Below are 55,158 nucleotides of genomic sequence, written 5' to 3'. Positions count from 1 at the left end.
CTGAGGCGGCCGCAGGGACTGGCAGATCGGCCGCCGAGGTGGGATCGGAACTTGGTGTGAGCTACGTGGCCACAGGCGTGCTGCGCAAGACACCCGATCGCCTCGCCCTCGAGATCGACCTAATCGAGACCGAGACCGCGCATCTCGTCTGGACCGAGGTGTGCGAGGCGCCTTCAGTTGACCTCCTCGGAGCGTTGGACACGCTGGGAAGGCGCGTGGTCGCGGCCCTGACTGCGGAGATCGAGCAGGCGGAACGCAATCGCGCGATCCTGAGGCCGCCGACATCACTCGACGCGTGGAGCCTGCATCACCGCGGGATGTGGCACATGTATCGCTTCACCCGTGCCGACAATGCCCGGGCGACACAGTATTTCCGCCAGTCGGTTGCAAGGGACCCGACCTTTTCGCGCGCCTTCGCCGGGCTGTCGTTCACCCATTGGCAGAACGCTTTCCAACACTGGAGCGATCCCACCGGCGAGAGTGAGAGCGCCTATGCCTGCGCGATGCAGAGCCTGCAAGCCGACGAGCATGATCCAGCCGCGCACTGGGCCTTGGGCCGCGCGCTCTGGCTGCGCCGCCAACACGCCGCGGCGGCCAGCGCGTTGCGCCGGTCGGTCGAACTGAGCCCGAACTTCGCGCATGGGCACTACTCGCTGGCCTTCGTCGAAGCGCAGAGCGGCGACCCTCAGATGGCAATCCAGGCCGCCGATACCGCCCGTACGCTCAGCCCTCTCGATCCGCTGTTGTTCGGGATGCTGGGAACCCGCGCGATCGCGCACTTGCGCTTGGGCCAGTTCGACGAGGCCGCCGACTGGGCCCTCCGCGCGGTCGCCCGTCCAAATGCGCATGTCAACATCCTCGGGATCGCAGCACTGACCCTTTCGCTTGCGGGACGCGTGCCGGAAGGTCGGAGCATGGCGGCGGCCATCCATGCGACGCAACCGGGCTACGACGTCGATTCGTTTCTCTCGGCCTTCCACTTCTCGCCGGAACGGGCCCGCCAGTTGCGCAGCGCCGCGGCCAAGGTGGTGCTCGGCTGAGCCGTGCGATCACGGTTCCACTCCATTTCCAACATCCTGTTCCACGCCCGGTCCCACGGCGAGGGATCATTCTGTGACCCAGCGGCCGAGAACTGCCTCACACCCAGCCGCAGGCACCGGAGAGACAAATGACGCATTTTACAAGATTGATCGAACGACGTGGGGCAACCGTAGCCCTTGCCCTGATAATATCGCTTGGCGCGGGATCCAATTCTCTGATGGCCGGAGACAGCGCCCACTCGGTGAAGACCGCGGACGAAGTCGAATTCGGGGCCGGCCCGCCGCTTCTTCCGCCGGGTGCCGAACTGGCAGTCCTGGCCGGCAATCCCGGCGAACCCGGGGTCTTTGTGATCCGACTACGCTTTCCCGAAGGCTACGTGATCCCTCCACATACCCACTCAATGGACGAGTTGGTGACGGTGATCTCTGGCCAAATCGGCATCGCTATGGGCGAGACGCTCGACCAGAAGGGACCACTGCTTCCGGCCGGAAGCTTTGCCGCGCTGCCGGCGAACATGGCGCATTTCGCCTGGGCCAACGAGATCACGGTGGTGCAGATCGCCGGAATGGGCCCCTTCGACATCACCTATCTTGAGAAAGCCGACGATCCCCGAACCAACTGACATCCCGTGAACACGCCGAGTGGACAGCGCGACTTCGGCCACGCTGACCACTTTTCCTGTCGAGTGCCAACCACAACGGTTGATGTGGTCCCTTTATGCGGTTCGCGGGCACTTGAGTTTAAGGCTCGGTGCGGCCTTGCAGCGGCGCACAACAAACCTCGACCTTGGACCGCTCCGAACGTCGGCTTCCACCTTTTCTGGGTGATCGGATTGTCGCCGCAGCAAAGGTCCGGAATTCGCCCTTCCTCCCTCGTGACTTCGCGAGTGCAGCGTAAATCGAGCACATGCGGCGAACGGCTGAAAGGTCCGCACCATTGCCGCCCCATGCTCTCGGGGTGAAGGGCCGCTTCGTCGCATAGGCATCTCGGGGCGAAGGTCGCGTTTGGGCTCAAGTAGCCAAACGGCCCTGTCCAAAAAACCTGGGTGGGTCGACTCAGCGCAGGCAAGGGACGGCGAGATCGCGGCGTGACACTGGTCGCATGCAAAGCGCGTATTGCGTTTGGTGGCCCGCCCGATGACTTGGACATCATTGACACGCGCCCCAGCTTCGAAAGGACTCGCGCCTGATGCCAATCTGCCCCATGCTCCACCGATGTTGGAAAAGCACACCGTTGCGATCAGCGCCATTAGGGTTCCGCTCAAGCGAAAAAAGACGCTCTGCGAGGACAAAGTCAACAAGCTCGCCGAGAGCATTTTGGAGGACGGACAGACCACCCCAATTCAACTCCGGCCTGACGGAGACGGCTACGTGCTGATCGAAGGTCTCCACCGACTAGAGGCGCTTCGGGAGCTGGGAGAGGAGTCCGTGCTGGCCTATTTCGTGCGCGCTCGGCTGCACTGAGTCGCACGACACTACGGGCCGCGCCAGGAGTCCATGACAGTCACGTCTTGGGGATTACCCGGGTGGCGAGGCGGTCGACGCGGTCAGACGTTGCTCATGACCGGGACGGCAGGCAGGCGCAATGAGCTGCCAAGGACTTTGTGGTCACGTGTCTCGGCCCCTCTCCTTTTCTCCGAATGCAATGTTGTTCAGAAGGTCTCGCAGCCAGATGTGGCGTGCGTCGCTCCGGTTATGTGGGTGCCAAGCGACCTGCGTCGGGAAGGTGCCAAGGTTCAGTGGGACCGGCATGTCTCGGAGACCATAAGGTTCGGCGATCATCGCCGCTATGCGCGCAGGGACCGTGGCGATGCCTCCGACGCGGGCGACTGTCGGGGCTGCCGTCAGGAAGTGCGAGACGATCATCGCGGTGTTGCGGCGCAGGCCTGTGTCGGCGGTTAGTTTGTGCAATCCGGTGCGCCATTTTCCCGGCGGCGCCACCACCACATGCGGAAGCCGCTCATAAAGGTCGCGATTCAGGGTCGCGCCGTCTGCCAAAGCCTCGGGGGCTACGATGCAGCGGAATCCGTCATTGAACAGTTCCGAGACGACCAGGTCCTCCGGTGGAGGGGAGAACCGTCCGATGGCGAGATCGAAGCTTTGCCCGGCAAGGGAGCGCGGATCCAGGTCCGGGCCGATCGGGGCGATTTCGAGCTCTGCCTTGGGGGCGTGACGCGCGAAGGCGGCGGCCAGAGGCGGGGCGAGCACGACCTCCGCGTAAGGACCCAGCAACAGCCGGAAGCGCCGCGTGCTTTGAGCGGGGTCGAAAGGCTCGGCGGCACGGAACGCCCGTTCGAGCCGGTCCAGCCCGGCCGCGACGTCCGGCGCGATCTGCAACGCTTTCTCGGTCGGCTCGACGCCATATCTCGCGCGCAGGAAAAGCTCATCCCCCAAGGCGCCGCGCAGCCGCGCAAGCGCCGCGCTGACATTGCTTTGCGACTGGCCGAGGCGTCGCGCCGCAGCAGTGACATTGCGTTCTTCCATCACGGCGTGGAAGACGCGAAGAAGAGATATGTCTGGGGTCATGTGTCCAGCTTACCGATATCTGACATGCTGCGCATCAATTTCTCGATTTGCAAATTCGTCCCATATCACTGCGGAGACGTTCCTGCAGTGACCCTCGCGGGACGTTCCGAGACAACGCAAGGAGACCTGAAAAATGGCACGTATTCTGATCCTGTCCACTGCGGCCGATGTCCTTGGCGATACCGGCAACCCCACCGGCGTTTGGTACGAAGAGTTGGCGAGCCCGTATTACGCTTTCCTTGATGCGGGCCACGAGGTCACGCTGGTGACGCTTGGCGGCAAACCTGTTCCCATTGACCCGAATTCCGACGTGACTGGTGAGGAGGCCCCGGCCTCGGTCACCAGGTTCCGCGCAGATGCGGAGGCAACGGCGCTGCTGTCCAGCCCCGGCCGCCTCGAGGACGAGGACGTCACCGCTTACGACGCGCTCTACATCCCGGGCGGCCACGGCGCGATGTTCGACCTCGCCGAAAGCGCACTTGCAGCCAAGGCCATTGGCGACGCCTGGGACAGCGGCAAGATTGTCGCCTCGGTCTGTCATGGCCCGGCGGCCTTTGCCAATGTCGTGGATGCGAACGGCGATCCCATCGTGAAGGGCCGCAAGGTCACGGCCTTCACGGACAGCGAGGAAGAGGCCGTGGGGCTGGTGGAGGCGGTGCCGTTTCTGCTGGAAACCAAGCTGCGTGAACTCGGGGCTGACTTCGAAAGCGTCGGCGACTGGCAGCCTCATGCCGTGGCCGATGGCCGGCTGGTGACCGGGCAGAACCCGGCTTCGTCGGAGACGGCGGCGAAGAAGGTTCTCGAGCTTCTGTGATCCCCTGCGGCGCCGCCCAGCGACGGGCGGCGCCGCTCTGGCCTGCGGATCAGGCCCAGGGCGTGACGAGATATTTCTCGCCCGTGCGCATGGCGCGGTAGTCCAGCACGGCGTCTTTGGTGAGCATATCCTCCAGCGTGACCCGAGACTTGTAGCTGCTGGCAAAGGTGCTGGTGAGGTTGTCACGCACGCGCTGACGCATCCGGGCCACGGTTTCCTGCCCAACCGACTGCAGGAACGGGAACAGCAGCCAACCAGACAGGGTCCAGCCGAACCCGTAGCTGGGTGTCAGCATGGTGGGGCTGGTGTCGAGGCGGCCGTAGATGAATATGCGTTTCGGCTGGTTCGATCCGTAGCGTGAATACTCGGCCATCTGCTCCCTTGCGACCCGCTCCATCGCCCGGAATGCGGTATCGACCAGCATGCCGCCCCCCACGGGATCGAAGCCGTAGAAGGCGCCTGTCGCACGAATGGCGTCGGCCAGCTTGTCCATGAAATCCTCTTCGGAGGAGTTGACCACATGCTCGGCGCCAAGCCCCTTCAGCAGCTCCACCTGATCGGTCTTTCGCACGATGTTCACCAGCCCGATGCCGTCCTCTGCGCAGATGCGTGTCAGCATCTGGCCGAGGTTCGAGGCCCCGACGGTGTGCAGGATGGCATCCTGACCATCGGCCCTGGCAGTCTCCACGAAGCCGAGCGCGGTCATCGGATTGACGAAGGCGCTGGCGCCCTCTTCGGAGGAATGCTCGCCCAGCGGAAGGCACATGTCCGCATCGGCGAGGCAGTATTGGCTGTAGGCGTTGCCCGGGACGCAGGAGACGCGCTGCCCCATCAGCGCCTGCGCGGCGTCGCTGTCGCCGGCGGCGATGACCGTGCCGGCGCCTTCATTGCCAGCGGGCAGTTTCAGACCGTGCCGCGCCTTCGACGCGGCATTCACCGTCTCGGGCATCCGGGCCACGAACTTGCCGGGCGTATACTCCGCGTTCTCCATGTCGGCGCCGCCGACGAGAATGGCGAGATCCGACGGGTTGATCGGCGCAGCTTCCATCCGCACGAGCACCTGGTTGCGGGCGGGGTCGGCAAATGAAACGTCCTCAAGAGCGACGGTCAGGGTGCCGTCGGCCTCGAGGGTGGTGAACAGCTGTTGTCCGGTGGTGGCCATGCAGGAGCCTCCTTCGCGTTTCATCGGGTGATGTGGATCTAGGGCCAATTCCGATGCATCCAAAAATTCTGCATCCGGCACAAGATAAGTAGTCGGAGCGACTGGAAAGGGCTCCGAGTGGGCTTGCGGCGGTGCAGCGTGCCGTACACATGGCGGGCAGGAGCGCGCGTTCCTCTCGGCCCAGATGTATGTGCCGGCTGCTGTTCGCAATCAAGAATTTGGCACGACTTCGGAAATCGCTCATATGTATCCGGCCTGTTGATCGGCTCGCGGGCCGTGGCCTTGATGGGGTTACGCACGCGCCGTGGTCTCATTACCGGCAAGGTCCAAAATGACCATTTGGGCCGTCAGACTCTGGGGGCGTATCTTCTCCGTTCCATGCTGTCGTCTCTATAGCGAACTCCTTGGTGGCTGTGGAAGGCGTCAAATCGCTTCCATCGCCGCGTCTTGTGAGGCGTCGAACCGGGTGCCGTGCCGCAGAAGGCTCCAGGCGGTCCGTGCCAGCTTGTTGGCAAGCGCGATGGCCGCCTTGTTTCGCGGCATACGGGCGACTGCCTCGGTCAGCCACGGGCCGAAACTGAAGTCGGACCATCGGTGAGGGCGCATCATGATCACTTTCGCAGCTTGCACGAACAGCATCCTCAGATAGCGGCTGCCGCGTTTGGTGATCCGGCCGAGGATCGTTCGCCCGCCGGTGCTGAACTGTCGGGGCACCAAGCCAACCCAGGCGGCGAAATCGCGCCCCCGGTCGAATGCCTCGCCTTTGCCGACGGCCGCAACCATCGCCGTCGAGATCATTGGCCCGATGCCGGGTATTGTCATGATGTTGGCGCAGTTCTCTTCGGTTCGGCTGATCCCTTCGATCTCGTCGGAGACATCCTCGATCCGTTTGTCCAGCCAGAGCCAGTCGCCGTAAAGCCCGATCAGGATACCTCGCATCCGGGGCGAGATCTCGTCCCGCCGCTGTTCGAGGATCGTCTCAAAGGAATTCTTCAGCGCCCGCAGCCCCGACCTGACGGTGATGCCCCGCTCGATCAGGAAGGCCCGGATCTGGTTGATGGTCGCCGTGCGCCGCGACACCAGCCGCGCGCGCACCCGGTGCAGGGCCTGAAGGTCGAGCTGGTCCTGGCTCTTCTCCGTCACCGTCCGCAGGTTCGGCCGCAGAGCGGCTTCGGCGATCGCCTCGGCGTCGTTGTAATCGTTCTTCTGACCCTTGTTGAACGGCTTCACGTAAATCGCCGGGATGATCCGTGGCTCGAACCCCATCCGGCGCAGCGTTCGGCTGACAAAATGGGCGCTGAGGCAAGCCTCCATCCCGACCACACATTGCGGCAACTTCTCGAACGTTGCCTCCAGCGCAAGCCGCTTGATCTGCTTGCGCAAAACCAGCTGACCCGAGCAGTCGAAACCGACCAGATGGAATGTATCCTTGCCGATGTCGATGCCGACAACCGCCAAGTCTTCAATGCTTCCTGTCTTCTTCGCACACATGGCTGCTTCTCCTTTGGCGCGGATGATCCCAGTGCAGGATAACCCAACGGTGGGGGAAGCAGCCGGCACATCCCATTACCTGCCGTTCAGTCCCTGGCCGATCGCCGCAGTGCAGCTTCACCAGACCAGCCATTCGTCCATCTTGCAGGATTTTCGGAGGATGAAGGTCGGCAGGGCGGACATTACTGCCGTTCGCGGTACACCTACAGTAGGCGACGCGACAACGGATGATCGACTTAGTCCTTCCAAAGCGGAACTGGATCAGAAAGCCAACCGTATCGCCAAGGAGTGTGATCTGCTTGGCGATGTGGCGCAGTTTGGTGACAATGTCTTCCGGCTTCTCACGCTTTCCAGCCATTCCGTAGTCCTCCTGTTCGCCGAAATCCTATCGGATTTCATGCTTCGGGGTGGACCACTTCAAAGGGGCTGGCTCAGTTGGCGCGGGGTGACCCACTCTCGCTATGTGCGAGCACTTTCTGTGCTATCCTGCCGATATTGAAACCTTCGGATTCCGATGCGGAACGAGGACATTTGATCATGCTTCGACAGAATTTTCTCCCATTTTTGAGCCTTGGTGCCCTACATGCGACGACCGCCAGCGGCGGGTTTGCCCAGGCCAGCGAGGCGGATGCCCCGACCAATCCACTCAAAGAGGCCCATATCGGCGAGCAGCACCTGCACACCGGTGTGTCGATGGATGCCTTAATCGGCAGCGACCCGCGCCCGTCCTTCTTCCAAGGTCCCGGGTCGATCAAGTCGACGTGGAAGAAGAATTTCGAGGCCGCCGAGAAGAACTACGAGCCCGGCAAATTCGCGGCGATCCATGCCTATGAATGGTCTTCGATGCCCAGCGACGCGAACCCGCAGCGCTTACTCCCAGAAGGACGCCTTTCATGACCAGACTCTTCGGCACTTCCGCCATTGCCCTGGCGCTTTCCGCACCGATGACGTTGGCGCAGAGTGGCGAGCAGGACCTGTCTTCGGCTGCGAGCGATCCCACGGCTTCGCTGACCGCCTACCTGCTTCAGGATTTCTACACATACCGCTACCACGGACTGGGCGACGTCGAGGGTAACAAGTTGCAGTTCCGCATGGCCGTGCCCTACGAGCTCGGCGGGACCAGCAACATCTTCCGCCTGACGCTGCCTTATTTGACCGAGAGCCCTTCGGACAACACCGGCTTTTCCGATGTGACGGTGTTCAATCTGACCACCTTCAACCAGAGCTGGGGCCGCTTTGGCGTTGGCGCGGTGGCACTTATCCCGAGCGGCGAGGACAAGCTCAGCACCGACCGCTGGGCCCTCGGCCCGGCCGCCGGGTTCATCGCTCAGACGAAATGGGGCATCTGGGGCCTGTTCAACCAGAACCTCATCGACATCGGCGGCGATGCTTCCCGCGATCCGGTCGACCTGTCGGTGATCCAGCCCATTGTGAACGTCTCGATTGCCAACGGATGGTCGGTCGGCACCTCCGATATGTCGATCACCTACGACTGGGACGCAGAGAAATGGGTCAGCCTTCCCCTTGGCATCCAGCTCAACAAGTTGGCGCATTTCGGAACCACGCCTGTGCAGTTCGGGCTAAGCTATGAATACAACTTCTACGAGGACGGGGACGGACCGGAGGACACCATCGGCTTCACCATGAAGATCCTCGTGCCTTGATCCCCGAAGCTTCTTGAGAAGTTCCTACGACATCGCAACGGTAAAGGTCTCCTTTGGCCTCGGAGGGGCCGATCGCCGCGCTCCGCCTGAATGGCAGCTTTCTGGAAACGGGCCCAGTAGATCAGGGTCCGCTCCCTGCGCGTAGCTGACCCCCAAGGTTTATTGGACTACGGGCGGGTGAACGGTGTCAGGCTGGGCCGGTCAATCATCAATCAACCGCAAGTACGGTCCGAGGTGCTCAGCCGGGTGCCACACTTCATGCCCCTCGACCTCGATCCTAAAGAAGGGATCGTCGGAGATAAACATCGGGCCATCGACGATCGTTCCGAGGCTGGGCGCAAGACCGACGTGCGTCTGGATCACGACCTTTGTACCGATTGCCAATTTGGTTTGTCGCATAAACTCCGACCTCCCAACGCCACGGTATCAGAGAGCCGCACTTTCTGGTGGTATTGCAACCCTCATGTGACCCCGATGAGAGATTGGGGGGAGCATTGGCGACGGAATGCGCGCCGGATCGGGTCTTCTGGACCGGCGCTGTTCGGCCGCTCGCAGCCGTTGCACGACATTCGGCCCGGCGTCAGCGCCACCACTGGCATACCGGCTTGGTCAGTCAGGTTGGAGGCGGCCGAAGAGCTGGATAACCTCTTGGCTTCCTCGCGCAAATGCGTGTTTGGGATGAGAACCTTTGCTTTCAACCCGCGCGTCGTCGCGCCAATCCTCGCGTTGGAACGAATGCCACAGGTGTTCGAGGTCAGAGCGCTTTTCGACTGCCAAGGCTCGATGGGTTTGGTTCAGCGATTCAGAACTCTTTTGTGTGCGCCGTTCGGCCGGCGATCATGCCGTTTATGACGGCCGCGACCTCGCGGTGCATCTCGATGGAGGCTGGCTGGTGGGACGCCTTTGCGGCGTTTTCATGCGTTGCAGCCGCATCCTTCAGGACTCCGATGATCTCACCGTTGGGAAGGATGTCGTTTTCCCGCAGGGCCAGCAGGAGCGCTTCGCAAATGGAGACCGCGGCAACACCGAGATATTCGACATGGTCAGGCATCTTGACCCTTTCTCCTTCATGAACCGGGAATAGACGGCTGTCCGATTTGTAGGTCTGCACTTTCGCCGATACCCTGTTATGGTGCGCTAACCTGAAGCAGTCAGTTAGATTTTTTGGGCCGTGAAATTCTGGAGTCCATGAGGGTCCAATGACTGCCGCAACAGACAGCCCCCTCGCCCGCAAACTCTCGGCCTTCGCGGTGTTCAGCGACAGCGAGATGGCGGTGCTTGAGCGACTTCACGAGCGCCGCAGATCCTTCTCTGTCGGGCGAGACCTTGTCTATCAGGGGCAATCTCGGCAAGCGGCCTACGTGCTCGCCTCCGGGTGGGCCTGTTCCTACAAAGTCCAGGCAGACGGCACCAGGCAGATCGTCGATGTCCAGATCCCCGGCGATTTCCTTGGGCTGCGCAGCGTCCTTCTACGCACCTCCGACCACAGCTTTGAGCCGATCACCGATATCGAGGCGATCGAGGTGCTGTCCGACGATCTTCTGAACGTCCTGACTCAGATGCCGCGCCTCGCGACCGCGATCTTCTGGGCCGCCTCTCGAGACGAGGCCATGGTGGTCGAGCACCTCGTCGGCATCGGTCGACGAGATGCTGCGGCGCGAATGGCGCATTTTCTTTTGGAACTCGCGTCCCGTTTGGCGCTGGTCGGGCTGGGAGGCCGAGGTGGCTATGATTGCCCCTTGACGCAGTACCACCTGGCGGATGCCCTGGGTCTGAGCGCCATCCATGTAAACCGCGTGCTGCGGCAATTGCGAGAAAGAGGGTTGGTCACCTTCCGGGACGGCCACGTGTCGTTCCAGGATTACAACGGACTGGTGACACTCGCGGATTTTGATCCGACCTACCTGGACCAAGAGGGCCCGTTGCTGCCGGGGACATGATCCGGCGCGGGCGTAGGTGGCGTGTGGGCGGCCGCTAACATGTGTAAGCACGCGCCCCGTTCCAGTCCCGTATGACCAGCGTGGCATCCTCTCCAAGAATGGCGGGACGTGCATGTTCACTTCCTTGGAGGATAAAAAGATGAAAACCGTCTCTTGGCTCAAACCGGGCGTTTATGGCGCCGCCATCGGGGCTGTCGCCCTTGCCGTGCTCGGGTTCACTTGGGGCGGCTGGCAGACCGCGGGAGGCGCCGCAACCCGCGCACAAACCGCAAGCCATGACAGCGTCATCGCGGCCATGGTCCCGGTGTGTCTCGAAATGGCGCAGAGTGACCCCGAGCGCAGCGCGAAGATGGAAACGATCCGCGCGGCCAACGCCTACAAACAAAAAGATGCCGTGATGTCGGCGGGTTGGGCGACGGTCCCTGGCACCGAGAAACCGGATGCGGACATCGCCAAGGCTTGTCTGAGCGCGCTCGCGCTCTGACCCGCATCCGGTTCTCGCATCCTCGCGGCACGCTTCCGCATTGATCCGGAGCCGGCCTGTTTCGCCGCAAAGCATCGGCGCTAATGCGGCGCCAAGGAGATCCAAATGCGCGTTAGAATAGGGTGCAGCCTGCAATATACCTTCGTGCAGCCGACACCATTGATCGCGATGCTCAACGTCCACTACTCGCGCTTCGGCGATCTCGAGCAGGCAGACTATCTTGTCACGTCCCCCAGCGTCTCACTTGAAAGCTATCGCGACGGCTTCGGCAACTGGTGTACGCGGATGCTGGCCCCGGCTGGAGAGTTCACCTTGTCCAGCAGCGGCATCTTCCGCGATACCGGGCAGCCCGATCCGACGTCACCGGCGGCGCGACAACACAACGTCGAAGACCTGCCCTACGAGACGCTCGTGTTCCTGCTGGGGAGCCGCTACTGCGATACCGACATTCTGTCTGAGGAGGCATGGCAGCTCTTCGAAGGCACCACCCCGGGCTGGGCGCGTGTCCAAGCCATCTGTGACTACGTCCACGAGACGATCAGGTTCGATTACATGAAGGCCGATGCGACGCGCACTGCGTCACAGGCACTGTCCTCCCGCCATGGCGTTTGCCGCGACTTCGCCCATCTCGCGATCACCTTTTGCCGGTGCATGAACATTCCCGCACGATACTGCACGGGCTACCTGAGCGACATCGGTGAGCCGGAGCCGCACCCCCCGGGCGATTTCGCTGCCTGGATGGAAGTGTTCCTCGATGGGCGCTGGTGGGTCTTCGATCCGAGAAACAACACCCGTCGGACCGCGCGGATCCTCATTGCCCGGGGTCGAGACGCTGCGGACGTTCCGCTGACGCAGACCTTCGGGCCGAACACTCTGACCGGATTCCAGGTCTGGACAGAGGAGGCGGAACAGGCAGGGAGCCCGGAGACCGTGGAGGTCGTCAACTGAAACCGTTTCCGGATTGATCGAGGCGTCCGATGCTCTCCTTGGCTTGACATGCAAGCACCCACTGATGGCCGCGCCGGATCGGCGAAGATGCTTCTCGGTTCCGCCCACAGCCTTACGCCAACGACATATGCCGGGAGACCAGACATGACCATTCCGATCCCCACCATCGTTGTCTTTCTCAATCCCTTTGAACTCGGGAGCTTTGATGAAACCCTGCCAGCTGGCGAGTACCTCATCGAGAGCGAATTGATGCCCGTAGGCGCGGGGAGAGGGGGCGAAAGCTTTGCTTCGTCGGTTCTTGTCCATCTCCACCCCCAGATTGCTCACCCGGGCCTCGCACGCACGCTGACCGTCTCGCTTGGCGAGTTGGAGCAGGCCATGGCGAACGACAGGATGGGGGAAACGGAGCTGAGAGACAATTTCCTCGAGAAGATGCTGGCCGATCCACTCATTCGCATGGTCATGCTGGCGGATGGCGTCAGCGAGCGAGACCTGCGGCAGTACTACGCCACAAGATCACCCGGCAGCGGTATTCATCGGCATCGTGCCCGCGCGGACCGCCCTGCCGCGGCAAGCGGGGGGAGCAAGCCCGACGTCTTCCCCCGTTCAGGGTCTTCTCGGCCGGGCATCGGCGAATGAGGCGTCTCGGTCCGGGCCGTTTCTGGGGACGTGCGATGACGCCCGCGCTTCGGGGGGTCGGGCCATGACAAACCTCCCCATCGATCTTGACCGCCACAGGACGCCCAGTGGACGGCTCGATAGCCGCATTCGCCGTATGGCGGCGAACTCCGGACTTCTGGCCCATCTTGATCACCGCGGCGTCGAAATCGACGTGATGTTGCTGGCAGATTCATTGCGGCGGTGGATCGAGGCGATGGAGCAGGTGCGTGTCTTGCTGCAGCGGCACGAAAACGAGCCAGAGGTCAGAGAGGTCATGATCAAGACCATCATCGAAGAGGCGCTCAAGGACCTCGACCTGCTCAAGGAACGCGAAGGACCGACACGATGACCGAAGATGGAGAGAGGCTGCTGGCTCTGACCAAGGCCCGCGGTGACGTGGAAGCCGAGCGCAAATGTCTGCGTTGCGGCGTGCAGTTCTTGAGCACGGGCTTCGGTGAGAGAGTTTGTGGTCACTGCAAACGGTCGGCCACCTGGCGATCGTCTCTGCCGGCCGGCTCGGGGCCTGTCCGGCGTCGGGCCTCCCGCGTCGGGTCGCAGGGCCACTGATGGCAACGCTGAACATCTCGCACATCACAACGTATCGCTACGCAACGGCCGTGGCCATCGGTCCCCATCGACTGATGCTGCGGCCTCGAGAGACGAGAGACCTGCGCCTGATCGCATTCGATCTGCAGATCTCACCCTCCGCACGGATCGACTGGGCTCAGGACGTCGCTGGCAACGCGGTCGCATCGGCCACCTTCGATATTTCCTCCGAGCTTTTGTGCATCCAATCGCGGATGACGGTGGAGTTGAGTGCTCCGACTTGGCCGGTTTTTGCGATTGCCGCCTCTGCGGCGTCTTACCCCTTTCGTTACGAGGGGGATCATTGGACCGATCTCGGGCCGCTCGCCCAGCCTCAGTATGCTGACCACGCCGGCAGGCTGGCGCGCTGGGTAGATTGCTTTGTCATGGAATGGCCGACCGACACCATTTCGCTGCTCAAGGACGTGGCAAACGGGGTGAACGCTTGGATTTCCTATCAAAGCCGCTCGTCGGAAGGGACCCAGGGGCCGCTCGAGACCCTGGACAGAGGCTGGGGCTCATGCCGGGATATCGCGGTCCTCTTTGCCGAGGCCGTGCGCACGCTTGGCTTTGGCGCGCGGCTGGTCTCCGGCTATCTTCACGATCCTGCAGTAGAAAACCTTGGCTCATCCGGCGCAGGCTCGACCCACGCCTGGGTCGAGGTCTTCGTACCCGGGGCGGGTTGGATCGCCTTCGACCCGACCAATCGCTCCGTCGGTGCGGCGAACCTCATCCCGGTGGCGGCCGCGCGCAACATTGCCCAGGTGACGCCGGTGAGTGGCAGGTATTACGGGAGGGGTTGCGATCTTCTCTCTCTGGAGGTGGGGGTGAGCGTGAGCGTGGACGGTCCTTGAACGTTCAGGCTCCTAAGATCGGTGCGCCGACATTGGCATCTGCACGGTAGATAAAAAAGCTGCCCAAGAGTGGGACCATGTGCCGGGCGCACCGGCTTCGCTCGGACAGATTTTAATTTTCACCAATTTCCGATTGTCCTTGTAAACCTGCCCGGCAGTCTCCACATGTAATGGGCTTACGCTTTTCTCTTCGAAATGCTGCTTCCGCTAACCCGGTTTCGGTTGATCGTCTTGGATCGACATTTGCCGGGCTGCCGCATGTCGCGGGCAGCACATTCAGGAGACTACGGACATGGCCAATGGCACCGTAAAATGGTTCAACAGCACCAAAGGCTTCGGCTTCATCGCGCCGGAAAGCGGCGACAAGGATATCTTCCTGCACGTCACGGCGCTTGAACGTGCCGGTATTTCGCGCATCGACGACGGTCAGAAAGTGACCTTCGATGTCGAGACCGGCCGCGACGGCCGCGAGTCCGCAAGCAATCTGGCCCTGGCTTGAAGCGCTCGCTGGACGATCTGCTGAAGGGCATTCCGGCGCAATCCGGGAACGGCGGGCGACCGCCAAAGCCCAAGGGGACGTCCGGTGAGAAGCGGACCGGGCCGGAAACTCAGCTCGACAGGATCACTGCGGGTGCCAAACGCGTTCTGAAAGATGAAGCGGACGAGCGCGCCGAAAAACTGGCGCGCCTCAAAGCTGCTCGCGAGGCGCGCGACAAGACGTAACCGCCAAGACGCGGCCGGCGCTGAACGGTTGGATTGCCCGTGCGGCGCCGTCTCGCGATTGCAGACGACGATCTGATCGGCCCGCACGCTTCGGGCCAAGCAGATCGGATTTCCGGGTGAGCGCGTCGAGTGGACTGGTCCATCCTGTGGGCCTCTACCATTCCGCAGCAGTCTTACCTGGAGGAGCTGCTGCAGGGCTCGCCCTGCGGCAGCTTCCATTCACTTTGACCATTTAGAGGAGAGAGACATGGGCTATTCGCCTTCGAAAAAGCAGCTGGACCTCAAGGAGTTCCTGAGCCAGCCGGCAAAGAAACGCCCCGGAGCAAAGACTTTCGGCTACCAAAGAACTCGGACTGCGCCCACACCGGTTCTGAAGCCCGCAGCGCAGCCCACCGAGGAAAAGCCCGAGTAACTTCCTGCACGACGGCCCGAGCTTTCGGGCACAGGAAGATGGGCCGGTCCCAGTGAACACGGCCCTTTCAAGACATCGCCTGCCCGGATCGCACCGCAAGGAACGACGTTGAGCAACTTCGGGGCGGCAATTTCTTTGCCAGCCCATTGGTTGGGCGGGCCGCGCAGACACATCTGCGCCTCGAATTCCGGTCGGGCGACATTCATCTACCAAGAAGATGTGCTGGCCCCGCCCAATCCGGCGAGCTGGTGCGCATGAGCGTTCCTGCGTCCGGACATCTTCCAGCGCCGCAGCACCGCCGATGGAGCAACTCGCAAGAGGGGTCGCCAGCGTCGGCACCGTGGCTTCACGAATACGAAAGACAACAAACATGATGGAAATTTTCTGGGGCGACCCTCTTATCCTAATCAACCCGCAAGACGGAGACGTCACGCGCTTCTGCACGATCGAGAAGGTCCACTATTGGCTTCGCCGCAAATGGCCCGTGGCCGATGCGGCGCAACAGACCGCCTTGGCGAAGGTGGAGGCGGCCATGGAGTGCATGAATTCCGTTGATGATGCCCGCAATGCGTTCCTGAAGGCCGCCAGATTGGCAGGCTTCAAGCAAGCGGCCATGGCTTGATGGGTCGCGCGCCAAGCCACGAGGTGGACTGAAGGGCGTGAGAAGTGCTGTTGCGAACGTTCTTGTTCGCCCGCCCGAAGGCAATCGCCATGCAGTGGTCCGGACGATCTGGCAAGCGGCTATCGTTCTTCTGTGGTTGCGCGTTCGCCGGCCAAACACTTGCGGGCCGCTCCGGATTGCGCGGTCTCATGGAGCACAGAGGCTGTCAAATGCGGTCGATGTCGCAAAGCGCTCCGCTGATGACGCGCAATCGCCTCCCCGCGAACGGCTTCTCATGCAAGGCTCGAATTGGAACCAATTGACACCAAGAGAGACGCTTCATGATTTCTGTCCTCGGCAGCGTCTGGGCGCTGCTCCTCGGTATCCTGCTCATCATGCTCGGCAACGGCATGCAGTTCACCCTGATCGGTCTGCGCGGAGATCTTGAGGGCTTCTCAACAGCAGCTCTCGCTGTAATCACGTCAGGATACTACATCGGGTTTCTTTCCGGAGCCCGCGTCACGCCGGTCTTGATCCGTCGCGTGGGGCATGTTCGCGTCTTCGCCGCCCTGGGCAGCTTCATGTCGGCGGGCCTTATCGCTTTGCCGATTGCGACCGAAACCTGGGCCTGGATGCCCCTGCGTCTGATCATCGGCTTCTGTATGTCCGGGGTCTACGTGTCCGCGGAGAGCTGGCTGAATCACGCAGCCACCAACGACACCCGGGGCAAGATCCTTTCCGCGTACATGATCGCCCAGACCCTGGGGGTGATAGGAGCGCAATGGCTCCTCACCCTGGGAGATGCGGCGACTTCTACCCTTTTCATTGTTGCCTCGATCCTGGTTTCACTGTCGTTCGGCCCGATCCTGCTCTCCGTGTCGCCGACCCCCGCCGTCACCGTCACGCGTGCCATGTCCCTGACTGAGCTTTTCCGGCACGCGCCCTTGAGCACGGTCGGAACATTCCTGTTGGGAGGTATCTACGCAACACAGTCGGGAATGGGCGCTGTCTTCGGTACACAGATCGGATTGTCGACACCGCAGATTGCGCTGTTCGTCGCCATGCTCTTTGCCGGCGCGCTGTTCCTGCAGTACCCGATCGGCTGGTTGTCGGACATCATGGATCGTCGAAAGTTGATCTTCGGCGCCGCTGCCGTGGGTGCCGCGGCCTGCGCCTTCGGCCTCACGACGGGCGGGCAGCCAGATCAGTTGCTGATCGCGGCTTTCCTCGCCGGAGGCGTGACAACGCCTCTCTATTCTCTGTTTCTGGCGTACACCAATGATGACCTGTCAGCCGATGACATGCCCGCGGCGTCTGGCGGGCTGGTCTTCGTGTTTGGCATCGGGGCAATCGGCGGGCCGCTTCTCAGTGGGTGGGCAATGCAGTTGCTCGGGCCGCAAGGGTTCTGGTTCGTGCTGACCGTAACATTTGCCGGGATCGCCCTCTACGCCCTCTACCGGATGACACAGCGCCCCGCCATCCAAGTCGAGGACACCGACAGCTACTTGACCGTGCTACCGACCACGTCACTCGTTGCCATCGAGGCCGCCACAAGCTGGGCTGTGGAGCAAGCGGAAGACGACCGAGAAAGGGACACTCCGGCGTGAGTTTGAGACAGCGCGAGCGGCCCATATCGGTCGTCGCCGGGCCGCTCCACCGTTTCACCGAAGCGGCCATTCATGCAGGCCGCAGCATTCTGAACGGTCCGCGGTCAGCAGTGCGGACCAAGCGGACGTTTGGAATTGCAGCACGCGAATTAAGTCCATCGCTGTGATGCTGCTCTTCTGGGCGGAAGAGTTGCCGTTCACAGCAGCGCAACGGGAATCGCCACAGGTTCAGATAGCTGCCGTTCGCAGTAGTGCTTGGAGGCGAGAGATTCCTATGAGCGCGAGATCCTCCGGCAGATAATATGCCCGGCGGCCGGAGAGCGAGCAGCGGCTCAGGGCGATCTGACGGTCGCCGGCGGCGGCGCGCCAAGTGCGTTGGTGACGAGAGCGGCGGTGGGATTCGAGCAGAAGCGCGAAGGTTTCGCCCAGTGGCGCGTCGAAGATCACCGCAAAGGCGTCGGCGAGACCAGAAGCATCCCGCCCGCCTCGTCCGAGTCGGTCTGCAACAATCTGTCGCCTCGTGAGCGCAGGGGCTCGGCACGTCTGCGGCCATCGGCACGTTCCGGAAACGTCGCTCCGACCGTGCAGCGAGGCATTTCTCCATCTCCCGTTTGTTACCCGGCTGCCCGTCGGGGCGCCTCGAAAGCTGCAAGTCCCGGCCCCGGGCCCGCATCGGGGCCATTCCCCATCTTCTGCGCTCGGGTCGCAGGCGCTGCCGTTGTGACGCGCTCGTGTCACGCACGGGTGCATCCGAAGCGCGTGACACGCCAGCCCGGTAGCAGAGCGCGGGCGATCTCGCCCTGCGCATGGGTCAGGCAGCTCATTTCGTTGAGAGCCACGGCGGGAACCAGGACGTGGTCCTCGCAGAGCGTCGGCTGGGCCACGGCGCACGCGGTGTAGACTATCCGGATCAGCTCGCCCAAGGGAGGCCTCCCAGGTCCGAGGTCGCCGACCTACCCGCTGGCCGTTCCCGTTTCCCAGAGAGCCTCGTCGCCGAGCCCGGTGCGACGCACCCGGCGGCCGACACCCCCTCGGGTTCGGGGTATGGAAGGTGTATCGGGGCGTCGAGGTCGGGCAGCCCGGCGGGATCGAGCCCGGCCGGACCCAAGCGCCGGTAGCGGCGCTCAAAGGCAACTGCACAGCGCCACGCAGCAAGCAGATCGGCCAGCGTGGTGAGTGCGGGTGCGTAGAGAGGTTCGTTGTTCATGACGTCCTCCTGGCGTCGACATGGGTCCGGGTAGTCGTAGTCGCGGAGCAACCGTGTCGTCCGCTCGGAGGACACATGATCGGCTGTGATCGTCAGTGGTAGAAGTAGGGGTCGAGCACCCGGACCTCGGTGATCCGGTCGACCGGCAGCGCGTTGCGCTCCGCGGCTGAGCGGATCGCCTCGGGTGAGGGTCCGTCGTAGATGCAGAAGGTCTGCCGCCGGTCCGGGGTGACGAAGGATTGCACCCAGGTCACGCCGTCCTCGGAGTTGCGCGCCACCACGCCGCCGCAGACCCCGGCGCCGCTCTTGTCCATCGGAATGCTCAGCCCGTCCGGAAACGTGCGTTCGACCATGAAACGAGGCATCATCCATCTCCCGATCTGCTGCCCGGCCAGCCGCCGGGACCACCTCGAAGCCTACATGGGCCAGTCCCCTCCTGCATCGGGGACACTCCCCATATTCACGGCACAACCTCCCTATTTTGCGATGCTGACGGTCAGCCCACCGCCATGCCGGCCGGCGCCACAGGCCGGAGGCGATCGAAGCCGAGGTGGAAAAGGTAGGCGTAGCCGGCATAGAACGCCCCGAGCCCGAGATCGAGCGCAAGCGCCTCTCCGAGGCCGTGGTCGCCGAGTGTCATGATCACTGGAACCTCGACGACCACGACGGCCACCTCGTACGAGATCGCATGAACCAGACGCCAGCGATGTGGGCGGTCGCTGGCGACGCGTCCGGTGCGGCGCAGCTCTATCCGGTCGAAGATCGTGTTGTAGACCGGGCACCAGACCAGACTGATGACCGCGATCGCGGCCATGATCAGGAAGGACTCGTCGAGCGCGGCCCCGAAGATTGCCGCATACGCAGGCGAGACGAGGAGCATCCCGCCCGCCTCCTCGGAGACGGTCTGCAGCAGTCTGTCACCTCGCGAACGCAGGGGAGCGGCATACCGTCGCCGGTCGCCATTCTCCGGGTACGTCCCTCTGACCGTGCCGCGATCCATCTCCGCTCCCCCCGTGCCGCCCGCCAATCTGCCGGGCTACCCCGAAGCCTGCACGGGCCGGCCCGGGCCCGCATCGGACGCATTCCCCATCTTCGCGGCGCAATCTCCCCATTTTGTGCAGGCGTCGCATAGGCTACCGTTGGGGCGTGAGGCCACGGGCGGTGAGCCATGACCGGGCTACTGGAACGCGACGACCAACTGGCGCGGCTCGACCGCCTCCTCGCCGAGGCCGCAAGCGGACGCGGCCAGGTGGCCGCGCTGACCGGTGAGGCCGGCGTCGGCAAGACGACGCTTGCCGCGGCGGCGATCGCCCGGGCCGGCGACGCCCGTGTCATCCGCGGCGCCTGCGAGGACCTCTCGATCCCCACGCCGCTCGGACCGCTCCGCGATTTGGCGCGGGAGGCGGGCTGGGATCTGGCCGACGCCTTCGATCGCCACGGGCAGCAGTTCCCGCTCTTCTCCGAAGCGCTCGGCGTCCTCGACCTCCCCGACCGCGCCACGCTGGTGGTGGTCGAGGACTTACACTGGGCCGACGACGCCACGATCGATTTCGTCCGCTTCCTGGGCCGCCGGGTTGCCGACAGCCACATCCTGCTCGTGGTCACCGGCCGCGACGACGCCGCCGTCGGCCGCGCGAGGCTGCGCCGCGCGCTGGCCGACGTGCCGCCGCACCTGGTCGAGCGGATCGCCTTGCCACCGCTGACGCCCGCCGGCGTGGACCAGTTGGCCCGGGCGGCCGGCCGGGACGCAGAAGCCCTATGGCGCGCTACCTCAGGCCATCCATTCTTCGTCGCCGAGCTCCTGCGCGCCGGGCACGGCCAGACGCTGCCGCCGAGCGTGCAGGACGCCGTGCTCGCCCGCGCCGACCGCCTGACCGTGGCCGGGCGGCGGGTGCTGGACGGCGCCTCGATCTTCCCGCGTCGGGTCGAGACCGACGCGCTGGAGGTCGTCTGCGGTTCGGAGACCGCCGCGGGCCTCGAAGAATGCGTCGCGACGGGCCTCCTCGAAGCCTCCGGCCGCGTCGGGTTCGCCTTCCGCCACGAGCTCGCCCGCCGTGCCGTCGAGGCCGCGCTGTCGCCGGTCGCCCGACGTCGCCTCAACACTTGGGCGCTCGACACGCTGCGGAGTCGCGGCGACGCTCCGACCGCCCAGCTCCTGCACCACGCCCGAGAGGCCGCCGCCGCGGACACCGTCCGCGACCTCGCCCCGCTTGCCGGCCGTGAGGCCGCCCGGCTGGGCGCCCACAGTGAGGCAGCCGAGCACTTCGCAGCGGCACTCGCCTATGCCGACAGCTGGCCCGCCAACGAGCGGGCCGAGCTCTACGCCGACGCGGCGCTCGCCTTCCAGCTCAGCGCGCGCAACCCCGAGGCGGTCCAGGCGCAGGCCGCGGCGGTGGAGCTGGCCCGCTCGGCCGGCGACCGGCTACGCGAGGGCGATGGCCTGCGCCGGTTGTCGCGGTTTAGTTATTCGACCGGGGACCGCGGCGGCGCCGACGCCCATGGCCTACGGGCCGTCGAGCTACTGGGAGACCTGGGCGGGCCGGAACTGGCGTTGGCCTGGTCGAACCTATCGCAGCTGGCGATGCTCGCGTGGGACAGGGACGGAGCCCGGAGTTGGGGGGAAAGGGCGATCACGCTGGCCGAGGCGCTCGACCGGCCCGACATCGTCTGCCACGCCCTTAACAACATTGGCTACATGGGGCTCTGGCGCGAAGATCTGGATTGGGGCCGCGCCATGCTCGACCGCAGCTTGTCCATCGCCCTCGAGCACGGCTTCATCGAAGACGCCGCCCGAGCCTACTGCAATCTGGCGTGCTTCGAATGTGTGAGCCTCGACGGCGACCGCACTCGGGCGGCGCTGGACACCGGCATACCGTTCTGCCTCGAACACGGCATCGACTACATGCTCTGGTACATGCAGGGCTGGAAGGCGGAACTCCTGCTGCGCGAGGGCGCGTGGGACGAGGCCGCCGCCGAGGCGCAGAGGGTTGTCGACCGCTTCGACGGCGTTTGGAGGCAAGGGGCGAGTCGAACCGGCCATTTCGGATATCCGGCGATGCTGGTGCTGGCGCGGCTCCACACTCGGCGCGGCCTCCCCGCCGAGCCGCTGCTCGCCGGCCTGCGCGCCTACCTCCAGCGCGGCACGGAGCCGCAGCGCTTCGCGCCCTACGCAGCGATCATGGGCGAGCGCGCCTGGCTCGGCCTCGAGGACAAGGAGGCCGCTCTCGGTGATCTCGAGCGGTGCCTCACGATGGCGAAGGACGCCGCGATGATCCCGGACGTGCTCCACTGGCGGCGCGTTCTGGCACCCGAACGATCACTGCCGTCTTGGGAGATGGTGATGCCCGAGCCCTGGCGGTTGCAGCTCGTCGGTGACTGGCGGGCCGCCGCCGCGGCCTGGGCCGCGGTTGGGGCCCCCTACGACCAGGCGCTGGCGCTGCTCGATGGTGACACCACCGCCCGGCGCCGCGCGCTGGAGACCGTCAGATCACTCGGCGCGATCACCGTCGCCGAGCGCATCCTCGCCGACCTGAACGCCGACGGCGTTCGCGTCGCCGGCCCGCGCGCCTCCACCCGCGCTAACCCCGCGGGCCTCACGCGCCGGGAGATGGATGTGCTCCGCCTTCTCGACCAGGGACGCAGCAACGCCGAAATCGCCGAGCAATTGTTCGTCTCCCCGAAGACCGTCGACCACCATGTGTCGGCGATCCTCGGCAAGCTCGACGTCCGCTCTCGCGGCGAAGCCGCAGCGATCGCCCGCCGCTCCGGCCTTATCTGAGATCTATAGGTTAGAACTCGCGCAGCCATTCTTGGCTTCCGTGCGGGAGGGTCACTCATTTTGGAGTGTCCGCAAACAGGGTTGACGCGGCTGTGACGTGCTATGGCCCGAATGACCGGTGTGGGCCGCGCCTTCAGCTGCACCTGGAGGGTTCGGGTGAATGCCGCGGACGCGTCCGAACACCACTAAGGGCTCGGAGGGGCCTTGCGGCGGCGCAGAACAAACCTCGACCTTGGTCCGCTCCGAATGTCGGCTTCCACCTTTGCTGGGCGATTGGATCGTCGCCGCAGCCAAAGTCCGAATCCGCCCTCGAGCGCCGGACAGGCCATCATGTTGCGCTAGGCACACCGGGCAGCTTTGGACGCCGGCGGCCATCCCCGCAGTATGGTGACCGAGCATGCATCTGAGGTGGCGAGCAACCACGACAAATCGCCAAAGCGCCCTACCTTCTGATCGCACAGTCCAGAGCCAGCATCAGGAGGAAGAACCATGGCACAACCCAAGATCGCAGTGATCTTCTACTCGACCTACGGCACCAACCATCAAGTCGCTCTTGCGGCCGCTGATGCCGCCAAGCAAGCTGGAGCTGATGTTAGGCTTCTTCGTGTCGCTGAGACGGCGCCAGACTCTGTGGTAAACGGGCAGGAGGCGTGGAAGGAGCAAGCTGAGAAGATGGCGGACATCCCCGTCGTCACCTCTGACGACATGGTCTGGGCTGACGGCTACTTCTTTAGCGCCCCAACACGCTATGGCCAGTCTGCCTCTCAACTCCGCGCTTTCATTGACACGCTCGGTGGCGTCTGGTCTGAGGGCAAACTTGCAGGCAAAACGATCACCGCGACCACTAGCGCCCAGAACCCACATGGCGGTCAGGAGGCAACCACCTTGGGTCTCTACACTTCCGCGATGCACTGGGGCGCCATCATCGTACCACCTGGCTACACCAACGATGCCATCTATGCATCGGGAGGAAATCCTTACGGCTACTCTACCGAAGCGGGAAAATTCGATGACGCTGGCAAAGCATCAGTCGCCCATCAGGCTCGGCGTTTGGTCGAAATAACCTCAAAGCTGGTTGGGTAAAGTGACATCCCACACGCCGGCTACGGAAGAACTGGCGGGTGGGATGTCGGACTATTCAGTCATTGGCCCCAGCAGGAACCAAGTTGGCGAGAACGCCGTCTTTTTAAGCTTCTCAGACGGCACCTTTCGGATACTGCAGCTTTTTGCGGTCCGCGACATAGCAATAAAGGCAGGATTCGATCATGAGCTCTCGATCCACGGTTGCCACGAGGTCAAGGAGCTTGCAGCCAACTGTTCCGGATCAAACCGCGGCTTCTGAGTATCAGGCGGCTTTGGCACTGAACACCATTGTCGCCTGCAGGGAAGGATATGCAGGCTCATGGCGCGAAGGCTGGCCGATATCGGGATATTGGCGGAGCGCAAATCATGCACTGAAGCGCTCGCCCCTTGGCAGCCTTGAAGCTGGCTGGGAAGCGCTTGAAGCTATCGCTCCCGGACTGGTCAACCGATCTTATGGGCCTACGTGCACGGAGCAGTCGCGATGGAAAGTCGCGCCAGATCAAAGGGGGAGAGAGCGTTGACACGCAGGTTGGTCAACCTCGGGAGCGGTTTCTGGAATATTCGTTGCACCATGAAGGTGGCCGGGATCGTCAACGTAGGCACACAGATTTCGATCGTTCGGTTGCGGAGTGGCCGTTTCGTGTTCCTCGACAGCTATTCCTTGAATGGCGAAATCCGCGAGCTCGTGATGGAGCTCACGCGGGATGGTAGTCTGGTGGACGCGGTCCTCAACCTCCATCCGTTCCACACTCTGCACTGCGCCGCCATGGGGCGGGATTTCCCCAAGGCGAAATTCTATGGCTCGGAGCGGCACCATCGTGTCTGCAGCACGGTGCCCTGGGAAACCGAGCATGTGGAAAGCGCAGCGGTGGCTGATCGATATTCTCGAGACCTCGAGTTTTCGCTGCCAGCGGGCATCAGATATTTCTCGGAGAATGAGAAGGTGCACGCGGGCTCGCTTCTGGCATTTCATCCGGCCAGCGGCTCGCTCCACGTTGATGACACGCTGAATGTTCTTCCCGTGCCTGGGGTCTTGCGCGGGTACGTATCGCAGGTCGTGCTGCATCCCACGTTGGGCGCTGCATTGAATGCCGAAGAAGGTGCGGCTGAGGTGTTTTGTCGGTGGCTTGAGGATATCGGGGCGAGATGGCACGGCACGAAGTCAGCCTGTGCCGCCCACAATGGAATTGCGCGCTTTGCTGAGGGCGATTTCGAACGGGTCATGCGCGACCTAGCAGTGAGGGCACGTAAAAAGTTAGCCGCCTAGTCTGGGCTCAGGTCCGCGCTGCAGACCCCGCGAAATCCCCATGACCCGCAATTCTGTGGCAGACTCCGGGATGACGAAGGTGCCGTCCGCATTTGCCTCGACCTTCCGCCCGTTGCCGAGCACGTAGCGTTGGTGGGTTCCATCAGATTGTCTGAACACTGTAACAGCGCGGCCGGCCGAATCTTCGCATTCCATGATCTGAATGTTAATCCATTTGGCTGACATGTCTTCCTCCAGCGTAGTGTTGCTGTTGCTCGATGTCTTGCCTGCTGCAATGTTGTCCTTTCTCTAAGCGTCCAACAAACGGCTCAGCTTTGACAAGCAGAGATTTCAACCTTAGGCAGATTGCGCTAGTATTCGCCCGAGATTTCGCCTTTGCGTAGCTGCTAAAGGTAGGGGCGGCATGGCAGGTGTTCACTGTGAACTCACGCCGAAGCGCAAAATCTGATTTCCTATTTTACGTCAGTCGGTTCCGGATATCCACGAGCTTGGCCTCGAAGACTTCGGCAGGCGTTCTGTAGCCCAGGCATTGTAAGCATCCGGCATAGGCCGTGGTCATGCCGCGCGCCGGCGCTCTGATGGCTGCCAATTCCAGGGCAGAAGGTCCGGCACGCGTGATGCCGTTGTGCCGGGGAGCTGGGCGAGGACGTCAGCAAGCCATGCTTGCGGGTCGATGTCGTTCATCTTTGCCGTGACGATCAAGGAGTACATGAAGGCTGCTCTGTCGCCGCCGCGCTCGGAGCCCGCGAAGAGCCAGGACCTTCTTCCCAGTGCAATCCCGCGAAGTGCGCGCTCGGCTGCATTGTTGGTCAGGCAGATCCGCCCGTCGTTCAGGAAGAGCGTGAAGGCGTCCCAACGGTCCTTCTTGAACATGTAGGCGATCGCCTTGGCGACGGGGTTGTGCTTCGACATGGTGCCCTGCTCGGTCTGCATCCAGTCGTGCAGGCCCTCGACCAATGGGCGGACCAGCCGGTGCCTGGCCTCGAGCCGGCTGGCGACGTCCAGGCCGTTGATCTGGCGCTCGATGTCAAAGATGGCATCGATCTTCTTCACGGCTTCCAGCGCGACAGGCGATATGTCGTGCGCGGGCTTCTTCTGGCGGGCATTCTCCTTGATGTCCGCAAGCTCGAAGAACTTCCGTCGAGCATGGCTCCAGCAGAGAGCGCTCAGCACGGGACCCGGTTCACGCCCACCACGGTAGAGGTCGTTGTAGCCGCCATAGGCGTCGGCCTGGAGAACGCCCTGCCACCCTGCAAGATGCCGGTTCGGATGGGCCATTTCCCTGTCGCGCGAGAAGTAGAACAGCGCGGCTGGCGGCGCCCCGCCAGCAAAGGGTCGGTCATCTCTGACATAGGTCCAGAGCCGTGCTGTCTGCGTCCCTCCCTTCGCCAGGAGGGGGACCGTGGTGTCGTCGCCGTGCAGGCGCTCGGCCGTCAGAACATGGGTCCGGATCAGGGCATGGATCGGCTCAAGCGCGGCAGCACAGGCCCCGACCTGATCAGCCAGCGTCGAGAGGCTGAGATCGACGCCCTCCTTGGCGTAGCGCTCGGCTTGGCGGTTGAGCGGTTGGTGCTGCCCGAACTTCTCGAACAGAACCATCGCCAGCAGGTTCGGCCCAGCCCATCCCCGCGGCGTCGGATGGAATGGGGCGGGGGACTGACTGATCTTCTCGCAGATCCTGCAGGTGAACTTCTCGCGGACGGTCTGGATGACCTTCCACTGCCGGGGGATGACCTCGAGCGTCTCGGTGATGTCTTCGCCCATCTTCACGATGCGGTCAGACCCGCAGCAGGAGCAGGTGGTGGGCGCTTCGATGACCATGCGCTCGCGCGGTAGATGGTCCGGGAAAGGCTTGCGCGTCGGGCGGCGGCGTTCGAAGCCGGCGACGGCCGAGGTCTTCGCCACGTTCAGCGCTTCAATCTCGTCTTCGGTGGCGGCCGCCTCGAGCTCTTCGAGCTGCAGCTCCATCTGGTCGATCAGCCGGGCTCGGCGTTCCGAGCTGTGGCCATAGTGCTCGCGCCTGAGTTTGGCGATCTCCAGCTTCAGACGCTTGATCATCGCTTCCGAGGTCGAGACCACCGCCCGGGTCTTCGCCAGCTCGCTCTCGGCAGCCTCGGCGCGGGCCTCCGAAGCGGCAAGCGCGGCGCGCAGTCTGGCGATCTCGGAGGCGGTATCTGGCATGACCAAAGCTTACCACGCAGGCACGCACACACCCAACAAAATAAGGGCTTAGCGGCGGCCTATCCGGCTTTTGTCGGGCGTTGCGTCCAGCGCGGATTGCGCCAGTCTATTCCCTCCAGAAGATAGCCGAGCTGGGCCGCCGAGATCTGCACCGCTTCGCCGCTCCCGCTGGACGGCCAGATGAACTTCCCCGCCTCGAGCCGCTTCGTGTAGAGCGACATGCCGACACCATCGTGCCAGAGCAATTTGACCAGGTCGCCTTTGCGGCCGCGGAAGCAGAAGAGCTCGCCCGCATGCGGATCGCGCCCAAGCCCCTGCTGAACCGTCAGAGCCAAGGTGTTCATGCCGCGCCGCATGTCGGTCACCCCACCTGCGATCCAGACGCGCACCCCCGCCGGGAACGCGATCATCGTCCTTCCAGCACGGGCAAGAGGCGGGCCAGGGCATCGGGATCAACGGCCGAGGACACAAGCAAACGCCGCCCGTTCCTGAGCACGATCTCCATCTGGACATTCTTGGCGGCAGCACGTGGCGACGGATCGGAGGCCTCGGGGGCGAGAGTAAGCGGCAAAAATGCCGGAACCTCCTCTCGGATCAACTCACCGTTCCGATATTGACGCCGCCAAGTCGTCAGAAGGGACCGCGAGATCCCATGCCGCCGCGCCGTCGCTGTGACCTGGCGGTGTCCCAGATAGCTTTCCTTCACGACATGGAGCTTATCCGCATCGTTCCAGTGTCGCCGGCGCGGAACATCCCCGGCTGCCAGGATCTCGATCTCGGGAGTGAACTTTAGGTCGACCATAAGGTCGGACTTAGCATCACTTCCAAAGCCCCGTCAGACGGCCCTCGCCGGAGGCGTACCAGGCATTTGCGGGGCGTCGCGTTGAGGCGCTGGCAAATCGACCTCAAATATCGATTTGTCAGGGCCGTCGGCTCGGTCGAGCGGGGCAGGAACTTGCGAAGACGGTTGTTGGTGTTCTCGACGGTGCCTTTCTGCCAGGGCGCCTGCGGGTCGCAAAACCAACTGTCCGCGCCGATCCCATCCTTGAGCCGCTGCCATGCCGAGAACTCGGTTCCGCGGTCGAAAGTGATGGATTGCCGCGCATCCGCGGGCAGGGCGGAGAGCCCCTGGATGAGGGATTCCATGATAGGCTTCGATCGTCGGTCCTCGTTGCGCAGCACGACGGTATAGCGGCTGACACGCTCCACCAGGGAGGTCACGTTGATCTTGCCGTGCTCCTTGCGGAACATCACCAGGTCACATTCCCAGTGCCCAAACTCAACGCGCTCGGCGACGCAATCCGGCCTGTTTGAAAGGCTTTGCGCATCAGAGATGTGGCTGCGCTGGTACCGGCGGTATCCACGCGGTCTGCGGCGTCTGCGATGCTCGGGGAGATGTCGGTAGAACTGCTCGGCGCGACCGTCCTTCGAGTAGGCGTAGCGATAGATCGTCTCGTGGCTCACACGGACCCCATGCTGCTCGAGACGCATCCGGCCGGCGATCTGCTCCGGCGACCAGCCAGCCTTGAGCCCATGCTCGACGGCAGCTTTGAGCTGAGGGTGCTGAACCATCTTGCGGTGAAGGGCGCGGCGCTTCTCGCTCATGGTCTGGGCATTCAGCGCGTAGTATCCCGCGAGCTCGGGCAGGTCGCCGCCGTCGAAGTGATTGCGCTTCAGATCGCGGTAGATGGTCGAGGGGGCGCGGCTCAGGCGATCCGCGATCTCTGGGATCGGCATCTTGGCCTCACGCCACTTGGCAATCTTGATCCGTTCCTCGAAACTCAGCTGAAGGTAACAACGACCCATTCCACATCCTCCATGCAAACTTCTGTTTTGATACAGAATTTGCACTTCGTTTGTGAATCCACCCGTGTGAGCTCAAGGGTGGTTGCGACAGGGTCCGCTATCTCAGTTTCACCATTTCTTCTCTGAAGGCTTCCGTTGGCGTGCGCCATCCGAGGCACTTTCGCGGTGTCGCATTCAGCCTCTCGCTGATCTCCTTCATCTGGGGTCCCGAAAGCGATGCGAGAGGCGTATCGCGGGGCAGGACGCGGCGGGCCCGCCCGTTCAGGTTTTCCACCGAGCCTTTCTGCCAGGGTGCCTGCGGGTCGCAGAACCAGGCGGTTGTCCCGATGCCGGCCTCGAGCTTTCGCCAGTCGCGAAACTCGAACCCACGGTCAAAGGTGATCGACTTGCGTGCCGGCTGGGGCAGTGGCGTCATCACGTTCATCAAGCTGTTCATGAAGTGCGTGGAGCTGCGATCGTTGTTGCGGAACAGGACCGCGAAGCGGGTCTTTCTCTCGACCAGCGTTGCGACGTTCATCGAGCCTTGCGCCCGCTCGAAGATCATCAGATCGCCTTCCCATTCTCCGAATGTTTCCCGCGTCTTGACGTACTCTGGCCGCTGATGGATCGACCGTTCAGGCGGAAAGACCTGGCTGCGGGACCGCCGCGCATACCGGGGCCTGCGTTTCTTGCGCCGGTTGGGCAGGTGTCGCGCCAGCTCTTCGGCACGACCCTCGGGGCCATAGACATGGGCGTAGATGGTCTCGTGGCTGACGGTCACGGGCAGACCTTCGAAGCGCATCCGGCCCGCGATCTGCTCAGGTGACCAGCCAGCCTTGAGACGGTCGACAACGGCTTCGCGCAAATCCACAAGCCGGATCAGCTTGCGCCTCCGGGCCCGGCGGTCGGAGGCTTTGCGCTGCGCGACCATGCCGTAGTAGCCATCGAGGTAGGCGACCTCGTCAGTGTCTGCAGCAAAGGCATTACGCTTGATCTCGCGGTAGACCGTCGAACGATGCCGACCGATCTCTGCGGCAATCGTGCTGACCGGCAGCTTTGCGTTTAGCAGGTCTTCGATCCTGCGCCGCTCACGCAGGTCCAACTCTTTGTGCGCCATCGTCCGTTCTCCTTGCTTTCCAGCAAGATAGGGGATTTGTCGCAACCCATTTTAGAATGTGCCCGCTACATTGCTCTTTCGCGTGTAAGGGAAATTATGATTTATAGGGCATTTGGGCGGTTGCCCGCCGGAACAATTCGAAACACGAGCACGAAACGAAGTTCGTTTTGCCATGAGCATGGGAAGCATCCGGTGCTTTCTCCTTCTGGCACTTACCTGCTCCGCACAAGACAGTCGCTTTTCCGGTTCCAAAAAATGGACCAAACGTGGTGTCGCCCTCGTCGAAGCCAAGGCTCGAGCGGGCCGCAAGGGCAACAGCACCTGCACTGCCGGATATGTGCGCACACAGCGCTGCCCCGTTAGCTGTTCTGCCGGAAAGTCGAAGTGATCGACGTAGCCCAACCCTTTTGGAGTTTTCTGATTTCCAATTGGAACTGAACCGGGCACGGGATCAAAAATCGAAACTGTCGATGTCGCGGATGTAGGCCTCGAAGAAGTCGGTGAAGGTCCCGACCAGCGGTGGCAGTTTCTCGTAGGGCGGATAATAGAGCATGAGGTTGAGCGGAGGGATCTGCCACTCCGGCAGCACCACTTCGAGAGCGCCCGAGGCCAGCCCCTCCCGCACCAGAAAATCCGGCAGATTGACCATGCCGTTTCCCGACAGCGCCATTTCATAGAGGAACTCGCCGTTGTTCGACATCACATCCGTCCCGGCGCGCAGCGTCCGACGCTGGCCGCCGCGGGTGAAGACCCAGATTTCGGCGGCGCCCCCATGGCCGTAGGACAGGCAATGCTCGGGCAGCAGGTCGTCGGGGAACGAAGGGCGCGGGATGCGATCGAAGAGCGCGGGCGATGCGACCACCTGCCGTGGCACGTGACAGATCCGACGCCAGATCGTCGACTTGTCCGCCGGCGGGTCCGAGATGCGGATCGCGAGATCGCAGTTGGCGTCAAGGATGTCGACCAGCACATCGGTCAGCTGCACATCGAGCGCGATATGCGGATAGGCCAGCCGGAAGCTCGCCACCAGACCCGGCATCAGCCGCATGCCGAATGACATGGGCGCGTTGATCGCCAGCCGCCCCCGGTCGGGCGTCGTGATGCGCGTGACCTCCTCGGTCACCCTGTCGAACTCTTCGAGCACCGGGCGATAGCGCGCCGCGACCATCGCCCCTGCCCCGGTGAGCGAAACCTGCCGGGTCGTGCGAAGCAGCAATTGCTGGCCGAGGTCCTCCTCGAGTTGGGCGATGATCCTGGTGATCGACGCCGGGGTCATCCGCAGGCTGCGGGCGGCCCCGGCAAAACTGCCCTGCTCGACGACTTCAAGAAACACGCGGATCGGCTTGATGGTCTGCATCGCGCCAGATTGTTGCGGTCCATCGCAATAGTAAATGCCAGTTAGTTTCTATTCTTGAAAATTATCGTAGCCCCTATCTTGGATGCAACAGACACCCCGCTGATGGAGATCGAGATGATCACGGACATCAAAGGGCTGCACCACGTCACCTCGATGGCGGCGGACGCGGCCGAGAACAACCGCTTCTTCACCGACACGCTCGGCCTGCGCCGGGTCAAGAAGACCGTCAACTTCGACGCGCCCGAGGTCTACCACCTCTACTATGGCGACGAGATCGGCACCCCCGGCTCGGTGATGACCTATTTCCCCTTCGGCCAGATGCCCCGTGGCCGCCGCGGCACCGGCGAGGTCGGCGTGACCGAGTTCGCCGTGCCCGAGGGCGCGCTTGGCTACTGGAAGGACCGGCTCGCCGCCAAGGGCGCAACCGGGCTGACTGAAAGCAGCTTCCTCGGCGAGACACGGCTGGAGTTTGCCGGCCCCGATGGCGACGGCTTCGCGCTGGTGGAAAGCCCTGATCGCGGCCGCACCGCCTGGACCGGCGCCGGCGTGCCCGACGAGGCCGGCATCCTCGGCTTCCACGGCGCCCGGATGCGGCTGCGCGACAGTGCCGCGACCGCCGAGCTGCTGACCTTCATGGGCTACCAGAAGGACGAGACCGACGGTGCCGTTACGCGCTACCGCATCGAGGGCGGCAATGCCGCCGACACCATCGACCTCGAGGCCGTGCCCGGCGGTCAGACCGCCGCGCAGGGCGCGGGATCGGTGCATCACATCGCCTTTGCGGTCGAGGACCGCGCGGCACAGCTGCGGGTGCGCGAGGCGCTGCTCGACACCGGCTATCAGGTCACCCCGGTGATCGACCGCGACTACTTCTGGGCGATCTACTTCCGCACCCCCGGCGGCGTGCTGTTCGAGATCGCCACCAACGAGCCCGGATTTGACCGGGACGAGGACACCGCGAACCTCGGGCAGGCGCTGAAGCTGCCGACCCGATACGAGCCGTACCGCGGCCAGATCGAAGAGCTTCTGCCCACAATCGGAGCCTGATCGTCATGACCCAGACCCTGAGCTACCATGCCCGCACCCGTGCCCCCGATCAGGGGGCTCCGCTGATCTTCGCGTTTCATGGCACCGGCGGAGACGAGGACCAGTTCTTCGAGCTGGTGCGGCAGATCCACCCCGGCGCGGGCATCGTCTCGCCCCGGGGAGACGTCTCGGAAGGCGGCGCCGCGCGCTTCTTCCGGCGCACCGGCGAAGGCGTCTATGACATGGACGACCTCGCGCTGCGAACCGAACGGATGGCGGCCTTCATCGCCGCGCACAAAGCCGCCAACCCGGACGCGCCGGTCTATGGCTTCGGCTATTCCAACGGTGCCAACATCCTCGCTTCGGTGGTGATGTCGCAACCCGAGCTCTTCGAGCGGATCGGCCTGCTGCACCCGCTGATCCCGTGGCACCCCGCGCCGGTCGATCTTGGCGGGCGGCCCGTGCTGGTCACCGCCGGGCGCCGCGATCCGATCTGCCCCTGGCCGCTCACCGAAGCGCTGCTGACGTGGCTGGTCGACAGTGGCGCCGACGTCCGGACCGAGATCCACGACGGCGGCCACGAGGTCCGGCAGGGCGAGCTCTCGGCCCTCGCCGAGCTGCTCACCGCATGACCCGCCCCGGCGCCCCCTCCCCGGGCGCCGGAGACTTCTCCCACCGTATCGCGCAGACCCATTCAGGAGACATCAGAATGACCGATCCGATCATCAGTTACAGCGAAACCGACAGCAAGGCGCGCTATGTCGCCACGGTGGAGGGTGTCGCGGGCGAAGGCGAGTTGACCATCTCCAAGGTCTCGCCGACCCTCATCATCGCCGACCACACCGCGGTGCCCGACAGCATGCGTGGCATGGGGATCGCCAAGGCACTGGTGCTGCGCCTTCTCGAGGACGCACGCGGCAAGGGCCAGCGCATCGTGCCGCTCTGCCCCTTCGTGCGCGGCTACGCGATGCGCCACCGCGACGAGACCGCCGACGTCATCCAGTGGTGACCCTGCCGGTCGCCGCGTCCCCGAACACAGCGCCGCTGTGCGCAAGTCATGCGGGCGAGGCATCGCCCGTGCCAGGAGGATACACAGGACAGAGGCGGTAACGCCGACCGACCCAGAGGAGACCCGAAATGAGCTGGAACCCCACCCATAGCCCCGAATGCCCGAGCTTTGGCTGCGGCGCACTCGAGACGTTGATCATCCCCCGCGCCCGCGACATCGGCGGCTTCGACGTCCGCCGCGCCCTGCCCTCGCCGAAGCGGCAGATGGTCGGACCGTTCATCTTCTTTGACCAGATGGGCCCCGCCGAGTTCATCACCGAGGGTGGCATCGACGTACGCCCGCACCCGCATATCGGGCTCGGCACGGTCACCTACCTCTACCAGGGCGAGTTCGAACACCGCGACAGCATCGGCAGCCACCAGATGATCTACCCCGGCGAGGTCAACTGGATGACCGCGGGCCGCGGCGTGACCCATTCGGAACGCACCAGCGAAAAGACCCGCGGCACCCGCCACAGCCTTTTCGGCATCCAGACCTGGATCGCCCTGCCCGAACACCTCGAGGAAAGCGACCCCGGCTTCGAGCACCACGGCAAGGAGGCGCTCCCGGTGATCTCAGACGGTGGCAGCGAAGCCCGGCTCATCCTCGGCGCCGCCTATGGCGAAAAAAGCCCGGTGACCATGCCGTCCGAAACCTTCTACCTCGACGTCGTGCTGCAGCCGGGGGCCGGGTTCCCCTTGCCCGAGGATCAGGAGGACCGCGGAATATATGTCACCGAAGGTGCGATCGAGGTCTCGGGCGACATCTTCGAGGCCGGCCGGATGATGGTGTTCCGCCCCGGCGACCGGATCTCGGTCAAGGCCGGTCCTCAGGGCGCCCGCCTCATGGCGCTCGGCGGCGCGACGATGAATGGGCCGCGCTACATCTGGTGGAACTTCGTCTCGTCGTCAAAGGACCGCATCGAACAGGCCAAGGAGGACTGGAAAGCCGCCGACTGGGCGAACGGTCCCTTCCGCCTGCCGCCGGGAGACGAGCAGGAATTCATCCCGATCACCGAAGAGCTGGACCGCACCCGTCCGAGAAACTGGGACTAGTTTCCGCGAATGGATATGCATAGCGAGGCAGATCGATGGGGCACTTGAAAGCTCAGGGGCGGACAACGCTGAACTATGCAATGGCAGGGCATGCAAGCGGTTGCCTGCTGAGGCAAGTGTATGCGCGCCCGGGCGGCGCGCGCTAGTTGTCCCAATAAGGTGCGGCGGCCTGGAGCTCGGACCCTTTGAGGACTGCCAGGATACAGGCCTCGTCATTGTCGCCAGTGTCACCTGATACACCGATGGCGCCAGCCAGCTCGCCGCCGCGGTAGAGGATCACGCCGCCCGGCGAGGGAATGAGTCCGCCCTCCGTCGCCGCGTTTGCCGCCGCGACGAAGTCAGGAATCCGCCCGGCGAGGACCTGCACGTCGCGGGTATTGAAACCGATGCCGAGCGCACCACCAGCCTTGGCGCGGGCGATCACGATGCGCAGGTGCCCGGCCCCGTCGCCGCGCAGCGCGCAGATGTCGCGGCCTCCGGGATCGGTAACCACCACCGCGAGGGGCGCACAGCCGCGCCGCTGCCCTTCCTCGAGAACGGCGCGGGCAAGCGCGAGAGCGCTTTCGAGCGTGAGGGACATTTGGGCTCCTTTCAATACTGGCTTACGGGCAAGCGGACGGTGAGTCCGTCCAACTCCGGACAGAGGCGGATTTGACAGGACAGGCGCGAGCCCGGTCCGGGTTCGGCAGTGAAGTCGAGCATGTCGATCTCCTGCCCTACTGGCGCCGGGATCAGTTCGCGCCAAGCGTCCTCGACATGCACGTGGCAGGTCGCGCAGGTACAGGCGCCGCCGCATTCTGCGACGATACCCTCGATCCCGGCATCCCGCGCCGCCTCCATCAGCGAGCCGCCCGGCCGGACGCGCAGCGGGTGTGCCACCCCATCGGGCCCGAGGAAGGTCACGGCAATCGTGCCGGTCGTGGTCATCGTGGTCATGCAAGCGGCTCCTTCTGCGGTTCGAAAAGCGGATCGAGATCGGAATAGTCGGGCAGCGCGGCGTCCAGCACCTGCCCGGCGCGGATCACCCGCCGATCGGATTGCGGCCGTGCCAGCAGTTCTGAGAGACTGCGGGCGTTGCAGAGGATGAGGTTTGCCGCGCCGCCCGCGCGGATCTCTCCGGCCTCTGGCAGCCCCATGGCCCCCGCGGCCTCCGAAGTGACCATGCCCAGCCAGCCGCGCCAGTCGGTGTCGAGATGTCCGATGCGCAGGGTCTCGCGGAAGACCTCGAGCATGTCGTGATCGCCGAAGGCGAAGAACGGGTCGCGACAATTGTCGCTGGCGGAGACCACCCGCACCCCGGCAGCGCGCAGCTCGTGAAGCGGGGTGACGCCGCGCCAGCGCGGGGTGCGGCCCGGCGCGCGGTCCTGCAGGTAGAGGTTAACCATCGGCAGGCTCACCACGGTGATCCCGGCGCGGGCGACCAGCGCGATGGTACCCTCGGCTTCCTCGCCGGGCTGCACCGCGAGGCTGCAGCAATGGCCGCAGGCGACAGGGCCTTCGAAACCCGTCCGCAGCACCGCTTCGGCCACCGTCCGCAGCTGCGCCGAGCCGGGATCACCGGTCTCGTCCACATGCAGATCGACACCCAGCCCGTGCTTCTCGGCCAGGGTGAAGAGCCGGTCGAGATAGGGCTCCGCCTGCGTCCCCTGCACGAAGCCGGCTTCGATCTTCAGGATGCCCCCCAGCGCCCCGCCGTGGCGGGACGCGAGTTGCGCCAGCCGCTCTCCCTGCGCGCCCGCGTAGCGCTCAATGCGGGTCATCACCACGGGCTGCAGGGCGATGCGGCCCTGCCAGGCGTCGCGCAACTGGCCAAAGACCTCGAAGCTGATTTCCGCCTGCTCGTGCTCGTAGCTGTCGAGATGGCTGCGCATCGCGACCGTGCCATGGGCGAGCGCGCAGCGCAGGCCGAACTCGAAGCGCCGCGCGACGTCCCTGGCGCACCAGTTCTGCTGGCGGTCGCGCGCGACGGTCCGCGCCGCCGTCGCGTGGCTGCCGTCGGCATTGGCGGCGCGCGGCCAGATGTGACCCTTGTCGAGATGGGTGTGCATGTCGACGAAGCCCGGCAGCACGATGCGCCCGCCGAGGTCGAGCGCGCCGGGCACCGAGCCGCCGGGGCGGATCGCCTCGATCCGGCCGTCCGAGAGCACGAGGTCGACCAGCCCGGAGGGGCCGGCCAGGGTTGGTGCGAAGAGCCGCCCCAGCGCCGCGCGCCGGGGCAGAGAGGTCGGAAGTGCCATTCCGTTCACGCCTTCCGGTAGGTCCAGCCCGAGGTCGGCAGCGCCGCGCCCTCTCCCGCGCTGCCCGCCTCGGCGGCGAACTTGCCTGGGTTCATCAGGTTGTGCGGGTCCATCTGCTGTTTGAAGGCATATTCCGCCGCCCCAACCGGTTTCATGCCGTTTTCCTTAACGTGCATGGTGTGGGTGTTCGCAGCCTCGACGCCCTCGGCCTGCATTGCCTCGATCACCTCGCCCATATGCGCCGCGCTTTGGTAGGCGAAGAGCGGTGAGCCCTGCGCCGTAAGCCGCCCGTCCATGCGCTTGAAGTCGAAGCGCAGCGGGCCGAGGTCCATGAACTTGGCATGGCAGCGCTCGATCGAGCCGAAGAGGTCGTCGTGCGGGAAAATGCCAATGTTGGCGACCAGCGTTGGGTCCACCTTGTTGGCATTCAGCCGGGCATGGCCGAAGGAGAACTCGTAGAGCGGTCGCCCGAAGGGCCCCTGTGCCTCGGCACCCTCATAGACGATGGTGCCGCCATAGTCGGCCACCATCGCCTCGAAGGCCTCGAGCGAAACGTCGGCGATCATTACGTGAACCGTATGCCGCCGGTCCCGCAGGATGCCGCCAAGCCCGGTGTGGGTGAAAAGCTCGGCGTAGCGCCATTCGTTCACCGCCACCATCTTGGGAATGATGCCGTCGCTGGCGTTGAGCGAATAAGCAAACTCGACGGCGCGCATGAAATCGGCAAAATCGACAATGGCCTCGCGCCAGCCGAAGGCGGTGGCCAGCGGCATCTCGATGGCGGTGATCAGCCCGTTCGAGCCATAGGCGTGGTGCACGTGGTTCACGTCCGAGCCCTTCAGCTCGACCACGCGCGGGGTCTCCTCGACCGAAATCACCTCGACGCGGGAGATGTTGCCGATGTCGTGTAGGATGCCCCAGTTGCACGAGCCGATGCCCACGTGGCCACCGCCGATGAAGCCACCGATGGTGGCCGTGGCGCGGGTCGAAGGGTGAATGCGCAGCTCGTGTCCGCCGGGCTGCAGATGCCGGTCGATGTCGGACATGAGGGTGCCGGGGGCCACGCGCACGGTGCGCTCGGTCTCGGCCAGCACGCCGGTCAGCTTGGTCATGTCCACCACCGCGCCGCCCGCGAGCGGAATGCCCTGGCCCCAGTTGCAGGTGCCAGCGCCACGCGGCATCAGCGGCACCTTGTGGCGCGCGGCGGCCCCTGCGATGGCGATCACGTCAGCGCGGCACTGCGGGGTGACCACCAGGTCGGCGAAACGATCCTTGAGATCCTCGCGCAGGATCGGGCTGAAGGCCGAGGTCATGTCGCGGCTCTTGCGCTTGACGGTCAGCGGATCGTCCGTCTGCGGGATGGCGGAGAGTTCCTTGCGGAAGGCGTCGAGGTTCATGGCAGGGTCCTTTCGGGGTAGCCGGGGCCGATCCGGTGCCGCGGGGGACGACCGGTTGGTGCCTGGAGTGAGGGGGTGTCAGGGGGAGAGTATCAGCCCGCCGGAGCGGTCTCGCTCTCGTGCCAGTCGCCGAGGACGAGCCGCGAGAGGCCGACCATCAGCATGAAGAGCAGCACGCCAGTGAAGGTGATCATCATCAGCGCGGCGAACATCAGCGGGATGTCGAGCTCGAAGCCCGCCAGCAAGATCTGATAGGCCAGACCCGCGCTACGCCCGCCGGTGCCAGCGACGAACTCGCCCACTACCGCGCCGATCAGCGCCAGGCCGATCGAGATGCGGAGCCCGCCGAAGACGTGCGGCAGGGCAGCGGGGATCTTCAGCCGCACCAGCGTCTGCCAACGGCTCGCTCCATTGGCCCGGAAGAGATTTACCAGCCCACGGTCGACCGAGCGCAGCCCCAGCGTGGTGTTCGAGATGATCGGAAAGAGCGCCACCAGCGCGGCGCAGAGCACCAGCGCGGTCTGCGTTTCCTTCACCAAGATGATGATCAGCGGCGATATCGCCGCGATCGGCGTCACCTGCATGAGCACGGCGTAGGGAAAGAGCGAGATCTCAAGGACCCGGCTCGAGGTGAAGAGCACGGCCAGCGCGATGCCGACTATGGTCGCCGCGACAAATGCGATCAGCGTCACCCGCAGCGTAGAGGCCAGCGCGGCAAAGAGCGAGCCTGCGTGGGCAGTGAAGCTCTGCCAGATGTCCGAGGGCGCGGGGAAGATGTAGGGCGGGAGGTCCTTGGCAGCGCAAAATGCCTCCCAGCCGCAGACCAGCAGCACGCCGACCAAGAGGGGCCCGGCAATTCGCTGGAAGATCTCGTTGTTCAGAAGCGGGGTCATCGCGGGCACTCCGTCGAGGCCTCGCCCAGCAGGCGGCTAAGTTCGGCGCAATAGTCGGTGAATTGCTGCGAGACGCGGAAGGCCTCGTCGCGCGGATAGGACGTGTCGATGCTGAGCTCGGCGTGGATGCGCCCGGGATGGGCGGCCATGACAATGACGCGGGACGACAGGAAGACCGCCTCGTAGATCGAGTGGGTGACGAAGACGAGCGTCAGATCGCGCTCCTGCCGCAGCCGCAACAGATCGTCGTCGAGCTTGTTGCGGGTGAATTCATCGAGCGCCCCGAAGGGCTCGTCCATCAGCAGCAGGTCCGGTGCACTCACCAGCGCGCGGGCGATCGAGGCGCGCATCCGCATGCCCCCCGACATCTGCCGCGGGTAGAGCCGCTCGGTCCCCGCCAGCCCGACCTGCTCGAGCGCGGCGCTGGCGCGGGCATCACCCTCGGCCTTCGGCACGCCGGCCAGATCGAGCGGCAGGCGCACGTTCTTCTGAACCCGCGCCCATGGCATCAGCGTGGCATCCTGGAAAACCACGGACATGCGTTTGCCCTCGGCGCCGGTGCGCGCCTTCGGCCCGCGCCACCAGAGCACCCTTCCGTCTGACGGTTCGAGCAGCCCGGCCATCAGGTTCAGCAGCGTGGACTTGCCGCAGCCCGAGGGGCCGATGAGTGTCACGAGCTCGCCGCGCGCGATGGTCAGATCGACCGGGGCCAGCACCTGCCGGGCGCCCTGCCGGCCGGTGGCAAAGCTCTTTTCGGCCGAGAGCAGCTCGAGCACCGGCTCCGGCCGGGCCGGGACGGCCCGGGGCAGATCGTTAAGGGGTTTCGGGGCGGCCTGCATGGCGGGACTTTTCCTTTCCGGGAGACGGATCGCCTCGGTCTGTCTCACTGCGCAGCGTCGCCGGGCATGACGTGGATGGCGTCGATGAGCTGGGTGGTGAAGGCCGCCTGCCAGTCTGTCTCGACGGGGATCAGCCCGGCGTGCACCATGTAGTCGTACGTCGCCTGCCAGCGCTCGGCCGAAATCGTGCCGATGCCCTTCTCCGCCGCCTCGCCGCCGGTCACCGCCCCGGTCTCGACGAGGTGGTGATGGGCGAAGACGAGCTGCTCGTCGGACATCTTAGGATTCGCCTCCTTGATCAGCGCATTGCCCGGCGCGGGATCGGCAAGGTAGCTCTTCCACCCTTCCATGCTGGCCTTGAGGAAGCGTTCCAGCACGTCCGCCCGCTCTTCAAGCACATCGCGGCGTGTCGTTACGGTAGATCCGTAGGGCGGATAGCCCTCGTCTGAGAAGGTGTAGAAATTATAGGCAGCGCCGAGCTTGGTCAGGCCGAAGGGCTCGGAGGAGCCGAAGCCCTGCTGCACCGCCATCGGGTCGGCGACGAAGGGCTGGAGGTTGAAGGTATAGGGAGCGACCTTGTCTTCGCTCAGACCGTATTTCTCGCTCAGCCAGGGCCACCAGGAGCTGCGCGCCGAGGTTGCCATGAGGATCGTCCGGTCGCCGATGTCATCCAGCCCCGACACGTCGGGATGGGTCACCAGCCCGTTCATGTCGTGCTGGAAGACCGCGCCGAGCGCCACCAGCGGCAGCCCCTTGCCGACGCCCGTGAGGATCTGGAAATCAAAGCCTGAAAAGGCATCCGCCTCGCCCGCCAGCAGAAGCTGCATCGAGTTTACCTGCGGCCCGCCCATGCGGATCGTCACGTCGAGCCCGGCCTTCTCGTAAAGCCCCAGCGCCTGCGCCTGGTAGAAACCGCCGTGCTCAGCCTGGGCGAACCAGCTGGTCATGAAGGTGAAATCGTCGGCGGCCAGCGCCGCGCCGGACTGGCAAGCCAGGGCGACGGCAAGGGCAAGCCGGGAAAGCGGGGAGCGGGGAATGCGCCAGGTGGTCATGGGAGGGTCTCCTGTCGGGGGCGTTTCTTGGTGTCGTTGACCCGTTTATCGGCGCGCTTCGCGTGTCATAAAAGTGCTATGTTTCGATATGTCCGTCCACTTATTGTTGACACACGCGAGGGCCGCCGCTTTCATACGCGCATCACCCCCGGAGTCCCCATGCTGCATTCGCGTATGCTCACCTATCTCGACGAGGTCGCCCGCGCCGGCTCGGTGCGCAAGGCGGCCGAGCGGCTGAACGTCTCGCCCACGGCGGTGAACCGGCAGGTGCTGCTGCTCGAGGAGGCGATGGGCGAGCCGCTGTTCCAGCGCCTGCCCCGCGGCATGAAGCTGACCGCCGCCGGCGAGGTGGTGATCGAGCACGTGCGCCGCACCATGCGCGACTACCGGCGGATCTCAGAGCGGCTCGAGACCATGCGCGGGCTCGGCGGCAACGAAGTACGCATTGCCACGATGAACGGGCTGGTCTCGGGCGCAGTGCCGCGGGTGCTGCAGGAGTTCGCCGCCGACCATCCGCACGTGCGGGTGAGCTGCCGCACCGCCTTCATCCGCGACATCGTCCAGCAGGTGCTCGACGGGGAATCCGACATCGGGCTCGGCTACAACCTCCCCCAGGACCCGCAACTGACAGTCCACCGCAGCTACGAAGCACCGCTCGGCGTGGTGGTCTCGCCCGACCATCCGCTGGCGCGGCGTGGACAGCTGCGGCCCTCGGACTGCCTGCCCTACCCGCTGATCCTGCCCGACGAGACGCTGCGAATGCACCGGGTGATCCGCGACTGTTTCCTCGCTGCCGGGGCCGAGATCCGGCCGAGCTACCAGACCAATTCCATCGACATGATGAGGCAGATGGCGCTCACCTCTGACGGCCTGTGCTTCCTGCCCGCCTTCGATGTCGCACCGGAACTGGCCGAGCGGCGGCTGGTCCATATCCCGCTAGCCGACCGCGCCATGGCGGCGAACCGGCTGATGCTGATGACCCGGCGCGGTCAGGTGCTGGGGCCAGTGACGCTGACCTTCATGGACCGGCTGATGCAGTATCTCGACGCCTGCGACTAACCCTTGCGTGGTTCGGGCCGCCGCAAAGGGGTCGTCGGAATAGACGACGTACCGCTCGCTGGCACCGTCGGGCACCAAGAGGCATTCATCTGAACGATCAGAGACGCCAGTTACGGAAATCCACAAAAGGCGCCCGCGCGAGAAATCTCGGAGCCCGCCCGTCGCGAGCCTGAAATTCGTCCCGATGACGTTCTATGTTGTCATCCTCTTCAAAATGCGCCGCCGCCGCCTTGCTCAGACCGCCGAAGAAGTTCGGTCCAGGAACCGTCAGAAAACGTCGAATATGTAAGCAGGCTTGCCGCCAGGCACCTTGTGCTCCTGTTCAAGCCTGCCTGAACCGAGCGAGTGTCAATCCATGCTTCTCAATGTGCAAAGCCTCATCGGCGAGACCTTCTCTGGCAGCGGCAATCCAAGTGGCGCGCTCGTGCTCAGCCGACGGCGCTACTTTGCTGGCATCGCTTTTGTCGCTCTGTTGCGCGGTCATGCCACTCCTGTCTCCTGCGGCCCCGAGTTTATCATCCCAGCATTTGCCATGCCAAGCAGGACCGAGCGTGGCTGCGAGTAACCGCCTTGCCAAGGCGAGCGGGAGCGGTGAGTCCTCCGGCATCCTGGCAGTTGCTAATGATGCCCACGGCCGGCGCGTCGCCACCGTAGATTTTCACCGTGACCTTTGCGCCGAGTTCAGCGCTGGAGTTGGACATGGGGTGGCAGCGGGCTACTCGCCCCCAGCATTTGCCCTCGCGAGGCCCAAACTCGTTGATAATTTGAAAATATGTACCGAGGTCTGCCGTGCGCAGTCAGCCCACTCCGCGATCATCAGCTCTAGGAATGAGTTCGCGACCAAGCGGGGGTACCCCAAATGGGCTGGGGAAGGCTAACGGCATCGGGTCTGAAGACTGCGAGATCGTTCAGAAAATCCTCGTAAGGAACAGGCCACGCAAAGCTACTGCTTGCTCCAACGAGGTATGGGCCCATGCCGGGCACCTGGTACTTTTGTGTGCTTGGGCGATGACGCTCGTTCAGAGCTAGTCCAGGCTGACCTCAGCGGAAGTGCCTGAACAGTCCGCCGGCGATATCGGCGATGGCGAAGACCCGCGCATAGAGGTGTTCGCGCGCCGCGAAGGTCACCGAGTCCGACCCCGACATATCCCGCTCCACCGCGGTGACCAACCGACGCAGACGTGCCTGGTGAACACCGAGCCGTGTCTGGACGGGATCGGCCAAGATGCCGGCAAAGGCCGTGACGATGGCCGCCGTGACGATCAGCATCAGCGCAATCGTGACAATGGCCAAAGGCGAGGCGCCGACAGGGAACGCGCCATACCATAGCGCGCCCAATCCACGCCCGAGCGGGAAGTTCCCGGTCGCAGCGTCCAGAGCGTAGGTGGCGGCCAGCGCAGGCGCCAGGGACAGCATGCCCGGCGTAAGGCGATGGAACAGCCACGCCTCGAAACAGATCGTCAGCAGTGCCGTGGTCATCTCGGCCACGGCCGACCGGGTGCCGGTGTAGATCTTGATGGTCGTGGCGGCCCGCTCCGCCCGCCTGCGGGTCTCATCCTCGCTCAGCGAAGCGTCAGCTCGAAGCGGAGGGGCCTCGGCGAAGCGATCGGCAATCGAGCGTCCAGGTCCGCCGGCAGGGCAAAGACATGCTTGAGAAGCCCCTCCTCCACTGCGCGTGCCGTGCGCGTGGGCAGGATCAGGTGGACGCGCCCCAGAAGGCCTGAAGCGCGTCTCAGGCGCACTGCCCGCAGCAGGAGGGCGATGAGGCGCAGGAGGGCATGTAGGGGCGCCAAGACCACGTTGAGCGGAGCACACAGAGGACATCCAGGCCTAGAGCCCTGCGATGCAATCGGGCCGAGCCAGCGACGGAGAAGGTCGACCCGACATGACCATCGACGCGCGCCCGCGCCTCGGCAAAGTAGTCCTTGGGGTCCGAAGGCTGAGTCGCACGGCGCTTCATTGTCGTCCTCTCACCGGGACGAGCCCCCTGCCCTCCCCATTCGCAGATAAGACCCGCGCGGCCGGCTTCCAAGCGATGAACAATGCCTGGTGCACCAGTGGCGGCCCATCCCGGGCGCATTAATCTGCCGCCCAATCTCTGTCATCCCTTTCCTTGGCTCACGACCCGGAGGGAGTGTCAGTCGGCCATGCTGCGTTTGTCGAACAAAGTCTCTCCTAGGGCCATTGGTATCTACAACTGCATTATGCGAGGTCTTGCACCGATCGCGGTCCCTTGATCCGTGGGCGCGGCCCGCCGCCACAGCACTGCCCGGTCTCTGTTAATCTCCTGCAACGGTTCCGGCGCCCTCGGGACTTCAAGAGGTCCGGCGGCATGGCCCAGGTTGGTCGCTCAAATTTGTGGCATGAAGTCGCGAAATTTCTTAAATAATTAACCAAATTTCAGATACTTAGATAAATCTATTAGTCGCAGGAAATGAGCCCTGGGATCGCCGAGATGATCACAATCCCTACTCCGTGGGTCTTACGTCGGCCCGCATGTCCTCAGAGAGGGCCGGACATCGCGGAGAATGAAAGGAATGACGATTGCCAAATCTCTCGGCTTGAAAGTCGTGTTCGCGATCAGAGTTCGCTTGCTCCAAAACGTGCTAGTTTTGGTCAGATGGAATATAGCCCCGAAAAAAGTCTGTATGACATCCCGCATTCGCTCTCAGAGCTGCAGGCCCCCCGCCCGTCAGTCAGGGGGGCGAGAGTATCTTAGTGTTCTCCGTGCCGTCTATGTGGCAGAATTCGGCTACCTTGACCGGCCGGCCGACACGGTGTGGTACTGTACAAGCGGGGCAGTCTCGGAAGACATGTTGAGGGCCTACGCTGGGCGCATATCTTTCGCTGGGACCGCATGCGGGGCCCCTGCCCCGTCGCCGCAACTGATGGGCATATACATTGCGACCGTCGCTGCGGCCTGCGATCGGAACAGCGCGACCCTTTCGTTGGCCTCGTTCCAACGGCACATAGCCAACGGTCCTTGCAAGTATACACGTCGGGGACGTTGTCGTGAGTGAGCCGTACAGGCTGATCTTCGGATATTGAATTCGAAATGTCGGCACTGCGGGTCCAACTCCAGAATTCTCAGGGAGTACCGCGGTTCATATGATGGTCTACTTCGATTGCGCGTACAGCCCCGGGCGAAGGATCAAGCGCCGCATACTCGTCTATACCCTGATGGACGTGCTGAAGAAGGTGGATCGCATCGGCCCCTACCGGCGCCAATTCCAGCCTTCCTGCCATTCTCATTTATCTGTTTCGCTGATGCATTGGGCACGCGCTGTTGTCACTGGAGCTATTACCTCGATATCTGGGTCGTCTCCTGGGTCGGGAAGGGACAGCGTGCGACGGGAGGAAGCTAGGGCAGAGCATCGCGGCCCGGTTCTCTAATTTCTGGAAGATGAAGGCCAAGGTCTTTCACTTACGGACACGAACAGTGCCACAGCGCACTGAGATGTGCACTCACGCCTTTCCTCTGCGATGCGTCTCGAGACCGAGGTTTCAGGCTGGCGTCCAGAGATCAGAGTGGGATCGACACGCGACTGGTCCGTAAGCCGCGCTCTTTTGGACAGAGGCACCCCGGAATTTCTATGAGGCGGACAGGAAGTCCGATGGGCTGCATGGGAAAAAATCGCAGTTTTACGAGAAGGGCGTAATACTGTGACCGCGGTCACAGATGGCCTGTTGTGGCCGTAGCTCAAAAGGTTCCAGGCAGATGCCGGGAGCAAGGGTAAGGATTCCGGACCGGTTTGTGACCGCGGTCACAAACGCCTCTCTGGCAAGCAACCCGCTCGTGAATCTTAAATCCGTTGAACTGTGACCGCGGGCACAAATCCTCCAAGGATCCTCAAGGCATACTCGCACGGTCCCCGTGGCACTGCGATCAGTACCACAGAGCGAGAGAGCAGGGGTCCTTCACGTGGAGCGTCGATTTGAGAGACCGCACTCATATCGACGCTCTAGCCATGTGTAGTCTGCCGCCAGCGATTGTCTCCCCACGCGCATTGGCGCGAAGAAGGCTTTCCAGATACCCCTCCGGATTTGGGACCCGTCCGATCTGCCCAGCGATGTAATCGAGAAGAATGGCAGTGCCATCGGGTCCGAGGCGAGCGACGGTGTTTGACAGGACTCGTTCTCTGAGACCAAGGAAGCCTCCGAACTCATAGAGCTTGCTGAGGAGATCGCGGACATTTGTTGGGGGGCGTGGATAGAAAGCCTGGAGTTCCTTCAGCTCATTCCATTCGTTGCAATGGTGCAGCGTCGGCGTCTGCGTATTGCTTCGGGCTGAATGCACTGAGTTTCTTTTTTTAGAATCTTTTTGGTCAGACTCTATGTGTCCGACATTTTGCTCGTCATTGACCGCCTTTTTGTCGGACTGCGCATCTGAACCGCGGTACAGAGTCTCTGTTCTGGCCAGCGCTGTAGCTTCTTGTTTTTCGGGTTTGATCTTGGCTTCGAACGCGTCGATTTCTGCAGCCATAGATTTGAGATCCAACAAAGCGAGAGTCCGCCGGCGAAGGACCGTGCGCCATGCTTTAATGTGCTCAAGAAGCGCGTGCGTGTCGTTCACCGCTGCGAGAGTGAGGTCCTCGAGGTCTCGTAGCTTGGCTCTCAAGGAAGAGCGCATTTCAGCCTTATGTGCTTCTGCCGCGCGGAATCTTTCGCGGAGTTGCATCAGTTCATCCGCACGCTCGACAAGAGGGGTAAGGTCGATGCCATAGCCGGAACGTACCTTGCCCTCACCATCTCGCACGGCGAAGCGACGCCGGTTGGCGCTCATGCGTCGGGTGACGAGACCGGCCTTCTCTAGGCGCTGCTCCGCCCTCAGACGTGTGTGTTCTTCAATCCCCATGGCGCGGCGACAAACTTCTGCCCCGCTCATGAAGCTGACGTTGGGATTGGCTGCCAGAAGGGGCCCCTTCGGCAGAACAGACAGATGGGCCTGAAGAATCCTGAGGTCGCGATCGGAGACACCAAGAGGCTTCCGGAGTTCTGCTACGCACTCCAGAAGGTCCCAGCGGTCGATTCCGGAGCTGAGCGCCCCGGTCGCTTGGCCACAAGAAGTCCAGTGCCCGCGCTGCTCATTCGCGGACATTCTTGTCATCATGCTCGATTCTCAGAAGACAAACGGAGACCGTTCACCGAAATCGGTGTTGAAAATGATTCGAAAATGTCCTAGGTAGAGTTTGCTACAAGACTACCGCAGGACCCTTCGGAGTTCGGAAAACCGGATTTCGGGGGGTCTTTCTTTTTGTCTGGTCTGTCCTTTCCTCGTTTGTTTCTCTCATTTTTGCTCTGTGACCGCGGTCACAGAACGCACTAAATCCTGACTGTTTTACTCAGCAATCAGGAGTTCTTGTCTCCCTGAGCATCCTTTACGACCTGTCTTACAAGGTCCGGGAGCGCGTCCTCGATACGCTGCAGGAGATTGGGATCCAGGCCTCTATCGATCTTCAGGACCAATTCCTTGGGCTTGCGTTGCACTGTGCCGAAGCCGGGCAGGGGGCGTTTCTGGGCCCGTGCTGTCGCCTTGGTGGGTCTCGCGCCTTTGGCTACATCGGTGCCATTGTCGGCATCCTCGGACGCTTGGGTCTTCAGATCCTCGAGCATGCGCTCGAGCGCGTAGAACCGCAGCGTCGACTGCGGAATGCTCTCATTGCCGGACGAGCTTGTGGAGACACGCTTTGCCCAGAGTTCGGCGATTTCGTCAGCGAAACGATCGATGCCCTGAGTAATCAAGTTCGACACCTCGTCGGGAGACATGGGGCTCCCCTCGAGAACGGAGCGTAGGTCCATCCAGCGGCGTCGGCCGATGTCGGGCGCATCACCGATACGGTTGATGATCTCGGGCCCGATCACTTCGTAGATGCGGATCATCCTATTGATCAGCGTTCGATCCGAACTGTAGATCTTGGCGATCTCATCGTCCGAGTGGCCTGATTTCGAGGCGAGATAGGCCAGCTGCGATCGCCCGATGAAGGTCGTGTCTTTGCGGGCGCTGTTCTCACTGATCAGAGAGCGGAGAAGTTCCTCGTCTGTGATCTTGAGGACAAGCCCCTTGATGCTCTCCCATCCGAGCGCACGCGCCGCTGCGACACGGCGGCGGCCGACAATGATCTCGTACACTGGCTTGCCAGATCCGGGGGCTGCATACCGAACCTTTACCGCCGTTTCCTGGCCGTTCTCCTCGAGGCTTTTCATGAGCGGCTCGAGATCCTCGGTTAGATCGATCCGGTCGTGGAGGCGGGAGTCCCCGATCTGGTCGAGCGGGATTTCCTGTATCGATGCCTCGCTAAGATCTTTCAGCGAACGCTTCATAGCCATGACGGCGGGGGTGGGGGGGACACCCTTGTCGCCTAGAGCTTGGTCCAGTCCAGCGGACATCAGCGAGGCGATGCCGACCTTACCTGCAGACTGCGACTTCTCGACCGGCGGTGCAGCCGGCTCTGCAGCCTCATTCGGTGACGGTTGCTCCCGAGGGAGGGCGCGATCAAAGACGCTCGGGCGACGGGCCATTACAGATCTCCCCTGATCGGGCCGCGCTTCCAGGCGGCCTGCACCATGTTCTCGAGTTCGTCCTGAACCGCGTTAAAGGCGGACCAAGCACGTTTGAACGTGCCGCGGTTCTGATCCCGGGGCTCGATCTCGTAGATTGTGCGTTGTTCACTGGCAGCCCGGGTGACGAGCGTGGAGTCGAGCACCTCAGTCTTGAGAACCTCGCGCCCAAACTGGTGCCGAAGGAAGCGGGTGATATCCTGCTGGTTGTTGTCGGTATTGTCGTAGCGCGTGATCAGATAGCGCATGAAGTCCAGCGGCGGCTCCACGCCCTGCTCGGAGATCGCGTTTACCAAGTTGCCCATGAGCGCCAAAAACTGGGCCATGGAGGCCACATCGTACATGCTGGGCTGGATCGTCGTGATGATCCCGGTCGTCGTGTTCAGCGCGGTCAGCGTCAAGAAGCCGATCTGCGGCGGGCAGTCGATCACGACGATGTCGTACTGGTCCTCGATTTCCCGCAGCGCGTTGCCCATGCGCATGTAGAACGGCATGTAGCCAGTTTCGCGCAGGTAGAGCGCGCTCTCAGTCTCGTACTCGGTGAGCATGATGCCGGACGGCACGTAGTCGAGATTGTGGAAGTAGGTCTCGGTCTTGATGACCTGGGAAATGGGGACCGGCTTCTCGTAGCGCAGCGCGTCGTAGATGGTTCCGCCTTGAGCGTAGTCTATCTCCGGGCGCACCCCGAAATGCATGGTGAGGGTGGCCTGTGGGTCGAGGTCGATCGCCAGAACGCGATATCCGCGAAGGGCGAAACCCTGCGCGGCATGAATGGCGCTGGTGGTCTTTCCAGATCCGCCCTTAAAGTTCATGAAGGTGAGGACCTGGAGATGGTCATCCCTGGTCCTTCGACCGGGCAGAAACTTGTCTGGAGACCGCGCTTCAGCCTGGAAGTACATGCGCACTGCATCAATCTGCTCGGCGGTGTACCAGCGGTGCCCCCGCGCATCCTGGAACACGTCAACGGGCTGGCCGTCAAAGCCTTTGATCTCGGCCTCCGAGAGCACCTTGCGCAGGTTGGGAACGGAGGTGCCAATAAAGTCGGCGGCTTCGGAGGCGCTGTAGAGACGCAGGCTCTTGGCGGCATCCGGCCGGAAAGATTCCGTCATCAGCATCGCGAGTGATTGCGAGAGTTCATCACCACGGGCTACGATGTACTCGTGAAACGTCTCATGCTTGCCCCATGGGGATTGCGAGACGACCTTAGTGGTCTGGTTCATCTGCTCGACTCCTGCGTTGCGCTTAAATCGTTTTGTTTTTCTTTTAGCGCAATCTAGGAGGTCGCACGGAAACCCTGTTTAGGCAACTTTTTTCTGCAAAATCAGTGCCAAATTTATCCACAGCGCAACACCAGGCGTGCCCAATTCGGCGCAATGCGTTGAAATGTAATAATATTTTTCACGTGTGGGATATGTATTTCTGACGCCGATCAGAACCTCGGTATAAGGCATTGGAATTATGATATTTTTGTAGCTTCAGGTGACCTCACGAGGGGTTTTCGTTGCCCTCAGCCCTGAGGCGCTACGCGGCAAGGCGGCACAAGGGATCGTGTCTACTCGACCGCTCAATGGAACATCTTGGCAAGATTCGAATCCATCAGAATGCAGTCTAACAGAGGGGGTTCGGTCGCCTTGAGGCCAGCCCTACGCGCATCTCACATGAGAAGCAGCGTGCTCTCAATCCATTTTTGCGCGCAGCTCTTCGGCTGCAGCCTCGCGCTAGTAGAGAGGTAGAAATCTTCGACCACCGTGGGGGGAGGTCCTGGTCGCCACTGCCTCCTTGAACTCAAGGGTTCCGGAGCGATGTGGTTGAGGAGGTGGTCCGCGAAGCAGGCGTTCCTGAAGCCTTTCGTGACGGCGTCATAAATTACGTCCGCGAACATCTGACGGGGCTCCATGAAGGGAATGGCATCCGCTACTGGCGAAAAACCCGCGATCTGAAAGGCATGAGGCTCGGCCAGTGAGCCATTTCGTCCTGTCCTTCTGGCGCGTCCTCCGTGCTGCAGATGCATATTGGTAGTGGGCAATCGAGCTTGGAATGTTGGGGGCCCATCCTGCCCGCGCACGCTCCCGAGCAAAGCTGGAGATCGCGCCCGTTCAGGACCGCGTCCTAGTCTCCGGCGGACTGTGCCCGCCTACGACCCGAGCCTTACCCCCTCGCTCTCCCTGCGGCCCAAGTGCGGCGCATGCCGTCTCTTTTGAGCCAGCCCGCGCCGCGGCCCCATGGTCGATCAAGAGAACCGGCCCATCGATAGCGCGGGTTGGAGAGCCGCCGTCCTGCTCGGATCAAGAAAGTGCTTCTTCAGGCCAGAAAATGCTTCCGCCGCGTCCTGGCGCGACCAATTTTCTGAGGGAAGACCACCTCAGGAACCGGGTTTGTCAAACCCGGTTTGACAAACGGAAGGACAAATCTCGAATGACACGCACAACGGCACGCAAGAGGCAGGGCGGCCGCCCGCCGAGCTACACCTCGAGACAGGTCTACGGAATCGTCGCGCGGCTGATCGGGTGCGGGACGCCCAGCGGTGAGATCGATGCGGCGATGGTGAAAGAGGAGCTCTGCAGCGCCTTCGGCATCAGCTCGACGATTCGACTCGAAAGCCTGCAGAAGCATGTCGACCTCGCGCTCTCCGACTACGACAGCGACGAGGCCGAGGCCCTGCTGAGGGCGCTTCCGGAAACGGTCGCGGCGTCAATCGACCATTTCATTGAGGGCGCGCGCGAGGCCTTCGCGCTGCTGGTCGCGCGGCAGAATGCCAGGTGCCAGGCAGAGGCCCAGACGGTTTGTGAGGAACTGTGTGCAGAGAAGCGGACGGCGCATTGGCGGATCAGTGAGCTTGAGGCCGAAGTTGACCGTCTCAAGACAGACAGACAGGTGCTCACCGCCGAAAGAGACCGGACCCTCGCGGAAGCTGACAAGCTTCGTGAGCAAATCCGTTTGGGAGAAGACGAACTCAATCGGCTTCGGGGCGCCAACGGCGTCGTGCAGCTGCTGGTGTCTCAGCTCCAGAAATCTGGTCTTGAAAACCTGCTGCAGGCTAGTGTCGAGACAGGATCGCCCGGAAAGCCCAGTGCACAGAGCGCATGATAGCAGTCCAACGTGTGGCTCCGCCTGAACTTTCCTTCGCAAGAGCGCTGCCGAGCCGGAGGCTCGGCCCCGCTTTTCGTTTTGCCGCCCCTGCACGAGGGGCAGGCCTGCGTTCCATCGGCCGGGGCTCCTCCACGCCTATGTGCCGGGGAAGACATGCTGACTGACGGGCTTGCCGGCGAGTCCTCCGGGCTGCGGTGCATGTTCGCCGCCGGCGATTGAGCTTCAAAAGGTCAGGGACCGGCCCCAAACGCCGCCAGGATCCCATCGAGTTCGTGGGATGCCGCTGCCATGGCGGCCGCCTTGGCCCGATCCCCGGTGTATTTTTTTCGGGCCTGATGGGAGGTGTGGTCGTTGAGCAGGGTGCCGCCCAGCGTTGCGTCCTCGCTTATGGCAAAGAGCACGTCGTAGACGATGGATCGGCAGATGTGAGCGCCGGTCCCGAGTTCCGTCGACCAGACCTGCGACACGTAATTTGCCGCGACCTCTGTGCCATTCGGGTGCAGGAAGAGGCGCCAGTGCTGCTCTTCCGCGCGCGCCCGGAGCGCCGGGAGATACTTCGGGTCGTCATCCTGCAACAGGCGCGCATCGACAAAATGTTGGACGCTGGGATGGATCGACCCGGGGTAGGCTTCGCGGCCGAGCAGATGGCGGGTCTTGCGCAGCTTGTAGTCCCGCATGCGGTACCTGCCGTCCGACCAGACGACATCGCGCCCGAAGGCAAGCTCGTGCCACTCGCGCCGCAAGGGGGTCATCGGCGGAATGGCCAGGGCCAGGGCACGGTTGCGCTGAATGTGGCGCCGCGCCGGGTTTGACTGCCTGCCGAGCTGCGCAAGGATCTCTTCGGCGCGGGGCAGGATCGTCGTGATGTCGATCCCGGCGAGGGCGGAAAATTTCTGCGCCGTCTGCACCTCGGCCCGGTCCCGCAGCTTCTTCAGGAGCTTGTCGAGCTCGTCGATGAGCGGTTCCGAAAACGCCCTCGAGAACCGCAGGAAGTCCCGCAGGTCGGTGAAGGTCGCGGAGAGGGTTGCGGGGCGCAGCGGCGCGCCGCGCGCGGAGATCCGGGTTGTCTCGTAGGCATAGAAGGCGCGCAGCCCGGGGAGATCAAACGCCATGGGCAGGCCGCGTTCGCGCAGGTACCAGGCGTATTGGCAGAGCTTGCGGGTCATTCTCTCGTAGAGATCCGGGGCCAGCTTGATCTGTCCGTCGTCGCGTCGGTCCCGGATATGTGCGAGATGCTCTTGCCAGGCTGGCGGCAGCTCGTCGGGGGCCAGCGAAATGGACCGGGTGTAGGTGCGGAGCGGCACCTTCGAAATGCCGGCAAAGCTGGCGCAGGCCGAGAGAGAGGCTTGCGCGGCTCGGAGCGGGACCAGGGGGGGTGCCTCGGGCCCATCGGTCTTGATCATGGCGGCGATGGCGGCCTCCACGGTCCCGAGGCCGCCGCTCATCCGAGCCCAGACGCGACAGTCACTTTCGGAGAGGGTGCTGCAGCCCTGCTCATGGATGAAGTCCACGAGACTGTCGAGGGCCCGCAATTCACCGAGCGGCAGGGCCAGCAGGATGGGAGAGGCCGCGTGTGGCTGCCACTGCGGCTTCGAAAGTATGGCGTGACGCGTCATTTTCCGGCATATGCCTCCGCGAGCAGATCCTGCACTTCCTCGATCTTCTGGCGCTTGCGGATAAATGCGTAGTAGGTTTCCAGAACGCGGACCGAACAGCCGAGATAGGCCGCGGCGCGCCCGCGGTTGCTCCAGGACCGCGCGAGCAGCAGGGTGGCAAACCCGTGCCGGAAGTTGTGCGGGAACATCGGCAGGCCAATTTCCGCACTGCTGCGGGTGAACCACTTGTAGAGCATGGCGCCGCCAAGCGGCTTGGCGGATTGTTCGGAGACGAAGAGATGCGTGGCCCTTGCGCATTTGTTCCTCTCGCAGAACTCGGGGTTGGCGTAGTCGAAGAGCGGCCGCGCTGTCGTGAGAAACCAGTCGAGCACCTCGTAGCCGCAATGCTTGTCGTCGCGCACAGGGACGGGCGGCAGTTCGACATATGCGCCTTTCATGTCCTTTTGTGCCACCCGCAGCTCGAAGAGCTTCTGGGCGCCCGAGGTCTTGCGGAACAGGTTCTGCGTGGGGCCCTCGCATTCGGCCGCAAGGGCGCTGCCCTTGCGCAGCCCGGCGCCGCGGATCTCCAGCGCGGCAAAGGCCGCGCAGGTGCCAAACCGCCGGACAGTGCGCAGCTGGGTCAAGGTGAGCGGCTTGTCCGTCGCGAGGATGTCCTGCGCGCGCTCCTGGTAGAGCACGTGCTGCCGCAGGAAGGTCCGCACGTCAGCGGGGTTGTGAATGAGCCTTTCGCAGAACTTCTGGTTTTTCGGGGACATCGTTTCGCCTGCCAACTTGCCCTCCTGGAGATCGGAATTATTTATCCGGGCGTTGTTCCACGGCTCGGTGTTGATCCCATTGGCCTTGCCGATCTGCGCGATGATCCGCACATAGTCCCTCGCCGTGCGGAGGCTGAACCGTTTGTGCTTGTCCTTGCCAAGAGCGATCCAATGCCGGATTGCCGGGATGCGAACCGGGCAGTCAAAAAGCGGGTCCAGACACTTGAGCGATGCCAGCTCGAGGGTGTCGGTCTCCTGGGCGGCGCGGGCCAGCGCGACCAGAGCCTCTTCATAGGCTCTCGCCGTCTTGTCGTTGAAATTTTCTTTGCAGCGTTCCGACACGTCGTCATACGTGCTCTCGTTGTAGCGGGCGTGGGCGACCATCTCGGCAATCATCCTGCGGACGGCGTCGGGCACGGGGGTGCGGGCCGCGGGCACGAGATAGTCCGTGTCGTAGCCGGGCGGCAGGTGGGCCGCGATCTCGGGGACGACCGTCAGGCGCTGCAGCGCCTTGAGGGCTTGTGCCGAGGCGTCCTGTTCATGCGCGGGCATGGTCTCGAGAAACTCCGGCACGACCGCGGGGAGGAGATCGAGAGGGTCGATGCCGGCTTTGCGGGCCCGGTCGGAGAGGGCGAGGATGGCACCAAACGTCGCGGGGTGTACCGGGCCCTTGTCTTTCGACAGAGGGGTGAGCAGGCCGAGCAGCGGCGTCCAGCCGTCAATGCGGGTGCGGAGCGCCTTCCTGGCCGCAACCAGGCCGAGCGTCACCCGGATGCGGCGGCGCACGACTTCGCGCCATTTCGCATAGGCGTCGTCGGTTCTCCAGAAATCCCTCTCCGCGCCGGGCAGGGGGGCGGCGCCGATGGTCTTGAGGGGCGGGAAATGTGTGTCGAACCAGGCAAGCAGCCCGTCCCCATTGCCATTGAGGGTGGAAAGTGGCTCGGCGAAAAACTCCTCAAGGCGCGCAATGCGGTTGCGCTCCGTCTCGTTCGGCGTCTGGTCGAGGACGGTCTGCATGTCGAGGCTCACCGGCGTGGCGGCGACACGCATGGATTGGGTTACAGCGGAGAAAAGATTCATGTCGATCTCCTGGCCGGGAAGCGAGCGGGGGCCGGTGGCCTGGATGGCCAGCGGCCCTCGGGCGGTGTCAGACGGGGGCTGGGGAAGGACGATGCCGGCGAGGCCGGCTTGGCCCGCGAGGTCAAATATGGCTGCAAACATTGCGGCATGCCCCGGAGACCCTCTTT

57 protein-coding genes (2 of these 57 only partly in view) are annotated in these 55,158 nt (G+C 63.5%); 26 read left to right on the top strand and 31 right to left on the bottom strand.

Annotated features, from left to right (window positions below):
• The 3 genes from PVT71_RS28945 to PVT71_RS28935 form a co-directional block, all read left to right on the top strand.
• Positions 1–1,040, top strand: the 3' portion of a protein-coding gene (locus PVT71_RS28945; RefSeq protein WP_353476729.1) for a BTAD domain-containing putative transcriptional regulator. Its footprint begins 913 nt before the window's first position; the window shows 1,040 of its 1,953 coding nt (coding positions 914–1,953); its start codon lies off the left edge, out of view; its stop codon occupies positions 1,038–1,040.
• 128 nt (positions 1,041–1,168) lie between these two features.
• Positions 1,169–1,663, top strand: a complete 495-nt coding sequence (locus PVT71_RS28940) for a cupin domain-containing protein (protein ID WP_353476728.1) — start codon at positions 1,169–1,171, stop codon at positions 1,661–1,663.
• A 592-nt stretch (positions 1,664–2,255) separates the two neighbouring features.
• Positions 2,256–2,504: a ParB N-terminal domain-containing protein gene (locus PVT71_RS28935; RefSeq protein WP_353476727.1), complete on the top strand. Its 249-nt coding sequence runs from the start codon at positions 2,256–2,258 to the stop codon at positions 2,502–2,504.
• A 144-nt stretch (positions 2,505–2,648) separates the two neighbouring features.
• Here PVT71_RS28935 and PVT71_RS28930 read toward each other — a convergent pair whose 3' ends face one another.
• A complete protein-coding gene (locus tag PVT71_RS28930; RefSeq protein WP_353476726.1) occupies positions 2,649–3,566 on the bottom strand; it encodes a LysR family transcriptional regulator in 918 nt (305 codons plus the stop codon).
• A gap of 133 nt (positions 3,567–3,699) precedes the next feature.
• Here PVT71_RS28930 and PVT71_RS28925 point away from each other — a divergent pair, with 133 nt between their 5' ends.
• Complete coding sequence (locus PVT71_RS28925) at positions 3,700–4,380, top strand: type 1 glutamine amidotransferase domain-containing protein (protein ID WP_353476725.1); 681 nt, start codon at positions 3,700–3,702, stop codon at positions 4,378–4,380.
• Positions 4,381–4,429: 49 nt separating this feature from the next.
• Here PVT71_RS28925 and PVT71_RS28920 read toward each other — a convergent pair whose 3' ends face one another.
• From PVT71_RS28920 to PVT71_RS28910, 3 genes are all read right to left on the bottom strand, one after another.
• Positions 4,430–5,542: a zinc-binding dehydrogenase gene (locus PVT71_RS28920; protein ID WP_353476724.1), complete on the bottom strand. Its 1,113-nt coding sequence runs from the start codon at positions 5,540–5,542 to the stop codon at positions 4,430–4,432.
• Between the two features lie 423 nt (positions 5,543–5,965).
• Complete coding sequence (locus tag PVT71_RS28915) at positions 5,966–7,033, bottom strand: IS110 family transposase (RefSeq protein ID WP_108969715.1); 1,068 nt, start codon at positions 7,031–7,033, stop codon at positions 5,966–5,968.
• Positions 7,005–7,391, bottom strand: coding sequence for a hypothetical protein (locus PVT71_RS28910; protein WP_353476723.1), 387 nt, complete (start codon positions 7,389–7,391; stop codon positions 7,005–7,007). The genes PVT71_RS28915 and PVT71_RS28910 overlap by 29 nt, the downstream gene beginning before the upstream one ends.
• A gap of 179 nt (positions 7,392–7,570) precedes the next feature.
• Between PVT71_RS28910 and PVT71_RS28905 the strand changes: the two genes are divergently transcribed.
• Positions 7,571–7,930 (top strand): DUF3604 domain-containing protein, encoded by a 360-nt coding sequence (locus tag PVT71_RS28905; RefSeq protein WP_224848454.1) that lies wholly within the window; start codon positions 7,571–7,573, stop codon positions 7,928–7,930.
• The gene (locus PVT71_RS28900) at positions 7,927–8,697 is read left to right on the top strand and encodes a hypothetical protein (RefSeq protein WP_224848456.1); all 771 of its coding nucleotides are present in this window, start codon (positions 7,927–7,929) and stop codon (positions 8,695–8,697) included. The genes PVT71_RS28905 and PVT71_RS28900 overlap by 4 nt, the downstream gene beginning before the upstream one ends.
• Before the next feature lie 201 nt (positions 8,698–8,898).
• On the opposite strand, the gene PVT71_RS28895 is transcribed toward PVT71_RS28900, so the two are convergent.
• Together PVT71_RS28895 and PVT71_RS28890 are read right to left on the bottom strand one after the other, a co-directional pair.
• Positions 8,899–9,096 (bottom strand): hypothetical protein, encoded by a 198-nt coding sequence (locus PVT71_RS28895; RefSeq protein ID WP_353476722.1) that lies wholly within the window; start codon positions 9,094–9,096, stop codon positions 8,899–8,901.
• Between the two features lie 403 nt (positions 9,097–9,499).
• Entirely contained in the window at positions 9,500–9,748 is a 249-nt protein-coding gene (locus PVT71_RS28890) for a hypothetical protein (protein ID WP_224848460.1), read from the bottom strand.
• A gap of 148 nt (positions 9,749–9,896) precedes the next feature.
• Between PVT71_RS28890 and PVT71_RS28885 the strand changes: the two genes are divergently transcribed.
• The 11 genes from PVT71_RS28885 (at position 9,897) to PVT71_RS28835 (ending at position 17,511) form a co-directional block, all read left to right on the top strand.
• Complete coding sequence (locus PVT71_RS28885; protein ID WP_353476721.1) at positions 9,897–10,637, top strand: Crp/Fnr family transcriptional regulator; 741 nt, start codon at positions 9,897–9,899, stop codon at positions 10,635–10,637.
• Positions 10,638–10,776: 139 nt separating this feature from the next.
• A complete protein-coding gene (locus PVT71_RS28880; protein ID WP_353476720.1) occupies positions 10,777–11,121 on the top strand; it encodes a hypothetical protein in 345 nt (114 codons plus the stop codon).
• 105 nt (positions 11,122–11,226) lie between these two features.
• Positions 11,227–12,069, top strand: a complete 843-nt coding sequence (locus tag PVT71_RS28875; protein WP_353476719.1) for a transglutaminase family protein — start codon at positions 11,227–11,229, stop codon at positions 12,067–12,069.
• A 144-nt stretch (positions 12,070–12,213) separates the two neighbouring features.
• A complete protein-coding gene (locus tag PVT71_RS28870) occupies positions 12,214–12,708 on the top strand; it encodes a hypothetical protein (protein ID WP_353476718.1) in 495 nt (164 codons plus the stop codon).
• A gap of 64 nt (positions 12,709–12,772) precedes the next feature.
• On the top strand, positions 12,773–13,078 hold the full coding sequence (locus PVT71_RS28865; protein WP_224848469.1) for a hypothetical protein: 306 nt from the start codon (positions 12,773–12,775) through the stop codon (positions 13,076–13,078).
• A 217-nt stretch (positions 13,079–13,295) separates the two neighbouring features.
• Positions 13,296–14,168: a transglutaminase family protein gene (locus PVT71_RS28860; protein ID WP_353476717.1), complete on the top strand. Its 873-nt coding sequence runs from the start codon at positions 13,296–13,298 to the stop codon at positions 14,166–14,168.
• Positions 14,169–14,460: 292 nt separating this feature from the next.
• Entirely contained in the window at positions 14,461–14,667 is a 207-nt protein-coding gene (locus PVT71_RS28855; RefSeq protein WP_224848472.1) for a cold-shock protein, read from the top strand.
• Complete coding sequence (locus tag PVT71_RS28850) at positions 14,664–14,891, top strand: hypothetical protein (RefSeq protein ID WP_353476716.1); 228 nt, start codon at positions 14,664–14,666, stop codon at positions 14,889–14,891. Before PVT71_RS28855 ends, PVT71_RS28850 begins: the two co-directional genes overlap by 4 nt.
• Positions 14,892–15,138: 247 nt before the next feature.
• On the top strand, positions 15,139–15,303 hold the full coding sequence (locus PVT71_RS28845) for a hypothetical protein (protein ID WP_353476715.1): 165 nt from the start codon (positions 15,139–15,141) through the stop codon (positions 15,301–15,303).
• Positions 15,304–15,673: 370 nt separating this feature from the next.
• Complete coding sequence (locus PVT71_RS28840) at positions 15,674–15,925, top strand: DUF982 domain-containing protein (protein WP_224848478.1); 252 nt, start codon at positions 15,674–15,676, stop codon at positions 15,923–15,925.
• A 320-nt stretch (positions 15,926–16,245) separates the two neighbouring features.
• On the top strand, positions 16,246–17,511 hold the full coding sequence (locus tag PVT71_RS28835) for an MFS transporter (protein ID WP_224848480.1): 1,266 nt from the start codon (positions 16,246–16,248) through the stop codon (positions 17,509–17,511).
• A gap of 734 nt (positions 17,512–18,245) precedes the next feature.
• Here the strand turns inward: PVT71_RS28835 and PVT71_RS28830 are convergent.
• The 3 genes from PVT71_RS28830 to PVT71_RS28820 form a co-directional block, all read right to left on the bottom strand.
• A complete protein-coding gene (locus PVT71_RS28830; protein WP_353476714.1) occupies positions 18,246–18,434 on the bottom strand; it encodes a hypothetical protein in 189 nt (62 codons plus the stop codon).
• A gap of 376 nt (positions 18,435–18,810) precedes the next feature.
• Positions 18,811–19,083, bottom strand: a complete 273-nt coding sequence (locus PVT71_RS28825) for a DUF4242 domain-containing protein (protein ID WP_353476713.1) — start codon at positions 19,081–19,083, stop codon at positions 18,811–18,813.
• 131 nt (positions 19,084–19,214) lie between these two features.
• Positions 19,215–19,598: a chlorhexidine efflux transporter gene (locus PVT71_RS28820; protein ID WP_353476712.1), complete on the bottom strand. Its 384-nt coding sequence runs from the start codon at positions 19,596–19,598 to the stop codon at positions 19,215–19,217.
• A 288-nt stretch (positions 19,599–19,886) separates the two neighbouring features.
• Between PVT71_RS28820 and PVT71_RS28815 the strand changes: the two genes are divergently transcribed.
• From PVT71_RS28815 to PVT71_RS28805, 3 genes are all read left to right on the top strand, one after another.
• Positions 19,887–22,496: an AAA family ATPase gene (locus PVT71_RS28815; RefSeq protein ID WP_353476711.1), complete on the top strand. Its 2,610-nt coding sequence runs from the start codon at positions 19,887–19,889 to the stop codon at positions 22,494–22,496.
• Positions 22,497–22,985: 489 nt separating this feature from the next.
• Positions 22,986–23,579, top strand: a complete 594-nt coding sequence (wrbA, locus tag PVT71_RS28810; protein WP_353476853.1) for an NAD(P)H:quinone oxidoreductase type IV — start codon at positions 22,986–22,988, stop codon at positions 23,577–23,579.
• Between the two features lie 517 nt (positions 23,580–24,096).
• Positions 24,097–24,846 (top strand): hypothetical protein, encoded by a 750-nt coding sequence (locus PVT71_RS28805; RefSeq protein WP_092431170.1) that lies wholly within the window; start codon positions 24,097–24,099, stop codon positions 24,844–24,846.
• Between the two features lie 555 nt (positions 24,847–25,401).
• Here PVT71_RS28805 and PVT71_RS28800 read toward each other — a convergent pair.
• The 6 genes from PVT71_RS28800 to PVT71_RS28775 form a co-directional block, all read right to left on the bottom strand.
• On the bottom strand, positions 25,402–27,027 hold the full coding sequence (locus PVT71_RS28800; RefSeq protein ID WP_353476852.1) for an IS66 family transposase: 1,626 nt from the start codon (positions 27,025–27,027) through the stop codon (positions 25,402–25,404).
• Positions 27,028–27,086: 59 nt separating this feature from the next.
• Positions 27,087–27,437: an IS66 family insertion sequence element accessory protein TnpB gene (gene tnpB, locus PVT71_RS28795; RefSeq protein WP_353476851.1), complete on the bottom strand. Its 351-nt coding sequence runs from the start codon at positions 27,435–27,437 to the stop codon at positions 27,087–27,089.
• On the bottom strand, positions 27,434–27,829 hold the full coding sequence (locus tag PVT71_RS28790) for a transposase (protein ID WP_353476850.1): 396 nt from the start codon (positions 27,827–27,829) through the stop codon (positions 27,434–27,436). Before PVT71_RS28790 ends, tnpB begins: the two co-directional genes overlap by 4 nt.
• Positions 27,817–28,833, bottom strand: a complete 1,017-nt coding sequence (locus PVT71_RS28785) for an IS30 family transposase (protein ID WP_353476849.1) — start codon at positions 28,831–28,833, stop codon at positions 27,817–27,819. Before PVT71_RS28785 ends, PVT71_RS28790 begins: the two co-directional genes overlap by 13 nt.
• Before the next feature lie 97 nt (positions 28,834–28,930).
• Positions 28,931–29,929, bottom strand: coding sequence for an IS30 family transposase (locus PVT71_RS28780; RefSeq protein WP_353476848.1), 999 nt, complete (start codon positions 29,927–29,929; stop codon positions 28,931–28,933).
• A 451-nt stretch (positions 29,930–30,380) separates the two neighbouring features.
• Positions 30,381–31,286 carry a LysR family transcriptional regulator gene (locus PVT71_RS28775; RefSeq protein ID WP_353476847.1) on the bottom strand — a complete coding sequence of 302 codons (906 nt, stop codon included), beginning with the start codon at positions 31,284–31,286 and terminating at the stop codon, positions 30,381–30,383.
• A gap of 114 nt (positions 31,287–31,400) precedes the next feature.
• Between PVT71_RS28775 and PVT71_RS28770 the strand changes: the two genes are divergently transcribed.
• The 4 genes from PVT71_RS28770 to PVT71_RS28755 all read left to right on the top strand — a co-directional run bounded on the left by PVT71_RS28770 (position 31,401) and on the right by PVT71_RS28755 (position 34,415).
• A complete protein-coding gene (locus tag PVT71_RS28770; RefSeq protein ID WP_353476846.1) occupies positions 31,401–32,333 on the top strand; it encodes a VOC family protein in 933 nt (310 codons plus the stop codon).
• A gap of 5 nt (positions 32,334–32,338) precedes the next feature.
• Positions 32,339–32,944 (top strand): alpha/beta hydrolase, encoded by a 606-nt coding sequence (locus PVT71_RS28765; protein WP_353476845.1) that lies wholly within the window; start codon positions 32,339–32,341, stop codon positions 32,942–32,944.
• 77 nt (positions 32,945–33,021) lie between these two features.
• Positions 33,022–33,321, top strand: a complete 300-nt coding sequence (locus PVT71_RS28760; protein WP_224917973.1) for a GNAT family N-acetyltransferase — start codon at positions 33,022–33,024, stop codon at positions 33,319–33,321.
• Positions 33,322–33,449: 128 nt separating this feature from the next.
• Positions 33,450–34,415, top strand: coding sequence for a pirin family protein (locus tag PVT71_RS28755; RefSeq protein WP_224917974.1), 966 nt, complete (start codon positions 33,450–33,452; stop codon positions 34,413–34,415).
• 142 nt (positions 34,416–34,557) lie between these two features.
• Here PVT71_RS28755 and PVT71_RS28750 read toward each other — a convergent pair whose 3' ends face one another.
• The 7 genes from PVT71_RS28750 to PVT71_RS28720 form a co-directional block, all read right to left on the bottom strand.
• Positions 34,558–34,995: a heme-binding protein gene (locus PVT71_RS28750; RefSeq protein ID WP_224917977.1), complete on the bottom strand. Its 438-nt coding sequence runs from the start codon at positions 34,993–34,995 to the stop codon at positions 34,558–34,560.
• Positions 34,996–35,006: 11 nt separating this feature from the next.
• Positions 35,007–35,351: a 2Fe-2S iron-sulfur cluster-binding protein gene (locus PVT71_RS28745; protein WP_353476844.1), complete on the bottom strand. Its 345-nt coding sequence runs from the start codon at positions 35,349–35,351 to the stop codon at positions 35,007–35,009.
• Complete coding sequence (locus PVT71_RS28740; protein ID WP_224917979.1) at positions 35,348–36,652, bottom strand: cytosine deaminase; 1,305 nt, start codon at positions 36,650–36,652, stop codon at positions 35,348–35,350. Before PVT71_RS28740 ends, PVT71_RS28745 begins: the two co-directional genes overlap by 4 nt.
• 5 nt (positions 36,653–36,657) lie before the next feature.
• Positions 36,658–38,049, bottom strand: a complete 1,392-nt coding sequence (locus PVT71_RS28735; RefSeq protein ID WP_353476843.1) for an FAD-binding oxidoreductase — start codon at positions 38,047–38,049, stop codon at positions 36,658–36,660.
• 92 nt (positions 38,050–38,141) lie between these two features.
• Complete coding sequence (locus tag PVT71_RS28730; RefSeq protein ID WP_353476842.1) at positions 38,142–38,942, bottom strand: ABC transporter permease; 801 nt, start codon at positions 38,940–38,942, stop codon at positions 38,142–38,144.
• Complete coding sequence (locus tag PVT71_RS28725) at positions 38,939–39,781, bottom strand: ABC transporter ATP-binding protein (protein ID WP_353476841.1); 843 nt, start codon at positions 39,779–39,781, stop codon at positions 38,939–38,941. The genes PVT71_RS28730 and PVT71_RS28725 overlap by 4 nt, the downstream gene beginning before the upstream one ends.
• Before the next feature lie 44 nt (positions 39,782–39,825).
• Positions 39,826–40,833, bottom strand: coding sequence for an ABC transporter substrate-binding protein (locus PVT71_RS28720; RefSeq protein WP_353476840.1), 1,008 nt, complete (start codon positions 40,831–40,833; stop codon positions 39,826–39,828).
• A 159-nt stretch (positions 40,834–40,992) separates the two neighbouring features.
• Here PVT71_RS28720 and PVT71_RS28715 point away from each other — a divergent pair, with 159 nt between their 5' ends.
• Entirely contained in the window at positions 40,993–41,892 is a 900-nt protein-coding gene (locus tag PVT71_RS28715) for a LysR family transcriptional regulator (protein ID WP_353476839.1), read from the top strand.
• 322 nt (positions 41,893–42,214) lie between these two features.
• Here PVT71_RS28715 and PVT71_RS28710 read toward each other — a convergent pair whose 3' ends face one another.
• From PVT71_RS28710 to repA, 6 genes are all read right to left on the bottom strand, one after another.
• Complete coding sequence (locus tag PVT71_RS28710; RefSeq protein WP_353476838.1) at positions 42,215–42,376, bottom strand: hypothetical protein; 162 nt, start codon at positions 42,374–42,376, stop codon at positions 42,215–42,217.
• 557 nt (positions 42,377–42,933) lie between these two features.
• Positions 42,934–43,371: a DUF6635 family protein gene (locus PVT71_RS28705; RefSeq protein ID WP_353476837.1), complete on the bottom strand. Its 438-nt coding sequence runs from the start codon at positions 43,369–43,371 to the stop codon at positions 42,934–42,936.
• An 83-nt stretch (positions 43,372–43,454) separates the two neighbouring features.
• Complete coding sequence (locus PVT71_RS28700) at positions 43,455–43,691, bottom strand: hypothetical protein (protein ID WP_353476836.1); 237 nt, start codon at positions 43,689–43,691, stop codon at positions 43,455–43,457.
• A 2,150-nt stretch (positions 43,692–45,841) separates the two neighbouring features.
• Entirely contained in the window at positions 45,842–46,990 is a 1,149-nt protein-coding gene (repC, locus tag PVT71_RS28695) for a plasmid replication protein RepC (protein WP_353476835.1), read from the bottom strand.
• Between the two features lie 251 nt (positions 46,991–47,241).
• Positions 47,242–48,411 (bottom strand): ParB/RepB/Spo0J family partition protein, encoded by a 1,170-nt coding sequence (locus PVT71_RS28690; protein ID WP_353476834.1) that lies wholly within the window; start codon positions 48,409–48,411, stop codon positions 47,242–47,244.
• Complete coding sequence (gene repA / locus PVT71_RS28685) at positions 48,411–49,670, bottom strand: plasmid partitioning protein RepA (RefSeq protein WP_353476833.1); 1,260 nt, start codon at positions 49,668–49,670, stop codon at positions 48,411–48,413. The genes PVT71_RS28690 and repA overlap by 1 nt, the downstream gene beginning before the upstream one ends.
• A 1,195-nt stretch (positions 49,671–50,865) precedes the next feature.
• Here repA and PVT71_RS28680 point away from each other — a divergent pair.
• The gene (locus tag PVT71_RS28680) at positions 50,866–51,537 is read left to right on the top strand and encodes a hypothetical protein (RefSeq protein WP_353476832.1); all 672 of its coding nucleotides are present in this window, start codon (positions 50,866–50,868) and stop codon (positions 51,535–51,537) included.
• A 233-nt stretch (positions 51,538–51,770) separates the two neighbouring features.
• Here PVT71_RS28680 and PVT71_RS28675 read toward each other — a convergent pair whose 3' ends face one another.
• The 3 genes in view from PVT71_RS28675 to PVT71_RS28665 are tightly spaced (each overlapping or abutting the next) and all read right to left on the bottom strand, a layout consistent with a single transcriptional unit that may run on beyond the window.
• Complete coding sequence (locus tag PVT71_RS28675; RefSeq protein WP_353476831.1) at positions 51,771–53,156, bottom strand: hypothetical protein; 1,386 nt, start codon at positions 53,154–53,156, stop codon at positions 51,771–51,773.
• Positions 53,153–54,991: a hypothetical protein gene (locus PVT71_RS28670; RefSeq protein ID WP_353476830.1), complete on the bottom strand. Its 1,839-nt coding sequence runs from the start codon at positions 54,989–54,991 to the stop codon at positions 53,153–53,155. Before PVT71_RS28670 ends, PVT71_RS28675 begins: the two co-directional genes overlap by 4 nt.
• Positions 54,988–55,158: the 3' end of a hypothetical protein gene (locus tag PVT71_RS28665; RefSeq protein WP_353476829.1), read on the bottom strand. The gene runs 402 nt beyond the window's last position; only the last 171 of its 573 coding nucleotides appear in the window; the start codon falls outside the window, past its right edge; its stop codon occupies positions 54,988–54,990. The genes PVT71_RS28670 and PVT71_RS28665 overlap by 4 nt, the downstream gene beginning before the upstream one ends.

Source organism: Salipiger sp. H15 (assembly GCF_040409955.1).
Classification (GTDB): domain Bacteria; phylum Pseudomonadota; class Alphaproteobacteria; order Rhodobacterales; family Rhodobacteraceae; genus Salipiger.
This window is presented reverse-complemented; position numbering and strand designations above follow the sequence as displayed.

Bases quoted from the DNA above. Each gene is read 5' to 3' on its own strand.
- tnpB (WP_353476851.1), bottom strand. From the start codon at position 27,437: ATGATCGCGTTCCCGGCGGGGGTGCGCGTCTGGATCGCAGGTGGGGTG.
- PVT71_RS28690 (WP_353476834.1), bottom strand. From the start codon at position 48,411: ATGGCCCGTCGCCCGAGCGTCTTTGATCGCGCCCTCCCTCGGGAGCAA.
- PVT71_RS28725 (WP_353476841.1), bottom strand. From the start codon at position 39,781: ATGCAGGCCGCCCCGAAACCCCTTAACGATCTGCCCCGGGCCGTCCCG.
- PVT71_RS28930 (WP_353476726.1), bottom strand. From the start codon at position 3,566: ATGACCCCAGACATATCTCTTCTTCGCGTCTTCCACGCCGTGATGGAA.
- PVT71_RS28785 (WP_353476849.1), bottom strand. From the start codon at position 28,833: ATGGGTCGTTGTTACCTTCAGCTGAGTTTCGAGGAACGGATCAAGATT.
- PVT71_RS28875 (WP_353476719.1), top strand. From the start codon at position 11,227: ATGCGCGTTAGAATAGGGTGCAGCCTGCAATATACCTTCGTGCAGCCG.
- PVT71_RS28680 (WP_353476832.1), top strand. From the start codon at position 50,866: ATGACACGCACAACGGCACGCAAGAGGCAGGGCGGCCGCCCGCCGAGC.
- PVT71_RS28710 (WP_353476838.1), bottom strand. From the start codon at position 42,376: ATGACCGCGCAACAGAGCGACAAAAGCGATGCCAGCAAAGTAGCGCCG.
- PVT71_RS28735 (WP_353476843.1), bottom strand. From the start codon at position 38,049: ATGAACCTCGACGCCTTCCGCAAGGAACTCTCCGCCATCCCGCAGACG.
- PVT71_RS28925 (WP_353476725.1), top strand. From the start codon at position 3,700: ATGGCACGTATTCTGATCCTGTCCACTGCGGCCGATGTCCTTGGCGAT.
- PVT71_RS28885 (WP_353476721.1), top strand. From the start codon at position 9,897: ATGACTGCCGCAACAGACAGCCCCCTCGCCCGCAAACTCTCGGCCTTC.
- repC (WP_353476835.1), bottom strand. From the start codon at position 46,990: ATGTCCGCGAATGAGCAGCGCGGGCACTGGACTTCTTGTGGCCAAGCG.
- PVT71_RS28895 (WP_353476722.1), bottom strand. From the start codon at position 9,096: ATGCGACAAACCAAATTGGCAATCGGTACAAAGGTCGTGATCCAGACG.
- PVT71_RS28770 (WP_353476846.1), top strand. From the start codon at position 31,401: ATGATCACGGACATCAAAGGGCTGCACCACGTCACCTCGATGGCGGCG.
- PVT71_RS28790 (WP_353476850.1), bottom strand. From the start codon at position 27,829: ATGGTCGACCTAAAGTTCACTCCCGAGATCGAGATCCTGGCAGCCGGG.
- PVT71_RS28730 (WP_353476842.1), bottom strand. From the start codon at position 38,942: ATGACCCCGCTTCTGAACAACGAGATCTTCCAGCGAATTGCCGGGCCC.
- PVT71_RS28915 (WP_108969715.1), bottom strand. From the start codon at position 7,033: ATGTGTGCGAAGAAGACAGGAAGCATTGAAGACTTGGCGGTTGTCGGC.
- PVT71_RS28840 (WP_224848478.1), top strand. From the start codon at position 15,674: ATGATGGAAATTTTCTGGGGCGACCCTCTTATCCTAATCAACCCGCAA.
- wrbA (WP_353476853.1), top strand. From the start codon at position 22,986: ATGGCACAACCCAAGATCGCAGTGATCTTCTACTCGACCTACGGCACC.
- PVT71_RS28765 (WP_353476845.1), top strand. From the start codon at position 32,339: ATGACCCAGACCCTGAGCTACCATGCCCGCACCCGTGCCCCCGATCAG.
- PVT71_RS28910 (WP_353476723.1), bottom strand. From the start codon at position 7,391: ATGGCTGGAAAGCGTGAGAAGCCGGAAGACATTGTCACCAAACTGCGC.
- PVT71_RS28745 (WP_353476844.1), bottom strand. From the start codon at position 35,351: ATGACCACGATGACCACGACCGGCACGATTGCCGTGACCTTCCTCGGG.
- PVT71_RS28705 (WP_353476837.1), bottom strand. From the start codon at position 43,371: ATGACCACGGCACTGCTGACGATCTGTTTCGAGGCGTGGCTGTTCCAT.
- PVT71_RS28845 (WP_353476715.1), top strand. From the start codon at position 15,139: ATGGGCTATTCGCCTTCGAAAAAGCAGCTGGACCTCAAGGAGTTCCTG.
- PVT71_RS28670 (WP_353476830.1), bottom strand. From the start codon at position 54,991: ATGAATCTTTTCTCCGCTGTAACCCAATCCATGCGTGTCGCCGCCACG.
- PVT71_RS28825 (WP_353476713.1), bottom strand. From the start codon at position 19,083: ATGCCTCGTTTCATGGTCGAACGCACGTTTCCGGACGGGCTGAGCATT.
- PVT71_RS28820 (WP_353476712.1), bottom strand. From the start codon at position 19,598: ATGCTCCTCGTCTCGCCTGCGTATGCGGCAATCTTCGGGGCCGCGCTC.
- PVT71_RS28905 (WP_224848454.1), top strand. From the start codon at position 7,571: ATGCTTCGACAGAATTTTCTCCCATTTTTGAGCCTTGGTGCCCTACAT.
- PVT71_RS28775 (WP_353476847.1), bottom strand. From the start codon at position 31,286: ATGCAGACCATCAAGCCGATCCGCGTGTTTCTTGAAGTCGTCGAGCAG.
- PVT71_RS28870 (WP_353476718.1), top strand. From the start codon at position 12,214: ATGACCATTCCGATCCCCACCATCGTTGTCTTTCTCAATCCCTTTGAA.
- repA (WP_353476833.1), bottom strand. From the start codon at position 49,670: ATGAACCAGACCACTAAGGTCGTCTCGCAATCCCCATGGGGCAAGCAT.
- PVT71_RS28860 (WP_353476717.1), top strand. From the start codon at position 13,296: ATGGCAACGCTGAACATCTCGCACATCACAACGTATCGCTACGCAACG.
- PVT71_RS28940 (WP_353476728.1), top strand. From the start codon at position 1,169: ATGACGCATTTTACAAGATTGATCGAACGACGTGGGGCAACCGTAGCC.
- PVT71_RS28935 (WP_353476727.1), top strand. From the start codon at position 2,256: ATGTTGGAAAAGCACACCGTTGCGATCAGCGCCATTAGGGTTCCGCTC.
- PVT71_RS28720 (WP_353476840.1), bottom strand. From the start codon at position 40,833: ATGACCACCTGGCGCATTCCCCGCTCCCCGCTTTCCCGGCTTGCCCTT.
- PVT71_RS28900 (WP_224848456.1), top strand. From the start codon at position 7,927: ATGACCAGACTCTTCGGCACTTCCGCCATTGCCCTGGCGCTTTCCGCA.
- PVT71_RS28815 (WP_353476711.1), top strand. From the start codon at position 19,887: ATGACCGGGCTACTGGAACGCGACGACCAACTGGCGCGGCTCGACCGC.
- PVT71_RS28755 (WP_224917974.1), top strand. From the start codon at position 33,450: ATGAGCTGGAACCCCACCCATAGCCCCGAATGCCCGAGCTTTGGCTGC.
- PVT71_RS28780 (WP_353476848.1), bottom strand. From the start codon at position 29,929: ATGGCGCACAAAGAGTTGGACCTGCGTGAGCGGCGCAGGATCGAAGAC.
- PVT71_RS28835 (WP_224848480.1), top strand. From the start codon at position 16,246: ATGATTTCTGTCCTCGGCAGCGTCTGGGCGCTGCTCCTCGGTATCCTG.
- PVT71_RS28675 (WP_353476831.1), bottom strand. From the start codon at position 53,156: ATGACGCGTCACGCCATACTTTCGAAGCCGCAGTGGCAGCCACACGCG.
- PVT71_RS28865 (WP_224848469.1), top strand. From the start codon at position 12,773: ATGACAAACCTCCCCATCGATCTTGACCGCCACAGGACGCCCAGTGGA.
- PVT71_RS28920 (WP_353476724.1), bottom strand. From the start codon at position 5,542: ATGGCCACCACCGGACAACAGCTGTTCACCACCCTCGAGGCCGACGGC.
- PVT71_RS28800 (WP_353476852.1), bottom strand. From the start codon at position 27,027: ATGCCAGATACCGCCTCCGAGATCGCCAGACTGCGCGCCGCGCTTGCC.
- PVT71_RS28890 (WP_224848460.1), bottom strand. From the start codon at position 9,748: ATGCCTGACCATGTCGAATATCTCGGTGTTGCCGCGGTCTCCATTTGC.
- PVT71_RS28760 (WP_224917973.1), top strand. From the start codon at position 33,022: ATGACCGATCCGATCATCAGTTACAGCGAAACCGACAGCAAGGCGCGC.
- PVT71_RS28750 (WP_224917977.1), bottom strand. From the start codon at position 34,995: ATGTCCCTCACGCTCGAAAGCGCTCTCGCGCTTGCCCGCGCCGTTCTC.
- PVT71_RS28880 (WP_353476720.1), top strand. From the start codon at position 10,777: ATGAAAACCGTCTCTTGGCTCAAACCGGGCGTTTATGGCGCCGCCATC.
- PVT71_RS28715 (WP_353476839.1), top strand. From the start codon at position 40,993: ATGCTGCATTCGCGTATGCTCACCTATCTCGACGAGGTCGCCCGCGCC.
- PVT71_RS28855 (WP_224848472.1), top strand. From the start codon at position 14,461: ATGGCCAATGGCACCGTAAAATGGTTCAACAGCACCAAAGGCTTCGGC.
- PVT71_RS28740 (WP_224917979.1), bottom strand. From the start codon at position 36,652: ATGGCACTTCCGACCTCTCTGCCCCGGCGCGCGGCGCTGGGGCGGCTC.